49 protein-coding genes are annotated in these 51965 nt (G+C 71.3%); 15 read left to right on the top strand and 34 right to left on the bottom strand.

What is annotated here, in order from left to right; translation table 11 throughout:
• Window positions 1-91: 91 nt before the first annotated feature.
• Window positions 92-805 (bottom strand): antibiotic biosynthesis monooxygenase, encoded by a 714-nt coding sequence (locus ACFWUY_RS30990; protein ID WP_384117370.1) that lies wholly within the window; start codon window positions 803-805, stop codon window positions 92-94.
• Window positions 806-898: 93 nt separating this feature from the next.
• Here ACFWUY_RS30990 and ACFWUY_RS30985 point away from each other — a divergent pair, with 93 nt between their 5' ends.
• Window positions 899-1342, top strand: coding sequence for a GNAT family N-acetyltransferase (locus ACFWUY_RS30985; protein ID WP_384117367.1), 444 nt, complete (start codon window positions 899-901; stop codon window positions 1340-1342).
• Window positions 1343-1479: 137 nt separating this feature from the next.
• A complete protein-coding gene (dapA, locus tag ACFWUY_RS30980; RefSeq protein WP_384117364.1) occupies window positions 1480-2364 on the top strand; it encodes a 4-hydroxy-tetrahydrodipicolinate synthase in 885 nt (294 codons plus the stop codon).
• Here dapA and ACFWUY_RS30975 read toward each other — a convergent pair.
• Entirely contained in the window at window positions 2343-2552 is a 210-nt protein-coding gene (locus ACFWUY_RS30975) for a hypothetical protein (RefSeq protein WP_384117361.1), read from the bottom strand. The genes dapA and ACFWUY_RS30975 overlap by 22 nt on opposite strands.
• Before the next feature lie 349 nt (window positions 2553-2901).
• On the opposite strand from ACFWUY_RS30975, the gene ACFWUY_RS30970 reads away from it, so the two are divergent.
• A complete protein-coding gene (locus ACFWUY_RS30970; protein WP_384117358.1) occupies window positions 2902-4023 on the top strand; it encodes a PQQ-binding-like beta-propeller repeat protein in 1122 nt (373 codons plus the stop codon).
• A gap of 34 nt (window positions 4024-4057) precedes the next feature.
• On the opposite strand, the gene dapD is transcribed toward ACFWUY_RS30970, so the two are convergent.
• The 3 genes from dapD to ACFWUY_RS30955 are packed head-to-tail and all read right to left on the bottom strand — an operon-like array spanning window position 4058 to window position 6008.
• Window positions 4058-5041, bottom strand: coding sequence for a 2,3,4,5-tetrahydropyridine-2,6-dicarboxylate N-succinyltransferase (dapD, locus tag ACFWUY_RS30965; protein WP_384117355.1), 984 nt, complete (start codon window positions 5039-5041; stop codon window positions 4058-4060).
• A 44-nt stretch (window positions 5042-5085) separates the two neighbouring features.
• Entirely contained in the window at window positions 5086-5688 is a 603-nt protein-coding gene (locus ACFWUY_RS30960; RefSeq protein ID WP_384117352.1) for a TetR/AcrR family transcriptional regulator, read from the bottom strand.
• Complete coding sequence (locus tag ACFWUY_RS30955; protein WP_384117349.1) at window positions 5688-6008, bottom strand: DMT family transporter; 321 nt, start codon at window positions 6006-6008, stop codon at window positions 5688-5690. The genes ACFWUY_RS30960 and ACFWUY_RS30955 overlap by 1 nt, the downstream gene beginning before the upstream one ends.
• A gap of 62 nt (window positions 6009-6070) precedes the next feature.
• Here ACFWUY_RS30955 and ACFWUY_RS30950 point away from each other — a divergent pair, with 62 nt between their 5' ends.
• Complete coding sequence (locus tag ACFWUY_RS30950) at window positions 6071-7117, top strand: oxidoreductase (RefSeq protein ID WP_384117346.1); 1047 nt, start codon at window positions 6071-6073, stop codon at window positions 7115-7117.
• A gap of 67 nt (window positions 7118-7184) precedes the next feature.
• On the opposite strand, the gene ACFWUY_RS30945 is transcribed toward ACFWUY_RS30950, so the two are convergent.
• The 8 genes from ACFWUY_RS30945 to ACFWUY_RS30910 all read right to left on the bottom strand — a co-directional run bounded on the left by ACFWUY_RS30945 (window position 7185) and on the right by ACFWUY_RS30910 (window position 13728).
• Window positions 7185-7523, bottom strand: a complete 339-nt coding sequence (locus ACFWUY_RS30945) for a metal-sulfur cluster assembly factor (RefSeq protein ID WP_017238620.1) — start codon at window positions 7521-7523, stop codon at window positions 7185-7187.
• On the bottom strand, window positions 7520-7981 hold the full coding sequence (sufU, locus tag ACFWUY_RS30940) for a Fe-S cluster assembly sulfur transfer protein SufU (RefSeq protein WP_384117342.1): 462 nt from the start codon (window positions 7979-7981) through the stop codon (window positions 7520-7522). The genes ACFWUY_RS30945 and sufU overlap by 4 nt, the downstream gene beginning before the upstream one ends.
• Window positions 7982-7990: 9 nt before the next feature.
• On the bottom strand, window positions 7991-9259 hold the full coding sequence (locus ACFWUY_RS30935; protein ID WP_384117339.1) for a cysteine desulfurase: 1269 nt from the start codon (window positions 9257-9259) through the stop codon (window positions 7991-7993).
• Window positions 9256-10023 carry a Fe-S cluster assembly ATPase SufC gene (gene sufC, locus ACFWUY_RS30930; protein WP_384117336.1) on the bottom strand — a complete coding sequence of 256 codons (768 nt, stop codon included), beginning with the start codon at window positions 10021-10023 and terminating at the stop codon, window positions 9256-9258. Before sufC ends, ACFWUY_RS30935 begins: the two co-directional genes overlap by 4 nt.
• Before the next feature lie 7 nt (window positions 10024-10030).
• Entirely contained in the window at window positions 10031-10348 is a 318-nt protein-coding gene (locus ACFWUY_RS30925; RefSeq protein ID WP_030692512.1) for a bifunctional 3-phenylpropionate/cinnamic acid dioxygenase ferredoxin subunit, read from the bottom strand.
• The gene (gene sufD, locus ACFWUY_RS30920; protein ID WP_384117333.1) at window positions 10348-11529 is read right to left on the bottom strand and encodes a Fe-S cluster assembly protein SufD; all 1182 of its coding nucleotides are present in this window, start codon (window positions 11527-11529) and stop codon (window positions 10348-10350) included. The genes ACFWUY_RS30925 and sufD overlap by 1 nt, the downstream gene beginning before the upstream one ends.
• Window positions 11530-11590: 61 nt before the next feature.
• Window positions 11591-13006, bottom strand: coding sequence for a Fe-S cluster assembly protein SufB (gene sufB, locus ACFWUY_RS30915; protein ID WP_384117329.1), 1416 nt, complete (start codon window positions 13004-13006; stop codon window positions 11591-11593).
• On the bottom strand, window positions 13003-13728 hold the full coding sequence (locus ACFWUY_RS30910) for a helix-turn-helix transcriptional regulator (RefSeq protein WP_384117324.1): 726 nt from the start codon (window positions 13726-13728) through the stop codon (window positions 13003-13005). Before ACFWUY_RS30910 ends, sufB begins: the two co-directional genes overlap by 4 nt.
• 180 nt (window positions 13729-13908) lie before the next feature.
• On the opposite strand from ACFWUY_RS30910, the gene ACFWUY_RS30905 reads away from it, so the two are divergent.
• The 3 genes from ACFWUY_RS30905 to ACFWUY_RS30895 all read left to right on the top strand — a co-directional run bounded on the left by ACFWUY_RS30905 (window position 13909) and on the right by ACFWUY_RS30895 (window position 16650).
• Complete coding sequence (locus ACFWUY_RS30905) at window positions 13909-14856, top strand: ABC transporter ATP-binding protein (protein ID WP_384117321.1); 948 nt, start codon at window positions 13909-13911, stop codon at window positions 14854-14856.
• Window positions 14853-15617, top strand: a complete 765-nt coding sequence (locus ACFWUY_RS30900; protein ID WP_384117315.1) for an ABC transporter permease — start codon at window positions 14853-14855, stop codon at window positions 15615-15617. The genes ACFWUY_RS30905 and ACFWUY_RS30900 overlap by 4 nt, the downstream gene beginning before the upstream one ends.
• A 73-nt stretch (window positions 15618-15690) precedes the next feature.
• Window positions 15691-16650 (top strand): heme A synthase, encoded by a 960-nt coding sequence (locus ACFWUY_RS30895; RefSeq protein ID WP_384117310.1) that lies wholly within the window; start codon window positions 15691-15693, stop codon window positions 16648-16650.
• Window positions 16651-16671: 21 nt separating this feature from the next.
• Here ACFWUY_RS30895 and ACFWUY_RS30890 read toward each other — a convergent pair whose 3' ends face one another.
• From ACFWUY_RS30890 to ACFWUY_RS30880, 3 genes are all read right to left on the bottom strand, one after another.
• Window positions 16672-17772 carry an amidohydrolase family protein gene (locus tag ACFWUY_RS30890; protein ID WP_384117307.1) on the bottom strand — a complete coding sequence of 367 codons (1101 nt, stop codon included), beginning with the start codon at window positions 17770-17772 and terminating at the stop codon, window positions 16672-16674.
• Window positions 17773-17847: 75 nt separating this feature from the next.
• Window positions 17848-18168: a hypothetical protein gene (locus tag ACFWUY_RS30885; protein WP_384117305.1), complete on the bottom strand. Its 321-nt coding sequence runs from the start codon at window positions 18166-18168 to the stop codon at window positions 17848-17850.
• A gap of 115 nt (window positions 18169-18283) precedes the next feature.
• The gene (locus ACFWUY_RS30880) at window positions 18284-19231 is read right to left on the bottom strand and encodes a heme o synthase (RefSeq protein ID WP_384117302.1); all 948 of its coding nucleotides are present in this window, start codon (window positions 19229-19231) and stop codon (window positions 18284-18286) included.
• A gap of 313 nt (window positions 19232-19544) precedes the next feature.
• Here ACFWUY_RS30880 and tkt point away from each other — a divergent pair, with 313 nt between their 5' ends.
• From tkt to pgl, 5 genes are read left to right on the top strand one after another with little or no spacing between them, the layout of a single operon-like run.
• Complete coding sequence (tkt, locus tag ACFWUY_RS30875) at window positions 19545-21632, top strand: transketolase (RefSeq protein WP_384117299.1); 2088 nt, start codon at window positions 19545-19547, stop codon at window positions 21630-21632.
• A gap of 37 nt (window positions 21633-21669) precedes the next feature.
• Window positions 21670-22788: a transaldolase gene (gene tal, locus ACFWUY_RS30870; protein ID WP_384117296.1), complete on the top strand. Its 1119-nt coding sequence runs from the start codon at window positions 21670-21672 to the stop codon at window positions 22786-22788.
• A gap of 5 nt (window positions 22789-22793) precedes the next feature.
• Window positions 22794-24326 (top strand): glucose-6-phosphate dehydrogenase, encoded by a 1533-nt coding sequence (zwf, locus tag ACFWUY_RS30865; RefSeq protein WP_384117292.1) that lies wholly within the window; start codon window positions 22794-22796, stop codon window positions 24324-24326.
• Window positions 24323-25390: a glucose-6-phosphate dehydrogenase assembly protein OpcA gene (opcA, locus tag ACFWUY_RS30860; protein WP_384117290.1), complete on the top strand. Its 1068-nt coding sequence runs from the start codon at window positions 24323-24325 to the stop codon at window positions 25388-25390. Before zwf ends, opcA begins: the two co-directional genes overlap by 4 nt.
• Window positions 25387-26166, top strand: coding sequence for a 6-phosphogluconolactonase (gene pgl, locus ACFWUY_RS30855; protein ID WP_384117283.1), 780 nt, complete (start codon window positions 25387-25389; stop codon window positions 26164-26166). Before opcA ends, pgl begins: the two co-directional genes overlap by 4 nt.
• A gap of 22 nt (window positions 26167-26188) precedes the next feature.
• On the opposite strand, the gene ACFWUY_RS30850 is transcribed toward pgl, so the two are convergent.
• The 16 genes from ACFWUY_RS30850 to ACFWUY_RS30775 all read right to left on the bottom strand — a co-directional run bounded on the left by ACFWUY_RS30850 (window position 26189) and on the right by ACFWUY_RS30775 (window position 45328).
• Window positions 26189-27733: a PH domain-containing protein gene (locus tag ACFWUY_RS30850; protein ID WP_384117277.1), complete on the bottom strand. Its 1545-nt coding sequence runs from the start codon at window positions 27731-27733 to the stop codon at window positions 26189-26191.
• Window positions 27730-28230 (bottom strand): PH domain-containing protein, encoded by a 501-nt coding sequence (locus ACFWUY_RS30845; protein ID WP_384117270.1) that lies wholly within the window; start codon window positions 28228-28230, stop codon window positions 27730-27732. Before ACFWUY_RS30845 ends, ACFWUY_RS30850 begins: the two co-directional genes overlap by 4 nt.
• Before the next feature lie 4 nt (window positions 28231-28234).
• Window positions 28235-29887, bottom strand: coding sequence for a glucose-6-phosphate isomerase (gene pgi / locus ACFWUY_RS30840; protein WP_384117373.1), 1653 nt, complete (start codon window positions 29885-29887; stop codon window positions 28235-28237).
• Between the two features lie 56 nt (window positions 29888-29943).
• The gene (locus ACFWUY_RS30835) at window positions 29944-31158 is read right to left on the bottom strand and encodes an MFS transporter (RefSeq protein WP_384117265.1); all 1215 of its coding nucleotides are present in this window, start codon (window positions 31156-31158) and stop codon (window positions 29944-29946) included.
• A gap of 137 nt (window positions 31159-31295) precedes the next feature.
• Window positions 31296-31631 (bottom strand): RNA polymerase-binding protein RbpA, encoded by a 336-nt coding sequence (locus ACFWUY_RS30830; RefSeq protein WP_189505794.1) that lies wholly within the window; start codon window positions 31629-31631, stop codon window positions 31296-31298.
• A 77-nt stretch (window positions 31632-31708) separates the two neighbouring features.
• Entirely contained in the window at window positions 31709-31939 is a 231-nt protein-coding gene (secG, locus tag ACFWUY_RS30825) for a preprotein translocase subunit SecG (RefSeq protein WP_017238647.1), read from the bottom strand.
• 97 nt (window positions 31940-32036) lie between these two features.
• Window positions 32037-32813: a triose-phosphate isomerase gene (gene tpiA, locus ACFWUY_RS30820; RefSeq protein WP_384117259.1), complete on the bottom strand. Its 777-nt coding sequence runs from the start codon at window positions 32811-32813 to the stop codon at window positions 32037-32039.
• A 7-nt stretch (window positions 32814-32820) separates the two neighbouring features.
• Entirely contained in the window at window positions 32821-34032 is a 1212-nt protein-coding gene (locus tag ACFWUY_RS30815) for a phosphoglycerate kinase (protein ID WP_384117256.1), read from the bottom strand.
• Window positions 34033-34136: 104 nt separating this feature from the next.
• Window positions 34137-35147 carry a type I glyceraldehyde-3-phosphate dehydrogenase gene (gene gap / locus ACFWUY_RS30810; protein ID WP_384117254.1) on the bottom strand — a complete coding sequence of 337 codons (1011 nt, stop codon included), beginning with the start codon at window positions 35145-35147 and terminating at the stop codon, window positions 34137-34139.
• A 218-nt stretch (window positions 35148-35365) separates the two neighbouring features.
• On the bottom strand, window positions 35366-38317 hold the full coding sequence (locus ACFWUY_RS30805; RefSeq protein ID WP_384117251.1) for a M14 family zinc carboxypeptidase: 2952 nt from the start codon (window positions 38315-38317) through the stop codon (window positions 35366-35368).
• Window positions 38318-38480: 163 nt separating this feature from the next.
• A complete protein-coding gene (gene whiA, locus ACFWUY_RS30800) occupies window positions 38481-39470 on the bottom strand; it encodes a DNA-binding protein WhiA (protein ID WP_384117247.1) in 990 nt (329 codons plus the stop codon).
• On the bottom strand, window positions 39461-40486 hold the full coding sequence (gene yvcK, locus ACFWUY_RS30795) for a uridine diphosphate-N-acetylglucosamine-binding protein YvcK (RefSeq protein ID WP_384117243.1): 1026 nt from the start codon (window positions 40484-40486) through the stop codon (window positions 39461-39463). The genes whiA and yvcK overlap by 10 nt, the downstream gene beginning before the upstream one ends.
• A complete protein-coding gene (rapZ, locus tag ACFWUY_RS30790; protein ID WP_384117240.1) occupies window positions 40483-41472 on the bottom strand; it encodes an RNase adapter RapZ in 990 nt (329 codons plus the stop codon). The genes yvcK and rapZ overlap by 4 nt, the downstream gene beginning before the upstream one ends.
• Window positions 41469-43472 carry an excinuclease ABC subunit UvrC gene (uvrC, locus tag ACFWUY_RS30785; protein WP_384117237.1) on the bottom strand — a complete coding sequence of 668 codons (2004 nt, stop codon included), beginning with the start codon at window positions 43470-43472 and terminating at the stop codon, window positions 41469-41471. The genes rapZ and uvrC overlap by 4 nt, the downstream gene beginning before the upstream one ends.
• 492 nt (window positions 43473-43964) lie before the next feature.
• Entirely contained in the window at window positions 43965-44723 is a 759-nt protein-coding gene (locus ACFWUY_RS30780) for a hypothetical protein (protein WP_384117232.1), read from the bottom strand.
• Between the two features lie 5 nt (window positions 44724-44728).
• Window positions 44729-45328 carry a papain-like cysteine protease family protein gene (locus ACFWUY_RS30775; protein WP_384117228.1) on the bottom strand — a complete coding sequence of 200 codons (600 nt, stop codon included), beginning with the start codon at window positions 45326-45328 and terminating at the stop codon, window positions 44729-44731.
• Between the two features lie 237 nt (window positions 45329-45565).
• Here ACFWUY_RS30775 and ACFWUY_RS30770 point away from each other — a divergent pair, with 237 nt between their 5' ends.
• On the top strand, window positions 45566-46495 hold the full coding sequence (locus tag ACFWUY_RS30770; RefSeq protein ID WP_384117223.1) for a hypothetical protein: 930 nt from the start codon (window positions 45566-45568) through the stop codon (window positions 46493-46495).
• Between the two features lie 14 nt (window positions 46496-46509).
• On the opposite strand, the gene ACFWUY_RS30765 is transcribed toward ACFWUY_RS30770, so the two are convergent.
• Both ACFWUY_RS30765 and uvrA read right to left on the bottom strand, forming a co-directional pair.
• Window positions 46510-46947 (bottom strand): Rieske (2Fe-2S) protein, encoded by a 438-nt coding sequence (locus ACFWUY_RS30765; RefSeq protein ID WP_384117220.1) that lies wholly within the window; start codon window positions 46945-46947, stop codon window positions 46510-46512.
• A gap of 318 nt (window positions 46948-47265) precedes the next feature.
• The gene (gene uvrA, locus ACFWUY_RS30760) at window positions 47266-50301 is read right to left on the bottom strand and encodes an excinuclease ABC subunit UvrA (RefSeq protein WP_384117217.1); all 3036 of its coding nucleotides are present in this window, start codon (window positions 50299-50301) and stop codon (window positions 47266-47268) included.
• A 169-nt stretch (window positions 50302-50470) separates the two neighbouring features.
• Here uvrA and ACFWUY_RS30755 point away from each other — a divergent pair, with 169 nt between their 5' ends.
• A complete protein-coding gene (locus ACFWUY_RS30755) occupies window positions 50471-51154 on the top strand; it encodes a maleylpyruvate isomerase family mycothiol-dependent enzyme (protein WP_384117215.1) in 684 nt (227 codons plus the stop codon).
• A 34-nt stretch (window positions 51155-51188) separates the two neighbouring features.
• On the top strand, window positions 51189-51845 hold the full coding sequence (locus ACFWUY_RS30750) for an MBL fold metallo-hydrolase (RefSeq protein ID WP_384117212.1): 657 nt from the start codon (window positions 51189-51191) through the stop codon (window positions 51843-51845).
• The last annotated feature ends 120 nt before the right edge of the window (window positions 51846-51965 follow it).

Raw genomic sequence — 51965 nt, 5'->3', positions numbered from 1 at the left:
ACAGCGTGCACATCAACGCGGAGTTCGCCGACCAGGACAGCGACCACGACCCGCAGGTGCTGCGCTTCCGCCCGTAGGACCGGCCGGCCGGTCAGACGCCCGCGCTCAGGCTGAGCGCGGGCGTGTACCGCCGCACCCGGCTGCCGACGAGTCCCGGGTACCGCCGCACGCGCGCCCAGGACTCGCCGGTCGGCGCGTCCTCGGCCAGCCACTCCGCGTGGGCCCGCTCGCTCTCCCACTCGGCCACGTTCAGGACGCGGGTGCCGTCGGTGGACAGATGGAAGTGCGCGCCGATCCCGCCGTGCGCGGGCCGCTTCCCCGCGTCGTCGTCCAGGGCGGTGAACACGGCGTCCACCCAGACCCGCTGCCGCTCCGCGTCCGGCCCGTCGAAGTCGACCTCGACGACCGCGAGGACCCCGGGCAGCGCCCCGGCGCTCGGCCCGTCGAGGACGGCGGAGCGGTACGGGGGCGCGTAGCGGTGGAGCACGACCCGTTCGATGCCGGGCACGGCCGCGTCGATCTCGGCGTTCCGGTCGTCGCGGTAGGTCCGGACGAAGTCCTCGTAGGCCTGCTCGGCGGTCCACTGCGAGTAGTGCAGCAGCGTGTCCCCGTCGGTCCCGGCGTACACGGTGTACGAGAGCAGCCCGAGGTCGGGCCATTCCCTGCTCTCCCAGGCCTTGCGGATGGCCTCGACGGCGGCCCGCTGGCGCTCGGGGGTGCCGACCCGCCAGGTGCTGGCGAGGACGGCACCGACTCCGGGGCGGTGGAAGTCGGGACGGGCGTCGGGGCGCGCGACGGCGTTCATGGGCGGATCTCCTGCCTTTTGTTCGGATGCCCCCACCGTCCTTCCTCAACCATGCTTGAGGTCAAGTACCGGCCCCGTGGCAGACTGCGCGGCATGATCCTCCGCCCCGCCACCCGTGCCGAACTGCCGTCCGTCCTCGCCCTCCTGGCGGACGAGCGGACCGTCGTGGACCCCGCCTCGGTCACCGTCACGGAGGCGTACGAGCGGGCCTTCGCGGACATCGGGGCCGATCCGCGCAACGAGATGCTCGTCCTCCTCGACGGGGAGGTCGTCGTGGGCTGCCTCCAGATCACGTACATCCCGGGGCTCGGCAAGGGCGGCGCCGAGCGGGCCCTGATCGAGGCGGTCCGGATCAGGGCCGACCGGCGCGGCGGCGGTCTCGGCCGGGAACTGATGGAGCGCGCCGTGGCGCGGGCGAGGGAGCGCGGCTGCGCGCTGGTCCAGCTGACCAGCGACAAGAGGCGGACGGAAGCCCACCGTTTCTACGCCTCGCTGGGCTTCGCCCGCAGCCACGACGGCTTCAAGCTCGGCCTGTGAGGCCTGTGAGGCCTGTGAGGCATATGAGGTTGCGAGGCCTGCGAGGTGCCGGACCCTGGAAGTCTTCAGCAGTGCTTATCTCTCGAACCAAGCAGATCTAAGTGGACCTTCACCATCGCCGCCTCCAGACTTCGGTGATGAGCACTGAACGCCCCTTCGGCCGCGCTCTCTGCGCGATGATCACCCCGTTCACCCCCGCCGGCGCGCTCGACCTCGGCGCGGCGCGGGACCTCGCCGTCCGTCTCCTCGCGGAGGGCTGCGACGGCCTGGTCCTCAACGGCACCACGGGCGAGTCCCCGACCACCACGGACGCCGAGAAGGCCGCGCTCGTCCGGGCCGTCCGCGAGGCCGTCGGCCCCGCCCCCTCCGTCCTCTCCGGCGTCGGCACCGCCGACACCCGGCACACCGTCGAGCTGGCGCGTCGGGCGGAGGAGGCGGGGGCGGACGGGCTGCTCGTCGTCACCCCCTACTACAGCCGCCCGCCGCAGCCGGCCGTCGAGGCGCACTTCCTGAGGGTCGCCGACGCGACGGAACTGCCGGTGATGGTCTACGACATCCCGGGCCGCACCGGCACCCGCGTCGAGCCCGCGACGATGCTGCGGCTCGCCCGGCACCCCCGGATCGTGGCGGTGAAGGACTGCGCGTACGACCTGCTCGGCTCGGCCCGGGTGATCGCGGAGACCTCGCTCGCGTACTACTCGGGCAGCGAGGAACTGAACCTGCCGCTGTACGCGGTCGGCGGCGCCGGCTACGTCAGTACGGTCGCCAACGTGGCACCGCGTCAGCTCCGTGCCGTCCTCGACGCCTTCGACGCGGGCGACACCGCGGAGGCGGCCCGGCTGCACGCCCGGCTGCTTCCGCTGACCGAGCTGATGATGGCCTCGGGCCTGCCCGGCACGGTCACCGCCAAGGCCCTGCTCGGCGGGCCGCTGCGCGAACCCCTGCAGTCCGCCGCCCGGGAGACGGCCGACGGGCTGCGGGAGGCGTACGAGGCATTGGTTCAGGCGGAGTCGGTCGTGTAGGTCCTGCCGAGGATGGCGGCGTGCTCCAGGACGTCCTCCAGCGGGTCGTCGATCTGCCCGGTGGAGATCAGGGAGATGTGGGGGCCGTTGTGCGCGTGTGTGTGCGTCTCGTCCGCGACGGCCGTGCCGGCCGGTAGCAGGACCGCCACCACCGTGAGCACTCCGGCAACCATGGGCTTCGTCCTCATGTCGACTCCTCGCCTCGTCCACTGGAACCTTGCGCTCCGCTCCGTTTAACGCAATGTCACCAAAAGAGTTGCCGTGTGACGGGAGTTTCACGGCGTCGTCCCCGTTGCGTACCGCCCCCCGGACCGTCGTGCCGTGGCTAGCCTGAGCCCGTTCCGGACCCGCTTCGGGTCCCGAACGGGAAATGGGGATCGGGCGGATGCACCACATACGTGGGGGACGCGCGGCCGGAACACCGGGTGACCGAACCGGCGGCGAGGGACCCGAGGTGTCCCGCAGACGTCTGCTCCGCCTCGCCGGAACCGGAATCGGCCTCGCGGCCCTCGGCGCGGGCGCCTGGGGATGCGGCCCGTGGAGGAGCCGGCACCGTCGGCGAGCGCCCCGGGTACGAGCACGCCCGGCACGGGCGGGGGCGCCTTCACCACCCCGCCGCCGGGCACCGCCCCGCGACCGCTGTGGCAGGGGGAGGCGGCGGCCGGGGCGCTCGGCGCCCTCGACGCGCTGGCGGTCGCCGGCGACGTGGTCCTGGTCTCGGGCGACCCGCTGGTGGGCCGGGACGTCGTCACCGGCAAGGAGGTCTGGTCACGCCGGGAGGTCGCCGTACCGGGCGCGAAGCTGCTGGTGAGCGGCGGCACCCTCTACCTCGCGAGCGCCGAGCACGACGGGGACGTCGTCGGTCTCGACCCGGCCACGGGCAAGGAGACCTGGCACAGCCGGCTCGGGAAGCGGTTCTCCCAGCCGCGCACGATCGCCGCGGACGAGCACCGCGTCTACGTCCTCGCGGGCATCCTGGAGAAGGGCTTCAGCACCCCGGACAACGTGATCGCGGCGATCGACACCAGGTCCGGGAAGGTCGTGTGGCAGGAGCGCCGCGACACGGGCACCGAGGAGTCCGGTGTCATCGCCGCGGTCGTCGGGCGGCCTCTCGTCTACACCGACTACCGCGAGAACGTGACGGTCCGCGACGCGGCCACCGGCCGCCAGCTCTGGACGAAGAGGATCGGCCGGTCCAACAGCGGCCGGTTCGCCGCCCACGGGAACCTGGCGATCATCGCCGACGGGCAGCGGCTGCGCGCCTTCGCGCCGGCGGACGGCGCGGAGCGCTGGTCCCTCGCTGCCGAGGAGTTCACCCGCCTCCACGACCCCGCGGTCCTGGACGGGGTCCTCTGCGCCTCCGACTCCAGCCATGTGCCGCGCGCGGTCGACCCGGCGAAGGGCGGCGTGATCTGGCAGAACGAGGACCTGCTCGAAGTGGCGCACCCCTGGCAGTTCGCCAAGGTGGGCGGCCCCCTGTACGCGGCGACGGACCTCGACCCCGGCGGCGGTGTCCTCGCCTTCGACGCCCGCGGCGGCAAGCACCGCTGGACCTACAACGACGGTACGGGCCCGGTGGAGAAGTGGTACGTCGCCGCTTCCGGCGACCGTCTGCTCGCCCTCCACGGGAGGCGGCTGACCGCCCTGCCGGCCGTCTGAGGCCGGGCCGGGCGGTCAGGGTCCCGCCGGTGGGTCAGTTGTGGCTGTGCAGGATGTCGTTGAGTCCGCCCCAGACCGCGTTGTTCGGGCGGGCCTCGACGGTGCCGGTGACCGAGTTGCGGCGGAAGAGGATGTTCGAAGCGCCGGAGAGCTCGCGGGCCTTCACGATCTGGCCGTCGGGCATCGTGACCCGGGTGCCGGCGGTGACGTACAGACCGGCCTCGACCACGCACTCGTCGCCGAGGGCGATGCCGACGCCCGCCTCGGCGCCGATCAGGCAGCGCTCGCCGATCGCGATGACGACGTTGCCGCCGCCCGAGAGGGTGCCCATCGTGGAGGCGCCGCCGCCGATGTCGGAGCCGTTGCCGACGACGACACCGGCGGAGATCCGGCCCTCGACCATGGAGGTGCCGAGGGTGCCGGCGTTGAAGTTGACGAAGCCCTCGTGCATGACGGTGGTGCCGGCGGCGAGGTGGGCGCCGAGGCGGACGCGGTCGGCGTCGGCGATGCGGACACCGGCGGGCACGACGTAGTCGGTCATGCGCGGGAACTTGTCGATGCTCGTCACGGAGAGGTGCAGGCCCTCGGCGCGGGCGTTGAGCCGCACCTTCTCGATGTCGTCGACGGCGACCGGACCGAGCGAGGTCCAGGCGACGTTGGCGAGGAGGCCGAAGACGCCGTCCAGGCTCTGGCCGTGCGGCTTGACCAGCCGGTGGCTGAGCAGGTGCAGGCGCAGGTAGGCGTCGTGGGCGTCGAGCGGCTTCTCGTCGAGCGAGCCGATGACGGTACGGACGGCGACCACCTCGACGCCGCGGCGGGCGTCCACGCCGAGGGCCTTGGCGGCGCCTTCGCCGAGGGCGTTCAGGGCCTCGTCGGAGGTCAGCCGCTCGGTGCCGGCGAGGCCGGGCGCGTCGGTCAGCGAGGGGGCGGGGAACCAGGTGTCGAGAACGGTGCCGTCGCCGGCGATGGTGGCGAGGCCGGCGGCGACGGCGCCGGTGGTGCGAGGAGCAGTGGTCATGACGGAGAACCTAACCGGCGGGGCCCCGCGCGGGCCAACCGGTCTCAGGTCTCGGTCGGGCGCGTCGGCGGTTCCGACAGGCCTCGGACCGGGGAGTTCGGTGGTTCGTTCAGGATCCGCGTGAGCATCGCGCGCGCGTACTCCTCGTCGTAGACGCCGTCGGTGAGCAGGACCTGGAGGCGGATGCCGTCCATGAGGGCGACCAGGGCGCGGGCGGTGGCGGGGTCGGTGCGGTGGGCCAGGGCGGCGACGGCGGTCCCGGTCCACTCGGCGGCGACGGGGCGGAGGGCGGGGCGCCGCAGGGCGGCGAGGTAGAGCTCGTACTCCAGCTCCACGCGGGCGCGTCCGCCACCCATCCACTCGCCCAGGAGGCGGGCGAGCACGGTCCCGAGGTCGCTGTCCCGCGCGGCGAGGGCGGGGCTCTCGCGCAGCAGCCGCCCGAAGCCCCCGTCGGCCTTGCGGAGCGCGGCGACCAGGAGGTCGTCGAGGGAGGCGAAGTGGTACGTGGTCGAGCCGAGCGGTACGTCCGCCTCTGCGGCCACCGTGCGGTGGCTCAGACCGGCGATCCCGGCCCGCCCGGCCACCCGGAGGGCCGCTTCCACGATCCGCTCGCGCCGTTCGGGGTCGTGGCGGCGGGGGCGGCCCATCAGTGCGCGCCGCCGAGGTTGAGGACGGCGACCCCGGCGATGATGAGGACGATGCCGGCGACCTTGGCGAGGCTGAGGGTCTCGCCGAGGAAGAGGACGCCGATGGTGGCGACGGCGGCGGTGCCGACCCCGGACCAGATGGCGTACGCGGTGCCGACCTGGAGCGTCTTGAGCGCCTGCGCCAGGAGCGCGAAGGCGATGAGATAGCCGGCGCCGGTGACGATCGAGGGCCAGAGCTTGGTGAAGCCCTCGCTGTACTTCATCGAGGTGGTGGCGAGGATCTCCGCCGCGATGGCGCCCGCCAGCAGTCCGTAACCCATGTGTACGAGCGTACACAGCCTTGCGTACGGGCGTACGCATCCCGACCTATACGGTGTCCCGCATGACGTTTCCCCCGGGGCCGCCCTACGGCTACGGCTACCCGCCCCCGCCCCCGCCGCCGAAGCCCGGCGTGATACCCCTGGCGCCGCTCGGTTTCAGCTCGATCCTGACCGGCGCCTTCGCCACCTTCGGCCGCTACTGGAAGCAGTTGCTCGGGGTGACGGCCACCGTGTACGGGGTGGCCCTGCTGGCCGTGGGAGCGGCGCTCGGCATCGCGTACGCGGCCGTCGGCGACCTCTTCCCCGCCGTGTTCGACCTGCCGCCCGGCCAGGAACCGCAGTGGGACGACGTCCGCCCGCTGCTCGTCGCGTTCGCCTGCGTCTGGATCGCCGGCACGATCACGGTCCTCTGCGCCAACGCCGTGATCGCGGCGGCCTGCCCCGCCGTGATCCAGGAGGCGGTCCTCGGCCGGCCGACGACCTTCGGTGCGGTCTGGCGCCGGTCGTGGGCCCGGATGCCGGCCGTCCTCGGCACCGTGATCCTGACGAGCCTGCCGATGGTGCTCCTGGTCGTGGTGTACGTGGGGACGCTCGTCGCCCTGCTCCTCCACCTCGACGGCGGCAGTCCGGTGACCCTGGTGCTCACGGTCTTCGGCGGCGCGACGCTCGCCGCCCTGCCCCTCGTCCCGCTCGTCCTCTGGCTCTGGGTGAAGTTCAGTCTGGCCCCGGCCGCCGCGGTGATGGAGAACCAGGGCACCATGGCCTCGATGCGCCGCTCCTCGGCCCTGGTCCGCGGTTCCTGGTGGCGCGTCTTCGGCTGCCTCTTCGCCGCCGGGACCATGGCCGCCGTCGTCGGCTGGCTGATCCAGCAGGCCTTCTCCCTCCTGCTCTCGGTCCCCCTGGCGACGGCCGACTTCTCCGGCGACGACCCCGCGGCCGTCATCGCCTCCCTCGTCGGCTTCGTCGTCCTGCTCGCCGTCGGCCAGCTGATCAGCCAGGTCGTCGTCTCCGTCTTCCCGCCCCTGATCACCGGCCTCGTCTACGTCGACCAGCGCATCCGCAAGGAGAACCTGGCACCCGAGCTCGCCCGGGCGGCGGGCCTGTACTAGGTCGCGCCCCGGAAAACACGGAACGGCCGTGCCCCGAAGGGCACGGCCGTTCCCACGCGTGCGTGGATCAGACGTTGAAGCCGAGCGCGCGGAGCTGCTCGCGGCCGTCGTCCGTGATCTTGTCCGGGCCCCACGGGGGCATCCAGACCCAGTTGATCTTCAGTTCGTTGACGATGCCGTCCGTCGCGGACTTCGCCTGGTCCTCGATCACATCGGTCAGCGGACAGGCCGCCGACGTCAGGGTCATGTCCAGCGTCGCGACGTTCGAGTCGTCGATGTGGATGCCGTAGATCAGGCCCAGGTTGACGACGTCGATGCCCAGCTCGGGGTCGACGACGTCGTACAGCGCCTCGCGGACTTCTTCCTCGGAGGCCGGCTTCATCGTGGCCTCGGCGTTCTCGGTCATGCCGACTTCCTCTCCGCGTCGCCCAGCGCCTGGGCGGTCGCGTCCTTCCACGCCATCCAGCTGAGCAGGGCGCACTTCACACGGGCCGGGTACTTGGAGACTCCGGCGAACGCGACCGCGTCCTCCAGGATCTCCTCCATCGCGTCGTCCGGCTCGATCTGGCCCTTGGACTGCATCAGCTCCAGGAAGGTGCCCTGGATCCTCTGCGCCTCGGCCAGCTCCTTGCCGACGAGCAGCTCGTTGAGGACGGACGCCGAGGCCTGGCTGATGGAACAGCCCTGGCCCTCGTACGACACGTCCTCGACGCGCGAGCCGTCGTACTTCACGCGGAGCGTGATCTCGTCGCCGCACGTCGGGTTGACGTGGTGCACCTCGGCGTCGCCGTCCCGAAGACCGCGCCCGTGCGGGTGCTTGTAGTGGTCCAGGATGACGTCCTGGTACATCGAATCCAGCTTCACGACCAGCCCCTACCCGAAGAAGTTCCGTACGTGCTCAAGACCCTCGACCAGGGCGTCGACCTCGGCCGGAGTGGAGTACAGATAGAACGACGCTCGCGTGGTCGCGGGAATTCCGTACCGCAGGCAGACCGGCCGCGCGCAGTGGTGGCCGACCCGGACCGCGATGCCCTGCTCGTCGAGGACCTGGCCCACGTCGTGCGGGTGGATGTCGCCGAGCGTGAAGGAGATCGCCGCGCCGCGGTCCTCGGCCGTGGTGGGGCCGATGATCCGCAGGTCCTGCACCTCCTGGAGGCGCCGGACGGCGTACTCGGTGATCGCGTGCTCGTGGCGCGCGATGTTCTCCATGCCGATCGCCGACAGGTAGTCCACGGCCGCGCCGAGGCCGACGGCCTGGGCGATCGGGGGCGTACCCGCCTCGAACTTGTGCGGGGCCGGCGCGTACGTCGAGGAGTGCATCGAGACGGTCTCGATCATCTCGCCGCCGCCGAGGAAGGGCGGCAGGTCCTCCAGGAGCTCCTGCCGTCCCCAGAGCACGCCGATGCCGGTCGGGCCGACCATCTTGTGGCCGGTGAAGGCCACGAAGTCGGCCTGCAGCGCCTGCACGTCGAGCACCATGTGCGGGGCCGCCTGCGAGGCGTCGATGCAGACCAGCGCACCGACCTCCTGCGCGCGCCGGATGATCGTCTCCACCGGGTTGATCGTGCCCAGCAGGTTCGAGACCAGCGTGAACGAGACGATCTTGGTCTTCTCGGTGATGACCTCTTCGATGTTCGAGAGGTCGAGGCGCCCGTCGTCGGTGAGGCCGAACCACTTCAGCTTCGCGCCCGTGCGCTGCGAGAGCAGCTGCCACGGCACGATGTTGGAGTGGTGCTCCATCTCCGTGATGGCGATCTCGGTCTCGTGGTCCACGCGGTAGGGCTCGTCGGCCCAGCCCAGCATGTTGGCCACGAGGTTGAGCGACTCCGAGGCGTTCTTGGTGAAGATCACCTCGTCGCGGCTCGGCGCGTTGATGAAGGCCGCGACCTTGTCACGGGCGCCTTCGTACAGCGCCGTCGCCTCCTCGGCGACCGTGTAGACGCCGCGGTGGACGTTGGCGTTGTGACGCTCGTAGTACGTGGTGAGCGCGTCGAGGACCTGCCGCGGCTTCTGCGAGGTCGCGGCGGAGTCGAGGTACACGATCTTCTTGCCGTCGTGGACCACGCGATCCAGGAGCGGGAAGTCCTTGCGGATCGCCTCGGTGTCGAGGAGGCCGGAGAGCCCCTGATGGGCAGATGTCACGCGGATGCGCCACCCTTCGTGCTGTAGGCCTCGTAGCCCTCGTTCTCCAGCTTGTCGGCGAGCTCGGCGCCGCCGGACTCGACGATGCGGCCGCCGGAGAAGACGTGCACGAAGTCGGGCTTGATGTAGCGCAGGATCCGGGTGTAGTGCGTGATCAGCAGCGTGCCGACCTCACCGGTCTCGCGGACGCGGTTGACGCCGTCGGAGACCTGACGCAGCGCGTCGACGTCCAGGCCGGAGTCGGTCTCGTCGAGGATCGCGATCTTCGGCTTGAGGAGCTCCATCTGGAGGATCTCGTGGCGCTTCTTCTCACCGCCGGAGAAGCCCTCGTTGACGTTGCGCTCGGCGAAGGCCGGGTCCATCTGGAGCTGCTCCATCGCGGACTTGACCTCCTTCACCCAGGTGCGCAGCTTGGGGGCCTCGCCGCGGACGGCGGTGGCGGAGGTGCGCAGGAAGTTGGAGACCGAGACGCCGGGGACCTCGACCGGGTACTGCATGGCCAGGAACATGCCGGCGCGGGCGCGCTCGTCGACCGACATCTCCAGGACGTCCTCGCCGTCGAGCGTGACGGTGCCGCTGGTGATCGTGTACTTGGGGTGCCCGGCGATCGAGTACGCGAGGGTCGACTTGCCCGAGCCGTTGGGGCCCATGATGGCGTGGGTCTCGCCCTGCTTCACGGTCAGGTCGACGCCCTTGAGGATCTCCTTCGTGCCGTTCTCGGCTTCGACGGAGACGTGCAGGTCGCGGATTTCAAGCGTTGCCATGGGTGACTCAGGACTCCTGGGTGACGGAGACGAGCACATCGTCCCCTTCGATCTTTACGGGGTATACGGGGACGGGGCGCGTCGCGGGAAGGCCGGAGGGCTTGCCGGTGCGCAGGTCGAAGCTCGACCCGTGCAGCCAGCACTCGATGGCGCAGTCCTCGACCTCGCCCTCCGAGAGGGAGACGTTCGCGTGCGAGCAGATGTCGTTGATCGCGTACACCTCGCCCTCGGTGTGCACGACCGACACCGGCGTGCCGTCGACCTCGACCCGCTTCGGGGTGTCGGCCTCCAGCTCGCTCAGTGCGCAGACTCGGACGAAGGCCATCAGACGGAGGCCTCCAGCTCGGCCTCGATCTTGGCGAGGAGGCGCTCCTGGACGTCCGGCAGACCGATCTGCTGGACCAGTTCCGCGAAGAAGCCGCGGACGACGAGGCGACGGGCCTCGACCTCCGGGATGCCGCGGGACATCAGGTAGAAGAGCTGCTCGTCGTCGAAGCGGCCGGTGGCCGAGGCGTGGCCGGCGCCGGCGATCTCGCCGGTCTCGATCTCCAGGTTCGGTACGGAGTCGACCCGGGCGCCGTCCGTGAGGACCAGGTTCCGGTTGAGCTCGTACGTGTCCGTGCCCTCGGCGGCGGCCTGGATGAGCACGTCACCGATCCAGACGGCGTGCGCGCCCTGGCCCTGCAGCGCGCCCTTGTAGGCCACGTTGGACTTGCAGTGCGGGGTGTTGTGGTCGACCAGGAGGCGGTGCTCCTGGTGCTGGCCGGCGTCGGTGAAGTACAGGCCGAAGAGCTCGGCCTCACCGCCGGGGGCCGCGTACGACACGCGCGGGTGGATGCGGACGACGTCGCCGCCGAAGGTGACCACGACGGACTTGAAGGAGGCGTCGCGGCCGACCAGGGCGTTGTGCTGGGCGACGTGGACGGCCTTCTCGTCCCAGTCCTGGACGGAGACGACGGTCAGCTTGGCGCCGTCGCCGAGGACGTAGTCGACGTTGGCGGCGAGCACCGCGTCACCGGTGTGGTCGATGACCACGACGGCCTCGGCGAAGGCGCCGAGCTCGATCACCTGGTGGCCGAAGGCGACCCCGCCCTCGCCGTGCACGGCGATGCGGATCGGCTCGGTGAGGACGGCCTCCTTGGCGACGGTGACGACCGAGGCCTTCTCGAAGGAGGAGTACGCCTGGGCGGCGACGCGGTCGACGGGCGTCCCGGCCTTGCCGAGGCGCGCGTCGTCACGGCCGACGGTCTCCACGGTGACGCCCTCGGGGGCCTCGACCTCGACCTTGACGCCCTCGCCGGAGACGACGGCGGTGCCGTCGTGGAGGCCGCGCAGGCGCTCGAGCGGCGTGAACCGCCACTCCTCCTCGCGGCCGTGCGGGACGGGGAAGTCCGCGACGTCGAAGGACGGGGGCGCGCTCATGCGCGTGGCGACGGTGGACTCGGCGGCCACCGCGATCGAGCCGGCGGTGGTGGAACCCGCCGGGATGTTCTGAGCCTCAGCCATGGCTGTCGTGTTGCTCTCTTCCTCGTGACTACGCAAAGACGGTACGGATGGCGGCCGGGTCTTAACCGACCGAGCCTTCCATCTGCAGCTCGATCAGCCGGTTGAGCTCCAGGGCGTACTCCATCGGGAGTTCCTTGGCGATGGGCTCGACGAAGCCGCGGACGATCATCGCCATGGCCTCGAACTCGGTGAGGCCGCGGCTCATCAGGTAGAAGAGCTGGTCCTCGGAGACCTTGGAGACGGTGGCCTCGTGGCCCATGGAGACGTCGTCCTCGCGCACGTCCACGTAGGGGTACGTGTCGGAGCGGGAGATCGTGTCGACGAGCAGCGCGTCGCAGAGCACGTTGGACTTGGCGCCCGGGGCACCCTCGCCGATCTCGATGAGACCGCGGTAGGAGGTGCGGCCGCCGCCTCGCGCCACCGACTTGGAGACGATGTTGGAGGAGGTGTTCGGGGCCATGTGGACCATCTTGGCGCCGGCGTCCTGGTGCTGGCCCTCGCCCGCGAAGGCGATGGAGAGGGTCTCGCCCTTGGCGTGCTCGCCCATCAGGTAGACGGCGGGGTACTTCATGGTGACCTTGGAGCCGATGTTGCCGTCGACCCACTCCATGGTGGCGCCCTCGTAGGCGACGGCGCGCTTGGTCACCAGGTTGTAGACGTTGTTCGACCAGTTCTGGATGGTCGTGTAGCGGCAGCGGCCGCCCTTCTTGACGATGATCTCGACGACGGCGCTGTGCAGCGAGTCCGAGGAGTAGATCGGGGCGGTGCAGCCCTCGACGTAGTGGACGTAGGCGTCCTCGTCGACGATGATCAGCGTCCGCTCGAACTGGCCCATGTTCTCCGTGTTGATGCGGAAGTAGGCCTGGAGCGGGATCTCGACGTGCACGCCCTTCGGCACGTAGATGAACGAGCCGCCGGACCACACGGCCGTGTTCAGGGAGGCGAACTTGTTGTCGCCGACCGGGATGACGGTGCCGAAGTACTCGCGGAAGAGCTCCTCGTGCTCCTTCAGCGCGGTGTCGGTGTCGACGAAGATGACGCCCTGCTCCTCCAGGTCCTCGCGGATCTGGTGGTAGACGACCTCGGACTCGTACTGGGCGGCGACGCCGGCGACGAGGCGCTGCTTCTCGGCCTCGGGGATGCCGAGCTTGTCGTACGTGTTCTTGATGTCCTCCGGCAGTTCCTCCCAGGAAGCGGCCTGCTTCTCGGTGGAACGCACGAAGTACTTGATGTTGTCGAAGTCGATGCCGGAGAGGTCGGAGCCCCAGGTCGGCATGGGCTTCTTGCCGAAGAGCCGCAGACCCTTGAGACGCAGCTTCAGCATCCACTCGGGCTCGTTCTTCTTCGAGGAGATGTCGCGGACGACGTCCTCGTTGAGGCCACGCTTGGCGGTGGCACCGGCCGTGTCGGAGTCGGCCCAGCCGTACTCGTACCGACCCAGGCCCTCAAGCTCGGGGTGGCTGATCTCGGTGGTCATGCGGGGTTCCTCCCGGCGGTACTGGCGGATGCTGATGGGGTGGCCTGTGGGGCGCTGTGCGGGATGAACGTGGTGCAGACGCCGTCACCATGCGCGATGGTGGCCAGACGCTGGACGTGCGTTCCCAGGAGGCGGGAGAAGAACTCCGTCTCCGCCTCGCACAGCTGTGGGTACTGCTCGGCGACGTGGGCGACCGGGCAGTGGTGCTGGCAGAGCTGTTCGCCGACCGGCGCGTTCCGCGCAGTGGCAGCGTACCCGTCCGCCGTCAGGGCCTTGGCAAGCGCCTCGGTCCGCCGTGCGGGCTCGGCGGCCTCGACGGCTTCCCGGTACGCGCCGCCCTGGGCCTCGATCCGGTCCCGGGCGAAGGCGGCCACGGCCGCTTCCCCGCCGGCGTTGCGCTCGATCCAGCGGAGCGCCTCCACGGCCAGCGAGTCGTACGACTGGTCGAAGGCGTCCCGGCCGCAGTCGGTGAGCGCGAAGACCTTCGCGGGGCGGCCGCGGGCCCTGGCCCCGTAGACGCGCTTCTCGCGGGCTTCGACGACATTGTCGGCGACCAGCGAGTCGAGGTGGCGCCGGACGGCCGCCTGGGTGAGGCGGAGCCGGCCTGCCAGATCGGCGACGGTCGAGGGACCGTGGTCCAGGATCGACCGCGCGACCCGGTTGCGCGTCGAACGCTCACGGGTCGCGAGTTCCTCCACCGGAGCCGCGCCAACGTTTTTCACAACGCCATTGTTGCGTAATTAATCTCGGACTGACAAGCGGCGTCCACGGCGCGGGCGGTGCCGTGCATCACTCAGGTAAGGCTTACCTGACCTGCGGAAATGATCATTCGTAGGACGAATGAGGGCCGCTCGGGGGCCCCGCGCCCGGAGGGGTCCCGAACGCTCTCTAGACTTCCGGACATGCCCGGGAGCAAGCAGAACGAGTCCGTCGACAGCGCCGTCCAGGTCCGCGGCCTGGTCAAGCGGTACGGAAGCAAAACCGCCGTCGACGGACTCGACCTCGACGTGCGCGCGGGCACCGTCACCGCCGTCCTCGGTCCCAACGGGGCCGGCAAGACCACCACGATCGAGACCTGCGAGGGCTACCGCAGGCCCGACTCCGGCACCGTCCGCGTCCTGGGCCTCGACCCGGCCGCCGACGCGGCGGCCCTCCGCCCCCGGATCGGCGTCATGCTCCAGTCCGGCGGCGTCTACTCCGGCGCCAGGGCCGACGAGATGCTGCGCCACATGGCCAAGCTCCACGCCCACCCGCTGGACGTGGACGCCCTGATCGAGCGGCTCGGCCTCGACTCCTGCGGCCGCACCACCTACCGACGGCTCTCCGGCGGCCAGCAGCAGCGCCTCGCGCTCGCCATGGCCGTCGTCGGCCGCCCCGAGCTCGTCTTCCTCGACGAGCCCACCGCCGGCCTCGACCCGCAGGCCCGCCGCGCGACCTGGGACCTGGTGCGCGAACTGCGCGCCGACGGCGTGACCACCGTCCTCACCACGCACTCCATGCAGGAGGCCGAGGAGCTCGCCGACGACGTCGCCATCGTCGACGCCGGCCGGGTCGTCGCCCAGGGCAGCCCCGAGGAGCTGTGCCGGGGCGGCGCCGAGAACACCCTGCGCTTCACCGGGCGCCCCGGGCTCGACCTGGGCTCCCTGCTCAAGGCGCTGCCGGACGGCACGGCCGCCGCGGAGCCGCTCCCGGGCACGTACCGGATCACCGGCGCCGTCGACCCGCAGCTGCTCGCCACGGTCGCCAGCTGGTGCGCCCAGCACGGCGTCATGCCCGACGGCATCTCCGTCGAGCGCCACACCCTCGAAGACGTGTTCCTGGAACTGACGGGCAAGGAGCTCCGGTCGTGAGTGCAGGTACCTACTCCCCCAGGCCCGGCGCCGCCCCCGTCGGCCGCATGATCGCGGCGCAGACGGCCCTGGAGACCCGGATGCTGCTGCGCAACGGCGAGCAGCTGCTCCTCACCGTGATCATCCCTTCGCTGCTCCTGGTGCTCTTCTCGACCGTCGACGTCGTCGACACGGGTGCGGGCGAGGCCGTCGACTTCCTCGCCCCCGGTGTCCTCGCGCTCGCCGTGATGTCCACCGCCTTCACCGGTCAGGCCATCGCCACCGGATTCGAGCGGCGGTACGGAGTGCTCAAGCGGCTCGGCGCCTCACCGCTCCCCCGCTGGGCGCTGATGGCCGCCAAGACGCTGTCCGTGCTCGTCACCGAGGTGCTCCAGATCGCGCTCCTGACCGTGATCGCGCTGTCCCTCGGCTGGTCGCCGCAGGGCGACCCGCTGTCGGTCCTGCTGCTGCTCGTGCTCGGCACCGCCGCCTTCTCGGGGCTCGGCCTGCTCATGGCCGGCACCCTGAAGGCCGAGGCCACGCTCGCCGCCGCGAACCTGGTCTTCCTGCTGCTCCTGGTGGGCGGCGGGGTCATCGTCCCGCTGGAGAAGTTCGGCGCCGCGGGCGACGTGCTGGCGCTGCTCCCGATCTCCGCCCTCTCCGACGGCCTGCGGGACGTCCTCCAGGGCGGCGCGTCGATGCCCTGGGGCGACGCGCTGATCCTGGCGGTCTGGGCGGTCCTGGGGCTCGGCGCGGCGGCGAGGTTCTTCCGCTGGGAGTAACCGTAAGGTTCCGTTCGGCCACATACGCCCCCCTCGTGAAAGCGCGCACAAGCGCCGTCCTACGATAGGGCCCGTGCTGACCCCCCTCGCCTTCATCGCCAGGCGCTGGACCCCGTCCCCGAGGACGCTCCGGCGCGCCGCGCTCTCCGCCGTCGTGATGAGCGTGCTCATCGTCGTCACGGGCGGCGCGGTCCGGCTGACCGGTTCCGGTCTCGGCTGCGACACCTGGCCCAAGTGCACCGACGACAGCCTCTTCGCCACACCCGAGCAGGGCCTTCACGGCGCGATCGAGTTCGGCAACCGGATGCTGACGTACGTCCTGTCGGCGGCCGTCGGCTGGGCCATCATCGCCGCCCGGTCCACCAAGCCCCGGCGGCGCGGACTGACCCGGCTCGGCTGGGCCCAGTTCTGGATCGTGATGAGCAACGCCGTCCTCGGCGGCATCACGGTGTGGATGGGCCTCAACCCGTGGACGGTGGCCGGCCACTTCCTCGCCGCGAACGCCCTGCTCACGGTCGCCGTCGTCACCTGGCACCGGACCGGCGAGGGCGACACCGCCCCCCGCCCGCGCGTGCCGCGCCCGGTCCGGAAGCTGTCCTGGGCGATCACGATCGTCTCCGGGCTGCTGATCGCGCTCGGTACGGCCGTGACCGGCTCCGGCAAGCACGCCGGTGACAGCAGCGACGTGCCGCGCATGCCGTGGGACTGGACGAACGCGGCGCACGTCCACGCTATCGCCGCCTGGGTCGTCTGCGCCCTCGCGCTCGCGATGTGGCTGGTGCTCCGCGTGGTGGACGCCCCGCTCGACACCCGGGCCCGCGCCCGTGACCTGCTGATCGTGCTGCTCGCCCAGGGCGGCATCGGCTACGTCCAGTACTTCACCGGGGTCCCCGAGATCCTGGTCGCCGCTCACATGCTCGGCTCCTCGCTGATGTGGATCGCGGTGCTGCGGCTCGCCCTGAGCCTGCGCGAGCGTCCCCTGCCCACCGCCGACATCCCGGCCCAGGCCGACCCGGTACCGGCCACGGCCTGAACCGTCTGCCCCCCGACGGGTCTACCGGCTCCCCGCGAGCCGGTAGACCCGTCGCGCGTTCTCCCCGGCGATCAGCGCGGCGACCCGCTGGGCGTCCGTACGGGACCAGGCGCCGTCCCCGACCCATTCGCCGAGCACCCGGGTGAGCGCGGTGCGGAAGACGCTCGCGGCGACCACGTGCAGCTCGGGCAGCCCGTGGGCGCCGCTGGAGAACAGCAGCTTGCCGAACGGCGCCCGCTCCAGGACCTCGGCGAGGACCGCCGCCGCCCGCGCCCCGGTGTGCGCGAGGACGGGACCCAGATCCGCGTACACGTGCGCGTGCGTCCCGGTCAGCCGCGCGGCGGCGCGGTGGTACGGATAGGAGTGCAGCAGCACCAGGTCGGTGCCGAGGCCCGTGGTGGCGGCCGCGAAGCCGGCGACCGCGGCCGGGTCGCGGTCCCCGGTGTGCAGCTGGAGGGGGCGCCCTGCGGTGACCGCGATCCAGAGCAGATGGCGCAGCAGGACGGGGTCGGTGAGCCGGCCACCGGCCGGGCGTCCGGCGAGCCAGCGCCCCGCCGCCCCGCGTACCTCCCCGGGCCCCGGCGGTTCGGACGTGTACGCGAGCCCTTGGCGCACCCCTGCCACGGAGGCGAGGGCGACGGCGCCGCCGGCGGCGCCGTGGACGGCCTCGGCGAGGTTGGCGAGGAAGGACTCGACGGTCCCCGAGGTGTCGGCGACCTGTTCGGCGAGGGGTTCGAGGCGGACGATCTCGTGGGCCTCGGCGGCGCCCGTGGCGGCGATCTCGGCGGGCCCCGTCAGATCGCCGGGTGCTCCGGTGTCGACCAGATAGGTGCCGATCCCGGAGGCGCGGAGGAGCCGGCGGCCCGCTTCGACGACGCCGAGCTCGCGGCGGCGGGCGAGATACCGGGCGGGCGGGCAGTGCGGTTCGAGACCGAGGAGCGGCGGGCACCAGCGGCGCACGGCGAAGCCGGTCTGGGTGTCGAAGAAGGTGGTGCCCGCGGCGGGCAGCGCGGTGCTCCCGCCGAGCTGGGCGCCGAGCTGGGCCTCGAAGGTGCCGAGGCCGAGCTCCGTACGGAGCACCCCGTGGCAGTACTGGTCCACCAGGCTCGGCGTGTCGATCATCTCGGGGGGCTCCCTGTGTGGACGTGTCGCGTCTCCACACGTCCTAACGGGTGAGCCCCTCGCGAGGTTGTCGGCTCAGCCGTTGGAGGGGCCGCCGATCTGGATACCGGCCATCCGGGTCCACTCGTACGGGCCGGTGGCGACCTTGGCGGCGATCTCGCCGTCGAACTCCTCGTGGAGGGTGAGGCCGGCCTTCTCCGCGGCCTGCCGCGCGATCTCGTACGTGGGCGCGACGAGGTCGCCCCAGCCGCCGTCCGTGCCGACGAGGACGATCCGGGTGCCCGCCTGGCCGATGTGCGCGAGGTGGCCCTCGGAGCCGCCGTGCTCCTTGGCGAAGGCCCGGATCTCCTTGGCGAGCCTGGTCGCCTTGCGCTCTTCGTTCTTCGTCTCTGCCATGACAGCGATGCTACCGACGCGTAGATCGAGTGACGACGGCCGGGCCACGTGGCCTATCCCACGTGACCCGGCCGTCGACCGGAGCTGATCATCTGAGCGGAACGCCCAGGACCTCCTAGCGGAGGAAGGGGTCCACCGCGACCGCCACGAAGAGCAGCGAGACATAGGTGATGGACCAGTGGAAGAGGCGCATCTCCTTGAGCTTCGCACCGGTCGCGCCCGCCTTCGCGCGGTTCAGGAGCGCGTGCGCCTCCCAGAGCCACCAGCCGCCGGTGAGCAGCGCCACGGCCAGGTAGAACCAGCCCGTGTAGCCCAGCGGGGTGAGCAGCAGCGAGACGGCGACCATCACCCAGCTGTAGGCGACGATCTGCTTGGCGACGACCTTGTTGGAGGCGAGGACGGGCAGCATCGGAACGCCCGCCCGCGCGTAGTCGTCCTTCACCTTCATCGACAGCGGCCAGTAGTGCGGCGGCGTCCAGAAGAAGATGACGAGGAAGAGGATGACCGCGGCCCAGGACATCGAGTTCGTCACGGCCGACCAGCCGATGAGCACCGGCAGGCAGCCGGCGATGCCGCCCCAGACGATGTTCTGCGCGGTCCGTCGCTTCAGGATCATCGTGTAGACCACGACGTAGAAGAGGAGCGCGCCGAGCGAGAGGGCGGCGGAGAGCCAGTTGACGAGCAGGCCGAACCAGAGCGTGGAGACCACGGCGAGGGTGAGGCCGAAGACCAGGCCCTCGCGCGGTGTCAGCACGCCGGTGACCAGCGGTCGCTGGGAGGTGCGGTCCATCAGCGCGTCGATGTCGCGGTCGATGTACATGTTCAGGGCGTTTGCGCCGCCCGCCGAGAGGTATCCGCCGAAGCAGGTGGCGAGCACCAGCCACAGGTCGGGCACACCCTGCTCGGCGAGGAACATCACCGGGACGGTCGTGATGAGCAGCAGCTCGATGATCCGCGGCTTGGTCAGCGCCACGTATGCCTTGACGCGGGCCCCGAACGGCCGATGGCCCCCCGGGCTGGGAGTCAAGACGACCCCTGCGGGTCGGGACTCGACGGCCGTCACGCACACCCCTGACAGAGAAATTCCCAGCAAGCTCCCCGGATGAAGGCGGGGTGAAGCTTGCGCGTACCACGCCACTGTAGACGTTGCCCAGACACCGATCTTCGCGGGGGTGGGGTCGTGTTGAGGGGGTGTGTCCCGAGGCGTGGACGCGCTCCGGGAGGCGAACTCCCACGGGCGGCGGCAGTCTTGCCGTATCCGCTCATTTGAGGGGCGTGAACACGGAAAGAGGGCGGTCCGGCGGGGGTAGGCTCGACACCGCCGGTACACCCTCAGTCACCGGCTTCAGACATGTGGAGAGGAGCCCTGACCCAGGGTGAGCACTAAGCCGACCACCACAGACCTCGAGTGGACCGAGTTGGACCAGCGGGCCGTCGACACCGCCCGCATCCTGGCCGCGGACGCCGTACAGAAGGTCGGCAACGGCCATCCCGGTACGGCGATGAGCCTGGCGCCCGCCGCGTACACCCTCTTCCAGAAGGTGATGCGGCACGACCCGGCCGACCCCGAGTGGGTCGGGCGCGACCGGTTCGTCCTCTCCGCCGGCCACTCGTCCCTGACCCTCTACACCCAGCTGTACCTGGGTGGCTTCGGGCTCGAGCTCGACGACCTGAAGGCGTTCCGCACCTGGGGTTCGAAGACCCCCGGGCACCCGGAGTACGGTCACACCGCCGCCGTCGAGACGACCACGGGACCGCTGGGCCAGGGTGTCGCCAACGCCGTGGGCATGGCGATGGCCGCCCGCTACGAGCGTGGCCTGTTCGACCCGGAGGCCGCCACCGGCGCCTCCCCGTTCGACCACCACATCTACGTGATCGCCGGTGACGGCTGTCTCCAGGAGGGCATCTCCGCGGAGGCCTCCTCGCTCGCGGGCCACCAGAAGCTCGGCAACCTGATCATGCTGTGGGACGACAACCACATCTCGATCGAGGGCGACACCGAGACGGCCGTGTCCGAGGACACGATGAAGCGGTACGAGGCGTACGGCTGGCACGTCCAGCGCGTCGAGCCGCAGGCCAACGGCGACCTGGACCCGGCCGCGCTGTACACGGCGATCAGGGCCGCCGAGGCCGAGACCGAGCGTCCGTCGTTCATCGCGATGCGCTCGATCATCGCCTGGCCCGCGCCGAACGCGCAGAACACCGAGGCCGCGCACGGCTCGGCGCTCGGCGACGAGGAGATCGCGGCCACCAAGCGCGTCCTGGGCTTCGACCCGGAGCAGACCTTCGAGGTCTCCGACGAGGTCATCGCGCACACCCGCGCGCTCGGCGACCGCGGCCGTGAGGCCCGCGCCGGGTGGGAGAAGTCGCTCGCCGAGTGGCGTACGGCCAACCCGGAGCGCGCCGCCGAGTTCGACCGCATCCAGGCGAACGAGCTGCCGGCCGGCTGGGAGTCGAAGCTTCCGGTCTTCGAGCCGGGCAAGGGTGTCGCCACCCGTGCCGCCTCGGGCCAGGTCCTCAAGGCGCTCGGCGCGGTCATCCCGGAGCTGTGGGGCGGCTCGGCCGACCTGGCGGGCTCGAACAACACGACGATCGACAAGACCTCGTCGTTCCTGCCCGAGGGCAACCCGCTGCCGGAGGCCGACAAGTACGGCCGCACGATCCACTTCGGCATCCGCGAGCACTCCATGGCCGCGGAGATGAACGGCATCGCGCTGCACGGCAACACGCGCGTCTACGGCGGCACCTTCCTGGTGTTCTCCGACTACATGCGCAACGCGGTGCGGCTGTCCGCGCTGATGCACCTGCCCGTGACGTACGTCTGGACCCACGACTCGATCGGTCTGGGCGAGGACGGCCCGACGCACCAGCCGGTGGAGCACCTCGCCTCGCTGCGCGCGATCCCGGGTCTGAACGTGGTCCGTCCGGCCGATGCCAACGAGACGGCGATCGCCTGGCGCGAGATCATGCGGCGCCACACCAAGGCCTTCGGCAAGGGCGCCCCGCACGGCCTCGCGCTCACCCGCCAGGGCGTGCCGACGTACGCGCCGAACGAGGACACCGTCAAGGGCGGCTACGTGCTGTTCGACGCCGACGGCGGCGACGCCCAGGTCGTGCTGATCGCGACCGGCTCCGAGGTGCACCTGGCCGTCGAGGCCCGCGAGCGGCTCCAGGCCGACGGCGTCCCGACCCGGGTGGTCTCGATGCCGTCCGTGGAGTGGTTCGAGGAGCAGGACCAGGCGTACAAGGACTCCGTCCTGCCGCCGTCGGTCAGGGCCCGGGTCGCGGTCGAGGCCGGTATCGGTCTCACCTGGCACCGGTACGTCGGGGACGCCGGCCGGATCGTCTCGCTCGAGCACTTCGGCGCCTCGGCGGACGCGAAGGTCCTGTTCCGCGAGTTCGGGTTCACGCCGGAGGCGATCGCCGCCGCCGCGCGGGAATCGATCGACGCCACCGCGCGCTGACGTCCATACGTACGACTTAATTGGAGATGCAACTCCCATGACAGACGCTCTCAAGCGCCTCTCCGACGAAGGCGTCGCGATCTGGCTGGACGACCTCTCGCGCCAGCGGATCACGTCCGGCAACCTGGCCGAGCTGATCGACCAGAGCCACGTGGTCGGTGTCACCACGAACCCGTCCATCTTCCAGAAGGCCATCTCGGAGGGCCACGGGTACGACCAGCAGCTGGCCGACCTCGCCGCCCGCAAGGTGACGGTGGAAGAGGCCATCCGCATGATCACGACGGCGGACGTCCGCGACGCCGCCGACATCCTGCGGCCGGTCTTCGACGCGACCGACGGCCAGGACGGCCGGGTGTCCATCGAGGTCGACCCCCGTCTCGCCCACGAGACGACCGCCACCGTCGCCGAGGCCAAGCAGCTGGCCTGGCTGGTGGACCGTCCCAACACCCTGATCAAGATTCCGGCCACCGAGGCGGGTCTGCCGGCGATCACCGAGGTCATCGGCCTCGGCATCAGCGTCAACGTGACGCTGATCTTCTCGCTCGAGCGCTACCGCGCGGTCATGGACGCCTACCTGGCGGGCCTGGAGAAGGCCAAGGAGCGCGGCCTCGACCTCTCCAAGATCCACTCGGTGGCCTCCTTCTTCGTGTCCCGCGTGGACTCGGAGATCGACAAGCGCCTGGACGCCATCGGCACCGACGAGGCGAAGTCCCTCAAGGGCAAGGCCGCCCTGGCCAACGCGCGTCTGGCGTACGAGGCGTACGAGGAGGTCTTCTCCTCGGAGCGCTGGGCCGCCCTCGACAAGGCGCAGGCCAACAAGCAGCGTCCGCTGTGGGCCTCGACCGGCGTCAAGGACCCGGCGTACAAGGACACCCTGTACGTCGTGGACCTGGTCGCCCCCGGCACGGTGAACACCATGCCGGAGGCCACCCTGGAGGCCACCGCCGACCACGGCGAGGTCACCGGCGACACCGTGCGCGGCACGTACGAGCAGTCGCGCGCCGAGCTGGCGGCCGTCGAGAAGCTGGGCATCGGCTACGACGACGTCGTCCAGCTCCTGGAGGACGAGGGCGTCGAGAAGTTCGAGGCGTCCTGGAACGACCTGCTCAAGTCCACCGAGGCGGAGCTTCGGCGCCTCGCACCTTCGGAGGCGTAAGCACCTTGAGCGCAGTCCACGGAGCCAACCCGCTCCGTGACGCCGCAGACCGACGGCTCCCGCGCATCGCGGGGCCGTCGGGTCTGGTGATCTTCGGCGTCACGGGCGATTTGTCCCGTAAGAAGCTGATGCCTGCCGTCTACGACCTGGCCAACCGCGGCCTGCTGCCGCCGGGCTTCTCGCTCATCGGCTTCGCCCGCCGCGAGTGGGCGGACGAGGACTTCGCGCAGGAGGTCTACGAGGCCGTCAAGCAGCACGCCCGCACGCCGTTCCGGGAGGAGGTGTGGCAGCAGCTGATCCAGGGGATGCGCTTCGTCCAGGGCGACTTCGACGACGACGACGCCTTCGAGAAGCTGAAGTCCACCGTCGAGGAACTGGACAAGGCGCAGGGCACCGGCGGCAACTTCGCCTTCTACCTGTCCGTGCCCCCGAAGTTCTTCCCGCTCGTCGTCCAGCAGCTGAAGAAGCACGGCCTGGCCGACCAGAAGAACGGCTCCTGGCGCCGCGCGGTCATCGAGAAGCCCTTCGGACACGACCTGGTCTCCGCCAAGGAGCTCAACGAGGTCGTCCACGAGGTCTTCCCGCCCGAGGCGGTCTTCCGGATCGACCACTACCTCGGCAAGGAGACCGTCCAGAACATTCTGGCGCTCCGCTTCGCCAACACCCTCTTCGAGCCGATCTGGAACCGGTCGTACGTCGACCACGTACAGATCACCATGGCCGAGGACATCGGCATCGGCGGCCGGGCCGGCTACTACGACGGCATCGGCGCCGCCCGTGACGTCATCCAGAACCACCTGCTCCAGCTGCTCGCGCTCACCGCGATGGAGGAGCCCGGCTCCTTCGACGCCGACGCGCTGGCCGCCGAGAAGACCAAGGTCCTCGGCGCGGTGAAGCTGCCCAAGGACCTGGGCGAGTCCACGGTCCGCGGCCAGTACGCGGCCGGGTGGCAGGGCGGCGCGAAGGCCGTCGGCTACCTCGAGGAAGACGGCATCGACCCTCAGTCGAAGACCGACACCTACGCGGCCATCAAGCTGGAGATCGACAACCGCCGCTGGGCGGGCGTCCCCTTCTACCTCCGTACGGGCAAGCGCCTGGGCCGCCGCGTCACCGAGATCGCGGTCGTCTTCCAGCGCGCCCCGCACTCCCCCTTCGACCACACCGCGACCGAGGAACTCGGACGCAACGCCATCGTGATCCGGGTCCAGCCGGACGAGGGCGTGACGGTGCGGTTCGGCTCCAAGGTGCCCGGCACCCAGATGGAGATCCGGGACGTGTCGATGGACTTCGCGTACGGCGAGTCCTTCACGGAGTCCAGCCCCGAGGCGTACGAGCGGCTCATCCTCGACGTCCTGCTCGGCGACTCGAACCTCTTCCCGCGCGTCGAGGAGGTCGAGCTGTCCTGGAAGATCCTCGACCCGATCGAGCAGTTCTGGGACACGCACGGCAAGCCCGCGCAGTACCAGTCCGGGACCTGGGGTCCGGTCGAGGCGGACGAGATGCTCGCACGAGACGGACGGAGCTGGCGGCGGCCATGAAGACCGACCTGACGGACACCACGTCATCCAAGATCAACAAGGCGCTGGTGCTCGGGCGGCGGGCGATCGGCACGCCGGCCGTCGGCATGGTGCTCACCCTCGTCATCGTCACCGACGAGGAGAACGCCTACGACGCGCTGAAGGCGGCGAACGAGGCGTCCCGCGAACACCCCTCGCGGACCCTCGTCGTCATCAAGCGGGTCTCGCGCTCGCCGCGGGACCGCGCCACGGCACGGCTCGACGCCGAGGTCCGCCTCGGCGCCGACGCCAGCACCGGCGAGACCGTGGTGCTCCGGCTGTACGGCGAGGTCGTCGACCACGCCCAGTCGGTGGTGCTCCCGCTGCTCCTCCCTGACGCCCCCGTCGTCGTCTGGTGGCCGGTGAACGCGCCGACCGACCCGGCGAGCGACCCGCTGGGCGCCCTCGCCCAGCGCCGGGTGACCGACACGTACGCCGCCGAGCAGCCCATCCAGGAACTGACCGCGCGCGCGGACCGCTACACCCCGGGCGACACGGACCTCTCGTGGACCCGGATCACCCCGTGGCGTTCGATGCTCGCCGCCGCGCTCGACCAGGTCGTGTGCGAGGTGACCTCCGCCGAGGTGGAGGGCGAGGAGTTCAATCCGAGCGTCGAACTGCTCGCGATGTGGCTGGCGGAGCGGCTGAAGGTGCCCGTGCGGCGCTCGAAGTCGACGGGCCCCGGTCTCACCTCCGTACGGATGGAGACCAACTGCGGCCCGATCGTGCTCGACCGGCCGGACGGCTCGCTCGCGACGCTCTCCATAGAGGGGCAGCCGGACCGTGGCGTGGCGCTCAAGCGCCGCGAGACGGCCGAGCTGATCGCGGAGGAGCTGCGCCGCCTCGACCCGGACGACACGTACGCGACGGCGCTCAAGTTCGGCATCGAGCGTCTGGACGAGCAGGCGGCCGTCACCGCTCCCGAGCCGGAGGCCGAGCCGGAGCAGGAGGCCGTCGTGGCCGCCCCGGCCGAGCCCGAGCCCGAGCCGGCGGCTAAGCCCGCCGCGAAGAAGGCACCTGCGGCCAAGAAGGCGGCGGCCAAGTGAGCACCACCCCCCAGCTCGTCGTCCACCGCGACAAGGAGCTGATGGCGCAGGCGGCCGCGGCCCGGCTGATCACCCGGATCGTCGACGCCCAGGCCGCCCGTGGCTCCGCCTCGGTGGTGCTGACCGGCGGCCGCAACGGCAACGGCCTGCTCGCGGCGCTCGGTACGGCGCCCGCGCGGGACGCGATCGACTGGTCGCGGCTCGACCTGTGGTGGGGCGACGAGCGCTTCCTGCCTTCGGGAGACCCCGAGCGGAACGTCACCCAGGCCCGTGAGGCGCTGCTCGACCGAGTGCCGCTCGACCCGGCCCGGGTGCACGCCATGCCGGCCTCGGACGGCCCGTACGGCAGCGACGTCGACACCGCGGCGGCCGCGTACGCGACGGAGCTGGCGGCCGCCGCGGGTGGCCACGGCACGGTGCCGGCCTTCGACGTCCTGATGCTGGGCGTCGGCCCGGACACCCATGTGGCCTCGCTCTTCCCCGAGCTGCCGGCGGTCCGCGAGACCGAGCGGACGGTGGTCGGCGTGCACGGCGCGCCCAAGCCGCCGCCGCTGCGGATCTCGCTGACGCTTCCGGCGATCCGGGCGGCGAAGGAGGTCTGGCTGCTCGCGGCCGGTGAGGACAAGGCGAAGGCGGCGGCGATCGCGCTGTCGGGCGCGGGCGAGGTGCAGGCCCCGGCGGCCGGTGCCTACGGCCGCTCGCGGACGCTGTGGCTGCTGGACACGGCGGCGGCCTCGGAGCTGCCGCGGAGTCTGTATCCGCCGGCTTCGGCCTGATTCCCCCGTACGGAGGCCCGGTTCACCTGCTGGTGGACCGGGCCTCCGGCGTGTGTACGGGTTCGAGGAAGGGCGCGAGGAGCTCCGGTACGGCCTCGGCGGCGAATCTCAGGCCCTGGTTCTCGCCGACGTCGAGGATGTCGTACGCTCCCGCCCCCGCCGCCGTCGTGGCGGTCAGCGTCAGGACGCCGGCGCGCCGCTGGAAGTACGACTGCTTGACGGTCCAGCCGATGACACCGGAGCGCTGGAGGGCGACCGTGGCACGCCGGACCGTGCCCGAACGGGTCACGAGACAGGCCCCGCTGACGCCGTGTCCGAGGCCGCGGTACGCGTCGAGGGCGAACAGCACGGCGACCGGGACGAGGACGACCGCGCAGCCGGCCGCCACGTACAGCAGGACCGGGGTGAGGAGGAGTCCGAGGAGGACGAGGACCGCGACGGGCCCGAGGGCGCTCCACAGCGCCCGGTGCAGCCGCCGGGTGCGGGCCGCCCGGGGGTGGGCGGCGAGGGGCGCTCCGGTGGGCGGCTCGGGCTCGCGCAGGATCTGGGCGGCGACCCGGTCGGCGACGGCCCGCTCCACGGCCGGCAGCAGGTTCTTCAGGTCGCCGTGCTTGTCGCCGTCGTCCTTGGCGAGGCCGGTGGCGACGGCGTCGAGACGGGCGGCCCCGCACATCCGGACGCCGAGCGGCTCGACGAGCTCGACGCCGCGCAGTCTGCGCTCCTCCAGGGAGACGGAGCGGGCGGTGAGGAGGCCTCGGGAGACCCGCAGGGTGCGGCCCGGCACGCGCTCCAGGCGGTAGTTCCACCACATCTCGACCCAGAGGCCGAGGGCGCCGACGGCGCCGGCGAGAGTGGCGAGAAGGACCAGGTCGACGATCATCCACGGGACGGAGACGTCCTGGAAGCGGTCCCCTATCCAGTCGATGACCTCGCCCTGGGCGCCGAACCACTCACTGACCTGCATGACGGCGCCGGCCGCGGCGCCGCCGAGGGCGGGGGCCAGGAAGGAGACGGGGGCGTAGCGGATCCAGCGCGGGTCGAGGGTGGCCAGGGCGTCGTCCCGGTCGGGGTCCTCGGGAGTGGCGACGGCGCGGGTGAGGAGCTCGTGACGCAGTCGCTCTCCCTCGGCCCGGGTGACCAGGTCGAGTTCGAGGGTGGACTCGCCGCCGCCGGTCTGTTCGCCGGTGCCGATGCGGACCTTGACGAGGCCGAGGACGCGCTGGAGGGGGTTGGCGCTGAGGTCGGCGCTGCGGATGCGCTCCCTGCCGAGCGAGCGGCGCTGGACGACGAGGAGCCCGGTGTGGAGCTCGACCCTCTCGGGGCCGACGCGGTAGCGGGTGCGGCGGAAGCGGACCGTCTCGGCGACGACGTCGACGGCGAGGGCGAGCACGACGCCCGCGGCGACCCAGGCGAGGGCCTGCCACAGCGGACGTGAGCCGGCGAGAGCGAACGCGACGGGCAGCGCGGCTCCGGCGAGGACGCCGGAGAAGAGGACGACGCGGACGAGGACGGTACGGGGATCGAGGAGCAGCCAGGGGGGACCCTGGCCCTGCGGCGCCTCGCTCATGTGGCGTCCCCGGGGGTGGCCTGGGTGATGACGGTCAGCCGCTCGGCGAGCCCGGCGGCCCGTTCGTGGTCGAGGCCCTCGATCCGGATCGCGCCCTTGGAGGAGGCGGTGGTCACGGTGACGGTGGCGAGCCGGAAGAACTGCTCCAGCGGGCCGCGTGAGGTGTCGACGGTCTGGATCCGGGACATCGGCGCGATGCGCCATTCCTGCCAGAAGGCCCCCGTGCGGACGTAGACGGCGTCGTCGGTGACCTCCCAGCGGTGCACCCGGTACCACCAGGCGGGGAAGAACGCGGTGCAGGCGAGGCCCACGGCCGCCACGGCCCCGGCCGCGACGAGCAGCCAGGACCGGGCGGGCCCGATGAGGGCGCCGAGGACGGCGAGGACCACCACCGGTACGGCGGTGGTCACCAGGAGCCGGCTCCGCCACCAGGTGACGGCCCGCTCGGCCACGGCGTTCCTGGGCGGCCTCAGCCGCACCGCGTTCTCCCCCGTCACGCTTCTACCGTCCGCGCAGCGAGCGGTAGGTGGCCACGAGGCCGGCGGTGGAACTGTCGAGCCGCTCGCCGCCCTCGCCGTCGGTCAGGACCGGCTCGATCCGCTTGGCGAGGACCTTGCCGAGCTCGACGCCCCACTGGTCGAAGGAGTCGATGTTCCAGACGGCGCCCTGGACGAAGACCTTGTGCTCGTAGAGCGCGATCAGCTGGCCGAGGACGGACGGGGTGAGCTTCTCGGCGAGGATCGTGGTGGTGGGGTGGTTCCCCTGGAAGGTCTTGTGCGGGACGAGCTCCTCGGGTACGCCCTCGGCCCGTACCTCCTCGGGCGTCTTGCCGAAGGCGAGCGCCTGGGTCTGGGCGAAGAAGTTGGCCATGAGCAGGTCGTGCTGGGCGACGAGGCCGGGCAGCAGGTCGGCGACGGGCCGGGCGAAGCCGATGAAGTCGGCCGGGATGACCTTGGTGCCCTGGTGGATCAACTGGTAGTACGCGTGCTGCCCGTTGGTGCCGGGGGTGCCCCAGACGACGGGCCCGGTCTGCCAGTCGACGCGGTTGCCCTCGTGGTCCACCGACTTGCCGTTGGACTCCATGTCGAGCTGCTGGAGGTAGGCGGTGAACTTCGACAGGTAGTGGGAGTACGGCAGGACGGCGTGCGACTGGGCGTCGAAGAAGGCGCCGTACCAGACGCCGAGGAGGCCGAGCAGCAGCGGCGCGTTCTCCTCGGGCGGGGCGGTGCGGAAGTGCTCGTCGACGAGGTGGAAGCCGTCGAGCATCTCGCGGAAGCGCTCCGGGCCGATGGCGATCATCACGGAGAGGCCGATGGCGGAGTCGTAGGAGTAGCGGCCGCCGACCCAGTCCCAGAACTCGAACATGTTCGTGGTGTCGATGCCGAACTCCTCGACCTTCTCGGCGTTGGTCGAGAGGGCCACGAAGTGCTTGGCGACGGCCTCCTGTCCAGCTCGGAGACCGGTGAGGAGCCAGTCGCGGGCCGAGGTGGCGTTGGTGATCGTCTCGATGGTGGTGAAGGTCTTCGAGGCGACGATGAACAGCGTCTCCTCGGGGTCGAGGTCGCGGACGGCCTCGTGGAGGTCGGCGCCGTCGACGTTGGAGACGAAACGGAACGTCAGGTCCCGCTGGGTGTAGGAGCGGAGGACCTCGTAGGCCATGGCGGGGCCGAGGTCGGATCCGCCGATGCCGATGTTGACGATGTTCTTGATCGGCCTGCCGGTGTGGCCGGTCCACTCGCCGGCGCGGACCGTGTCGGCGAACGCGGCCATCTTGTCGAGGACGGCGTGGACGCCGGGGACGACGTTCTCCCCGTCGACCTCGATCACGGCGTCGCGGGGGGCCCGCAGCGCGGTGTGGAGGACGGCCCGGTCTTCGGTGGTGTTGATCTTCTCGCCGCGGAACATGGCGTCACGCAGCTCGGCGACGCCGGTGGCGGCGGCCAGTTCGCGCAGCAGCGTCAGCGTCTCGTCGGTGACGAGGTGCTTGGAGTAGTCCAGGTGGAGGTCGCCGACCCGCAGGGTGTAGCCGGTGCCCCGCTCGGCGTCGGCGGCGAACAGGTCGCGCAGATGGGTCTCGCCCAGCTGCTCACGGTGCTTGCCGAGGGCCGCCCACTCGGGCAGCCGGTTGAGCCTGGTGCGGCCTTCGTTGTTCATCTCGGACATCGCCCACTTCTTCTCGTACTGCTTGTCTGCCCCGCTGCGTCTCCAACCTAATTGATCAGAGGGGCCAGTGACGCGACGGCGAGCGCGAACAGCGCCGCCGCGAGGAGGGCGGGGGTGTGCGGTCCCAGGCCGGCGGCCGCGGCGCCGCCGAGGAGGGCGCCGAGCGGGGCGCCGGCGACGGCGAGGGTGCGGAAGGCCGCGGCGATGCGGCCGAGCATGCCCTCGGGGGCACGCTCCTGCATGAGGGTCGTCTGCTGGACGTTCCACACCGTCCCCATGAACCCGAACACCGCCATGGCGCCGACCGATACGGCGAGCACGGGCACCGCCCCCATCAGGACGAGGCAGCCGGTCTGGACGCTCCCGGCGAGGAACACCGCGCGTATCCGCCCGGTCCGTTCGGCGATCCGGCGGGCCAGGAACCCGCCGGTGACCCCGCCCACCGCGTACGCCGTGATCGTGGCGGCGTATCCCGTGTTCCCCGCGTGGAGTCCGGCGGTCACATGCACGACGAGGGTGGCGATGAGGGCGCCCATGCCGATGTTGCAGAGGGTGGTGGCGGCGCAGAGCCACCGCAGGGAGCGGTCCTCGCGCAGGACGGCGATCCCCTCGGCCATCTCGGCGCGGAGGGTGGACCCGGTGGGCCGGGGCGGCCGCTCGGGGGCGCCGGTCCGCAGGGAGGCGATGAGGAGCGCGGCCAGGAGGTAGGTGGCGGCGTCGGCCGCGTACGGTACGGCGGGCCCGGCGAGGAGCAGGGCGGGCACCAGGGGCGCGGCGAGGAGCCCGCCCGCGAGCTGCTGGCCGGTCATCAGGCGCGCGTTGGCCCCGGCGAGCGTCTCGGTGGGCACGAGGGCGGGGAGCAGCGCGGTGGCCGCGTTGTCGAAGAGGGTCCCCAGGGTGGTGAGGGCGAAGGCGAGGACGAGCAGGAGGGCGATCCCCGCGTGCCCGAGCGCGACGGCGACGGCGAACGCGGCCATGAGCGCGCCCCGGACGAGGTCGACGGCCCACATGGCCCGCCGCTGGTCGACGCGGTCGGCGACGGCCCCGCCGAGGAGCCCGAAGAGCAGCCAGGGGAGGAAGCCGCAGGCGGTGACGGAGGCGATGAGGAGGGGGGCGTCGGTGAGCGAGGCGGCGAGCAGGGGCAGTGCGGCGGTGCGCAGCGAGTCGCCGAACCGGGACACGACGGCGGCCGTCCACAGCCTTCCGAAGCCGCCCCGCCAGCTGGGCACGGCTTTGCCGGCCGCCACGTCCGTCGTCGTCATGCATCCCCCGATCCGGTGATCTCCCCGTCCCACCGACCATAGGGGTCACCACTGACAACGCCGGGAACGCGGAACGGGCCTTGCCCGCGAACTCGGTTCGCGGGCAAGGCCCGTTCGTCACACCGTCACACCGTGCGTCAGATCTCGCCGCGCAGTTTGGCCAGCGCCTCGGCGAGGATCGCCTCGCCGTCCGCGTCGCTGCGCCGCTCACGCACATAGGCGAGATGGGTCTTGTACGGCTCCGTGCGCGGCGGGTCCGGCGGGTTGTCCCGGTCCTGACCTGCCGGGAAGCCGCAGCGCGGGCAGTCCCAGGTCTCCGGGACCGCCGCGTCGCTGGCGAAGCTCGGCTGCGTCTCGTGCCCGTTCGAGCACCAGAAGGAGATGCGGGCGCGCGGAGCCGATTCGCCGCGCTCGGCCTCACCCATCGGCCCCGCTCCGACCCGGCTTCCCCGGATCGCGTTGCCACTTGCCACGGTCGTAACTCCCTGCGTGATGGTGCTCGAAGATGCCCCAGTCTACGTAAGGCCCAACGCGCGTCCAGTGTTCGGAGTTACCCGTCCAACTTCATCAGCAGACCAAGTACCACAATGCAGGCGAACCAGAGCAGACCGACCACGACGGTGATGCGGTCCAGGTTGCGCTCGGCGACCGAGGAGCCGCCGACGGAGGACTGCATGCCGCCACCGAACATGTCGGAGAGGCCGCCACCCTTGCCCTTGTGCATCAGCACGAGCAGCATCAGCAGCCCGCTGAAGACGATGAGGGCGATCGAGAACCCCATAACCACGGCTGGACCAACTTCCTCGGACTTATACGGACGGGGGCCGGGCACCTGCCCGACCCCCGCAAGGGTACGACGTAACTCAGCTACCGCATACTCACTGGTCGCGGAAGCGCACGATCTTGACGAACTCGTCGGCGTCGAGCGCCGCGCCGCCCACCAGGGCGCCGTCGACGTCCGGCTGCGCCATGATCGCGGCCACGTTGCCGGCCTTGACCGAGCCGCCGTACTGGATGCGGACCTTGTCGGCCAGCTCCTGCGAGTACAGCTCCGCGAGGCGCCCGCGGATCGCGCCGCAGACCTCCTGCGCGTCCTCGGGGGTGGCGACCTCGCCGGTGCCGATGGCCCACACCGGCTCGTACGCGATCACGATCGTCTCGGCCTGCTCGGCCGGGACGTCCTTCAGGCCGCCGTCGAGCTGGGCGAGGGTGTACTCGACCTGCTGTCCGGCCTTGCGGACGTCCAGGCCCTCGCCGACGCAGAGGATCGGGGTCACGCCGTGCTTGAAGGCGGCCTTCACCTTGGCGTTGCAGATCTCGTCGCTCTCGGCGTGGTACTGGCGGCGCTCGGAGTGGCCGACGGCCACGTAGGCGCACTTCAGCTTGGACAGCATCAGGCCCGAGATCTCGCCGGTGTAGGCACCGGACTCGTGGGCCGAGATGTCCTGGGCGCCGTACTTGATCTTCAGCTTGTCGCCGTCGACCAGGGTCTGTACGGACCGCAGGTCGGTGAAGGGGACCAGGACCGCGACCTCACAGGCGTCGTAGTCCTTGTCGGTCAGGGCGAAGGCGAGCTTCTGGACGTGGGCGATGGCCTCGAGGTGGTTGAGGTTCATCTTCCAGTTGCCCGCCATCAGCGGGGTGCGGGTGCTCATGTGGTGGTCAGTCCTCCAGTGCGACGAGGCCGGGGAGCTGCTTGCCCTCGAGGTATTCGAGGGAGGCGCCGCCGCCGGTCGAGATGTGGCCGAACTTCTTCTCGTCGAAGCCCAGGATGCGGACGGCGGCGGCGGAGTCGCCACCACCGACCACCGTGAAGGCCGGGGAGTCGAGGAGCGCCTGGGCCACGGCCTTGGTGCCCTCGGCGTAGGCGGGGTGCTCGAAGACGCCCATCGGACCGTTCCAGAAGACGGTGCCGGCGTCGGCGAGCTTCGAGGCGTAGAGCTTACGGGTCTCCGGACCGATGTCCAGGCCCTCCTCGTCCGCCGGGATGGCGTCCGCGGCGACCGTGGTGGGGTGGGCCGGGGCCTTGGTCTTCAGGTCGGGGAACTCCGAGGAGACCAGGACGTCGACGGGGAGGACGAACTCCACGCCGCGCTCCTTGGCGCGGTCCAGGTATTCCAGGACCGCCGGGATCTGGTCCTCCTGGAGCAGTGAGATGCCGACCTCGTGGCCCTGGGCCTTGAGGAAGGTGTACGCCATGCCACCGCCGATGAGGATGCGGTCGGCCTTCTCCAGGAGGTGCTCGATGACACCGAGCTTGTCGGAGACCTTGGCGCCGCCGAGCGCGACCACGTACGGCCGCTTGACGTCGTCCGTGAGCTTCTTCAGGACGCCGACCTCGGTGGCGATGAGGTAGCCGGCGGCGTGCGGGAGGCGCGCCGGGAGGTCGAAGACCGAGGCGTGCTTGCGGTGCACGGCGCCGAAGCCGTCGCCGACGTAGACGTCGGCGAGCGCGGCGAGCTGGTCCGCGAAGGCGCCGCGCTCGGCGTCGTCCTTCGAGGTCTCGCCGGCGTTGAACCGGAGGTTCTCGATGACGGCCACCCGGCCGTCGGCGAGGCCGGCGACGGTGGCGGTGGCGGAGTCGCCGACCGTGTCCGTCGCGAAGGCCACCTCGGCGTTGAGCAGTTCGCCGAGGCGAGCGGCGGCCGGGGCGAGCGAGAACGCCGGGTCCGGGGCGCCCTTGGGGCGGCCCAGGTGCGAGGCGACCACGACGCGGGCGCCCGCGTCGGCGAGCGCCTTGACCGTGGGGACGACGGCGCGGATGCGGCCGTCGTCGGTGATGGTGGTGCCGTCGAGCGGCACGTTGAGATCGGCGCGGACGAACACCCGCTTGCCGGAGACGCCTTCGGCGAGAAGCTCGTCGATCGTCTTCATCTGTCACAGACTCCTTGGTACGCGGTGGAGCACACAAACAGGGCTCGCACAGCGCGGCGTTGCGCTGCCCGAGCCCTGCTCACATCGAAAGCCCGCCCTGAAGCTTAGAGCCGGCCGCCGACGAAGACGGTGAGGTCGACGAGACGGTTGGAGTAACCCCACTCGTTGTCGTACCAGCCGAGGATCTTGACCGTGCTGCCCTCCTGGACCATGGTCAGGGAGGCGTCGAAGGTGCAGGACGCCGGGTCGCTGACGATGTCGGAGGAGACGATCGGGTCCTCGGTGTAGACCAGGTAGCCCTTGAGGTCGCCGTCCTCGGCGGCCTTCTTGAACGCGGCGTTGACCTCGTCCTTGGTGACCTCGCGGTCGAGCGTGACGACCAGGTCGGTGGCGGAACCGGTCGGGACCGGGACGCGCATGGCGATGCCGTCCAGCTTGCCCTTGAGCTGCGGGAGGACCAGGGCGGTGGCCTTGGCGGCGCCCGTCGTGGTCGGGATGATGTTCTCCGCGGCGGCGCGGGCGCGGCGCAGGTCCTTGTGCGGGAAGTCCAGGATGCGCTGGTCGTTGGTGTACGCGTGGACCGTGGTCATCAGGCCCTTGACGATGCCGAAGTTCTCGTCGAGAACCTTGGCCATCGGCGCGACACAGTTGGTGGTGCAGGACGCGTTCGAGATGACGTGGTGCTGAGCCGCGTCGTACTTGTCCTGGTTGACACCCATGACGATGGTGATGTCCTCGCCGGAGGCCGGAGCCGAGATGAGGACCTTCTTGGCGCCGCCGGCGATGTGCTTCTCGGCGTCGGCCTTCTTGGTGAAGATGCCGGTCGACTCGATGACGATGTCGACGCCCAGCTCGCCCCAGGGGATGTCGGCCGGGTTGCGCTCGGAGAGCACCTTGATGGTGTGGCCGTCGACGGTGATGGTGTCGGCGGTGTGGGTGACCTCGGCCTTGAGGCGACCCAGGATGGTGTCGTACTTCAGCAGGTGGGCCGTGGTCGCGGTGTCGCCCAGGTCGTTGACAGCCACGATCTCGATGTCCGCACCCTGCTCAAGGAGTGCGCGGAAGTAGTTTCGGCCGATGCGGCCAAAGCCGTTGATGCCTACGCGGATCGTCACGAACCGATCTCCTCGTTAGGTACGCCGGTGTGCTCGACGCCGGCGAGATTTTTGTTTTTTGGGATGTCCCCGACCGCTTACGACCCTACCCCTCCCACCGCCCGTGAGTGACATCGACCGCATCCGTACGTGCCCGGAAAGTGAGGGAGAACGGCCGACGGCCCGTACCTACCAACGGGTACGGGCCGTCGTGGGACCTTTGTCCCGACTACTCTCCGTCAGCGCCGGAGGGTTCCGAGGGCGCGGCCGACGAGTCGCGCCCGCTCCGCCGCACCGGGCACGTGCTCCAGGCCGTAGCCGAGGAGGACGGTGTCACGGGTGGTGACCGCGGCCTGGGAGTGGAAGAGGGCGCCGGAGCGCGTCCAGTCGGCGCCGTTGCCGGGGCTGCCGGCCGGGGCGCCCGGTACGGTCCACGCGCCGAGGGCGGTCTCGAAGCCCTCCGCCTCGGTGGTGGTCCCGGTGACGAGCCGGGTGTCGTCGACGAAGGCGCCCATCTCGCCCGTGCCGGGGTCGGAGACGTACGAGATCGACAGCTCGACCTGCTTGCCCGCCCAGGCGCTCAGGTCGACGGAGGCCTGCCGCCAGCCGTTGGAGGGGCCGGTGAAGGCGTTCCAGGAGCCGGTGGTGCCGGTGGCCGCGCAGCCGTCCTCGCCGACGGTGAGGTAGTGGGCGAGGAAGGGGTGGCCGCGGACGTAGTAGCCCTCGCCGCAGTCGGCGGGGGGCTCGGCGGAGGTGCCGCCGTTGGCGTCGGGCAGGGTCGTCCAGTCGTCCTGGCCGACGGTGTGGGCCTCGACGACGAGGTTGTCGTAGCCGGGCTCGGTGTCGTAGCTGACCTGGAAGTCCAGGCGCGGGGCGGCTCCGGCGGCGACGCCGGTGAGGTCGACGGTCCTGCTGAGCCGGGCCCAGGTGTTGTCGGCGTGCTTGACGGCCGCGAAGGACGTGCCCTCGGCGGGCTCGAAGGGGGTGCGGATGCCCGGGTAGTCACCGGCGGAGGCGCTGCTCGCGAACTGCGGGAACTCCTTCGGCCGCAGGGTGTCCGAGGTGACGGTGTACGCGCCGGCGTTGTCAAGCGGGTTGTCGGCCGCGGCACCGAGGCCCGCGCCGATGCCCGCGAAGGCGCCGGTGCCGGCGAAGGCGGGCGGGTTCCCCAGGCCCGCGCGGTGGTAGGCGCCGAGATAGTACTGGGCGAAGTCGTTGGACTCGGCCCGGCCGATCCGGGTGAGACCGCCGGACTTCTCACCGGCGTTGACCAGCTTGCCGCCCTCGTTGAGGTAGGCGCGGACGGCGAGCTGGGTGGCCCCGGAGGGCCGCTCGGCGCCGGTGTACCAGACGACGGTACGGAAGTGGGAGAGGACGCCGAGGGCGTCGGGCGTGCCCTGCGTGGCGACGTCCCAGACGGCGGCCCCGCGGCCGTTGTCGGCGAGTGCCTTCACGTACGCGGCGGTGTGCCGGGCGGCGGTGGTGCCGCCCTCGTCGGCGAGGACGAGCACGTCGCCCCGGGGGCGCTCGGCCACCTGGTAGGTGAAGGGGGCGGAGGCGGTTGCCCGGCCCTCGCGGGTGCGGGCGGTGAACCAGACCTCGACGGAGTCGCCGGCCCCGGCGCCCTCGATCTCGGCGCGGTACTCGTCGAAGTAGAGGTTGTCCTCGCCGCCGAAGGTCTCGCCGCCCTTCCAGGCGTCGAGCTCCTCGCTGTGGGTGCGGCCGCCGTTGATCCGGTACTTCAGGGTCTTGCCGCGCAGGGACTTGCGGGCGGTGACGGCGACCTCCTGCTCCCCGCCGCGGGCGTAGGAGGTGGTGAAGGCCTTCGGGGTGAAGTCGGGGGCGTCGATGCCGACCGGGGAGACGGGCCGGTCCGGGTGGGCGGCGGTCTCGGCGACGGCCAGCGCGAAGGGGATGTTCTTGGCGAACTCGGCCTGGATCAGCTTCTCGTCATCCGGGAAGGTGAAGACGGAGGCGCAGTCGGCCGGGTTCCAGGCGTCGTTCGGGTCGACCCGGGAGGCGGTGGCGCAGGTCGACATCTCCGGGGTGAACATCTGCGTCCCGTTGACGTTGGCGGCGTGTCCGTCCGCCTCGCCGTTGGTGATGTACAGCTCCGAGGAGACCTGCGGCCGGTAACCGGGCACGGCGGGGTTCTGCGGGGTGCCGGCGAGGGCCTTGAGGGCCACGTCGTCGGGGGTGTCGGTGGCGACCTGCCAGCCGACGCCGTAGAGGATGAGCTGGGCGGCCGAGTGGTAGTTGATGCCGTACTCGAAGCCGATGCGCTTCTGGAAGGCGTCGAGGGCCTTGGTCTCGGGCTCCGACATGGGGCTCTTGCCGCGGAAGGTCTCGTCGGCCGGGTCGGGCGACGAGCCCTCGTTGTCGTAGCCCCACTTGTAGGCGAAGTTGCGGTTGAGGTCGACGCCGTCGCCCGGGGCGATCTTCCCGTCGCCGTCGTTGTCGCGCAGGTTCTTGCGCCACTGGCGGTTCTCGGGGTCGGCGTGCGTGTGGTCGTAGCCGTCCGGGTTGGCGGAGAGCACGAACCACAGCTCGGTGGAGTCGACGATCCGGGTGATCCGCTCGTCCTTGCCGTACCCGTCGAGGTAGTGGTGGAGCAGCCGCCGGGTCATCTCCGGGGTGATCCACTCGCGCGCGTGCTGGTTGGACATGTACAGCGTGGCGGGCTTCGAGCCGTCCTTGACGCGCTTGGCGCCCTTGCTGACCTTGAGGGCGAGGATGTCCTGGCCCTTGAGGGTCTTGCCGATGGAGACGACCTTGGTGATCCCGGGGTTGGCCCGGGCGGTGTCCAGGATCTCCTGCTTGAGGCCGTTCGGGCCCCCGTACGGGCGGAAGACGCCGTCCCCCGCGGCGGCCACCCGCTTCTCGGCCTGGGCGGTCAGGCGGTGCTCGGCGAGCTCGACGCCCTGGCCGCGCAGCTGTCCGGCCTGCCGGCCGGTGAGGAAGAGCTCGACCGTCGCGGAGCCCTTGTCGGGCACCTGTTCGGTCATCTCGTGGGCGTCGGCACCGGCCTCGAGGAGCAGCGGAACCTGCTCCTTGGTGACCTCGGCCCGCCATACGGAGAGGGCGTCACCGCCGTCCCGGTCGCCCGGCTGCGCTCCGGCGACGGGTGCCGCCGCCACTCCCGCGATCAGCAGTGAAGCCGCGGCGAGGATCGATCTCGCTCTGCGTCTCATGAGCCCCCCTTGTTGTCGTGTGCCACGAAGGTGAACAGACGCCAGGCTCATGGGCGCCCATGGGCCTGTCAAGGGCGCCTCGCGGGTGTACGAAAAAGCTGCCGGTGCCTCAGAAAGGCACCGGCAGCTCGGAGTTCGGGGTTCCGTACGGCGGAACGCCCGGTCAGCCGACCAGGCTGTCGTCGAGCTCCTCGGTCAGGGTGGACTCGGTCCCGGGAATGCCCAGGTCCTGCGCCCGCTTGTCGGCCATGGCGAGCAGCCGGCGGATCCGGCCGGCCACCGCGTCCTTCGTCAGCGGCGGGTCGGCGAGCGCCCCCAGTTCCTCGAGGGAGGCCTGCTTGTGCTCCATCCGGAGCCGGCCGGCCGCGGCGAGGTGCTCGGGCACCTCCTCGCCGAGGATCTCCAGGGCGCGCTGCACCCGGGCCCCCGCGGCGACCGCCGCGCGGGCCGAACGGCGCAGGTTGGCGTCGTCGAAGTTGGCCAGGCGGTTGGCGGTGGCACGGACCTCGCGCCGCATCCGCCGCTCCTCCCAGGCGAGCACCGACTCGTGCGCGCCGAGCCGGGTGAGGAGGGCGCCGATCGCGTCGCCGTCGCGGACGACGACCCGGTCCACTCCCCGCACCTCGCGGGCCTTCGCCGCGATGGAGAGCCGGCGCGCCGCGCCGACCAGGGCGAGCGCCGCCTCGGGGCCGGGGCAGGTGACCTCCAGGGAGGAGGACCGGCCGGGCTCGGTCAGCGAACCGTGCGCGAGGAAGGCACCCCGCCAGGCCGCCTCCGCGTCACAGGTGGCCCCGGAGACCACCTGCGGGGGGAGGCCCCGGATGGGGCGGCCCCGGCCGTCCACGAGACCCGTCTGCCGGGCCAGCTGGTCGCCTCCGGCCACCACCCGCACCACGAAACGCGAGCCTCGCCGCAGTCCGCCGGGGGCCATCACGATCAGTTCCGAGCTGTGCCCGAAGATCTCCAGGATGTCCCGCTTGAGGCGGCGCGCCGCCATCGCGGTGTCGAGCTCCGCCTCGATCACGATGCGGCCGCTCACCAGGTGCAGCCCGCCCGCGAACCGCAGGATCGACGAGACCTCTGCCTTCCTGCAGCAGGTCCGGGTGACGGGAAGCCGGGAGATCTCGTCCTTCACCGCTGCCGTCATCGCCATGGGCCGATCCTTCCATGCATCCGAAAAATACGGTCGTACGCGGCGGCCAACAGCTCCGGGTCGTGCTTCGCGGAGCCGTCGGGCCCGGCCACCGGCGCCAGCTCGACCGCGGCACCGAGCCGCTTGGCGGCATCGGAGAGGGACTCGCGATCGGGCACGGCGGCCTCGTCGGCCAGCACCACGTCCAGGGCGAGTTTAGGGGCGTGTCGTCCCAAAACCTCCAAATGACGCTGCGGAGAGAAGCCGTCGGTTTCTCCGGGCTGCGGCGCGAGGTTCAGCGAGAGCACCTTCCGGGCCTTCGTCACGGCCAGGGCGTCGAGCAGTTCGGGGACGAGGAGGTGCGGGATCACCGAGGAGAACCAGGAGCCGGGACCGAGGACCACCCAGTCCGCGTCCAGGACCGCCTCGACCGCCTCGGGCACCGCCGGAGGACCGTGCGGCACGAGGTGCACGGACTGCACCTCGCCGGGGGTGAGGGCCACGGTCGCCTGACCGCGCACGGTGTCCACGTCGTCCGGCCGCTCCGGGTCATGGCCCCTGACCAGGGCCTGGAGCTCCAGGGGTACGGCGGACATGGGCAGCACCCGGCCCTGGGCGCCGAGCAGCCGGCCGACCAGGTCAAGGGCCTGCACGGGGTCACCGAGCTGCTCCCAGAGGGCGACGATCAGCAGGTTGCCGACGGCGTGGCCGTTGATCTCGCCCTTGGACTGGAAGCGGTGCTGGATGACCCGGGCCCAGGTCTGGCCCCAGTCGTCGTCGCCGCAGAGCGCGGCGAGCGCCTTGCGGAGGTCGCCCGGGGGCAGTACGCCGAGCTCCTCCCTGAGCCGGCCGCTGGAACCGCCGTCGTCGGCGACGGTGACGACCGCGGTGATGTCGCCGGTGATCCGGCGGAGGGCGGCGAGGGAGGCCGAGAGGCCCATGCCGCCGCCCAGCGCGACCACCTTGGGCTGGGCCCCGCGCCTGCGGAGCGTGCGCCGCACCGTGAGGGTGGAGGCACGCCGGCGGTAGGGCTTCACTCGCGCCCCATGTCCCGGTGGACGACGACGGTCTCGACCCCTTCGGCGGCGATCCGGGCGGCGAGGCGCTCGGCGGTGGCCACGGAGCGGTGCTTGCCGCCGGTGCAGCCCACGGCGATGGTCACGTACCGCTTGCCCTCGCGGCGGTAGCCCGCGGCGATCAGCTGGAGCAGCTCCGTGTAGCGGTCGAGGAACTCCTTGGCGCCGGGCTGGTTGTAGACGTAGTTCGCCACCTCCTCGTTGAGGCCGGTGAAGGGGCGCAGCTCGGGGACCCAGTGCGGGTTCGGCAGGAAGCGCATGTCGACGACGAGGTCGGCGTCGACCGGCAGGCCGTACTTGAAGCCGAAGGACATCACGGTGGCCCGCAGCTCGGGCTCCTCGTCGCCGGCGAACTGGGCGTCCATCTTGGCGCGCAGTTCGTGGACGTTGAGGCTGGAGGTGTCGATCACCAGGTCGGCGTCGCCGCGCAGCTCGCGCAGCAGGTCTCGCTCGGCCGCGATGCCGTCGGTGATCCGGCCGTCACCCTGGAGCGGGTGCGGCCTGCGGACCGACTCGAAGCGCCGGACCAGGGCGTCGTCGGACGACTCGAGGAAGACGATCCGGCGGGTGACCTGCTTGGAATCGAGGTCGGCGAGGGACTCCCTGAGGTTGTCGAAGAACTGCCGGCCGCGGACGTCGACGACGACGGCGATCCGGGCGACGTTCCCCTGGGAGCGGGCGCCGAGCTCCACCATGGTGGGGATCAGCGCGGGCGGCAGGTTGTCGACGACGAACCAGCCGAGGTCCTCCAGGCACTTCGCCGCGGTGGACCGGCCGGCCCCGGACATGCCGGAGATGATCACCAGCTCGGGAATGGCCGCCTCGGCGCCGTTGTCGCCGGGGGTCTCCTTCGTGCCCGTACTCACGTGTCCTGCTCCGTCTTCTCGGTCGTGCTGGTCTTGCGCGTCGTGCTCATCGTGCCGGTTCTGCTGCTCGTGCGCGGTCATGCCGTGCCGCCCCCGTCGTCTTCCATGATCTCTCCTGTCGCCGTGTTCACGGCGGGTGCGGCCGGGGCCGCCTGGGCGAGGGCCACGACGACCGCCTCCGCGGTCTTCCGACCCATGCCGGGAACCTCGCAGATCTGCTCGATTGTCGCCTGCCGGAGCCGCTTCACCGAGCCGAAGTGCTTGATCAACGCGCGTTTCCGGGTGTCGCCGAGGCCGGGGACCACGTCGAGAGGGCTGGTCCGGATACGTTTCGTCCGCTTGGACCGCTGGTAGCGGATGGCGAAGTCGTGAGCCGTGTCACGCACCCGCTGGAGGAGGTACAGGCCCTCGCTGGAGCGGGGCAGCACCACCGGGTCGTCGTCGCCGGGCAGCCACACCTCCTCCAGGCGCTTGGCGAGCCCGCAGACCGCGATGTCGTCGATCCCCAGCTCGTCCAGGGCGCGCCGGGCGGCGGCGACCTGCGGCTGCCCGCCGTCGACCACGACGAGCTGCGGCGGGTACGCGAAACGCTTGGGCCGCCCGCTCTCGTCCGGCTCCTCGACGACGTCCTCGGGATCCCGTCCCCCGCCTTCGACCGGGAGGTCCCACTCCCCCGTCTTCTCCTTCTCGGCGAGATAGCGCCGGAAGCGGCGGCCGATCACCTCGTGCATGGACCGGACGTCGTCCTGCCCCTCGAAGCCCTTGATCTGGAAGCGGCGGTACTCGCTCTTGCGGGGCAGCCCGTCCTCGAAGACCACCATCGAGGCGACGACGTCCTCGCCCTGGAGGTGGGAGATGTCGAAGCACTCGATCCGCAGCGGAGCCGAGTCCAGGTCCAGGGCCTCGGCGATCTCCTCCAGGGCCCGGGAGCGGGTGGTGAGATCGCTGGCGCGCTTCGTCTTGTGCAGCACCAGCGCCTGCTGGGCGTTGCGCGCGACGGTCGTCATGAGGTCCTTCTTGTCGCCGCGCTGCGGGACGCGCAGCGAGACGTTGGACCCGCGGCGGCCGGTGAGCCAGGCGGTGACGGCGTCCGCGTCCTCGGGCAGCGCCGGGACCAGGACCTCCTTGGGGACCGTGTCGCCGCTCTCCTCGCCGTACAGCTGCTGGAGCGCGTGCTCGACGAGCCCGGCGGTGTCGACGGCCTCGACCTTGTCGGTGACCCAGCCGCGCTGGCCGCGGACGCGTCCGCCGCGCACGTGGAAGATCTGCACGGCGGCCTCCAGCTCGTCCTCGGCGAGGGCGATCAGGTCGGCGTCGGTGGCGTCGGCGAGCACGACCGCGCTCTTCTCCATGGCCCGGCGCAGCGCCTCTATGTCGTCACGGAGGCGGCCGGCCCTCTCGTACTCCATGTCCTCGGCCGCCAGCATCATCTGCTTCTCCAGACGCCGGATGTACGTCCCGGTACGGCCGGCCATGAAGTCGCTGAACTCCTCGGCGAGTTCGCGGTGCTCCTCGGGGGTGACCCGGCCGACGCAGGGCGCCGAGCACTTGCCGATGTAGCCGAGGAGGCAGGGGCGTCCGGCGGAGGCGGCATTGCGGAACACCCCGGCGGAGCAGGTCCGTACGGGAAAGACCCGGAGCATCAGGTCGACGGTCTCGCGGATCGCCCACGCGTGCGCGTACGGCCCGAAGTAGCGCACGCCCTTCTTCTTGTGGCCGCGCATGACCTGGACGCGCGGGAACTCCTCGTTCATCGTCACGGCGAGGTACGGGTAGCTCTTGTCGTCCCGGTACTTCACGTTGAACCGGGGGTCGTACTCCTTGATCCAGGAGTACTCCAGCTGGAGCGCCTCGACCTCGGTCGACACGACGGTCCACTCCACGGAGGCGGCGGTGGTCACCATGGTGGCCGTGCGCGGGTGCAGGCTCGTGAGCGGCTGGAAGTAGTTGGCGAGCCGCTGGCGCAGGGACTTCGCCTTGCCCACGTAGATCACCCGGCGGTGCTCGTCGCGGAACTTGTAGACCCCCGGGGAGTCGGGGATCTGACCCGGCTTGGGGCGGTAGCTGGAGGGGTCTGCCATGCTCCCCACCCTACTGGCGGGCACGGACACTCCGACGGCACGCACACCCGCCGCCGCCCCACCCTCCGCGCGGGCAACCGCCCCGCCGGCCCGCCCCCCACCCACCCCCGTGTGGGGGGGGCGGGCCGGGTCCCCCACCCCCCGTGTGGGCAATCGTCCCGCAGGGCGGGACGGGTGGGCACACGGGACGGCGCCCTGTGCGGGCGCCTCCGCCCCTTGCGCCTGAACCCGCACACCAGTGCGATGCACACCAGGTGCAGGCCCAGGCGGCACGGACTGCGCGGCACGCACCGGGTGCGGGTCCAGGCGCGAAAGCCTGGACCCGGCAGGAGGCACCGTCCGTCGTGCCCACCCTCCCCCAAGCTCTCGGCTTCGCTCGAGCAGGGGGACCCCCATCGCCCCTGGCGGACGATTGCCCACCACGGGGTGAGCGCCGCCCAGCGGGGCGCGTGCCCGCAGCGGGGTGGGCGCGGTGCAGTCGAGCCGTGGGGCTCAGGGGTTCCGGGGACCTCGTCGGCGGCGTACCGCTGTCGTCGCCGTCAAGGCGAGTGCCAGCCCCACCGCCCCCACACCGGCCACCGCGGCGGCCCCGGACCGTTCCTCCTCGGGCTCGGGCGCCGCCGTGTCGTAGCCGCCCGCCGCGCCCTTCCTCGCGTACGTGGAGCCGGGGAGCTTGTCGCCGTACGCGCGGGCGACCCGGTCCCGGTACGCGGTGAGGCTCGTCCCGTTCCGGCCGACGGCCCGTATCGCGTCCTCGTCGAGCGGGAGCACCTTCGTGCCCCTCTGGACGTACCAGGCGTCGATCTGCGGCTCGCGGAAGACGAGGCCGCCGCTGCCCATCTCCGCGTAGCGGATCTCGTCGTCACCGGTGGCGATGTTCACCACCTGCCAGCCGCCCGCCCGCTTCACCGTCCACAGCGAGGCCTTCCGGCCGTCCGGGGACACGGCCAGGCCGGCCCGGAACTCGACCCGGGCGACCGGGGCCCCGGCCTTTCCGGCGACGAAGTCCGGGGAGAGGATCCGTACCGGCACGGTCCCGCCCTCGACGCGCGGCGCGGCCGCCGAGCGGGCGCCGGCACCGTCCCGGGCGAAGAAGCGGGTGAGGGTGTCCAGGGTCTCCGGCGCGGAGACGGCCTGCTCGGGGGTCGGCGCGGGCGGCGGGCCCGCGGCGGCGGCCGCCTCCGGGACCGCGCCGAGGAGGACGAGGGTCGCGGTGGTGAGGAGTCCGGCGGCCGTGGCACGTACGTTCATGGTCGTCACGCTCCTATCCGGTAGAGCGAGTGGGTCCAGGAGAAGGAGGCGTTGTCGACGTACCAGGCGTGCGAGGCCCAGTTGTAGCGGTTGCTGGAGGGCCAGGGGTCGCCCCAGTGGACCCAGCTCCCGTCGTCGTCGTAGCCGTACAGCACGTGCATGTGACCGCCGCCGCTCGACCACTGGACGCGGGTCTCGACGGGCCGGTCGGCGTTGATCTCGGTCTGCACGGTGGGGTAGCGCAGCCAGCCGGTGACGTACGAGCCGGGGCGTATGCCGGCCCAGCTCAGGCCGGTCTGGACGTTGCCGAGGGTGGCCTGGTTGTTGGGGCAGTCATGGCCCTGCTGCCGGTTGAAGGCGGCGTTGCAGAACTGGTTCTGGCTGTAGTTCCGGCCGAACCAGGTGGCGATGGTGTTGCCGCCCGCCGCCCAGCACCAGTTGGTCTTCTGCTGGGCCTGCATGGTGATGTTCAGCCGCTTGGAGCCGAGGGCGGCGGCGTCCTCGGCGGCGGGGGCGGCGGAGGCCGAGGTCGTGGGGACGAGGAAGAGGGCGGCCGCGGCGAGTGCCGCGAGGTTCAGTCTTCTTCCGCTTCTGCTTCTGCGCATCGCGTTCCTCCCTGGAGCGGGGGGTGTGGGGATGTGGGGGTGGAGGAGCGCGTCCGGACGCTGGTCAGGAGCATCGGCCGTTGTCCGGATCAGGTCAACACGCTTCAATGCGGGGTGACATCGGACTGTGAACGGTGTGACCCGGGTGTGAACCGACACCCACGGCCCACCTGCCCGCCCACCCCTCGCGGCGCGACGGTCCGCGCCCCCGTCGTGAATGTTCACCGAGGAGTCCTCGTGAGCCACACCGAGGCCGATCTGACGCGGCTGCTGCGCACCGGCCCCTTCCATCTGGCGCTGCGCACCGCGCTCGCCGTGCGCGGGCTGCCGCTCCAGCGGGTCCAGCACCATCTCGCGCACCGAGGGGTCAAGGTCGGGGTGACAAGTCTGAGTTACTGGCAGCAGGGCGCCCGTCGTCCGCAGCGGCCGGAGTCGCTGAAGGCCGTCCGCGCCCTGGAGGAGGTGCTCCAGCTGCCGGGGAACTCGCTGCTGCGGCTGCTCACGGAGGACGCCGTGGGACGGTCCGACGTGGAGCGTCCGGCGGCCCGTTCGTACCGCTCGCTGGTGGAGGCGTCCGGCTCGGTCGAGGAGCTGCTCGCGGAGCTCGAATCACCGACGGACGGCGGGCTGCACACGGTGGGACACCACGAACGGGTACGGATCGGGGCCGGCCGGCAGCTGGTGGGGCGCGAGTCGCAGCACGTGGTGCGGGCGCACCGGGACGGCGTGGACCGCTATCTGGCCATCCACCACGGGGATCCCGGCTGCGACCCGTCACGGGTGGCGGTGCGGGCGGTCGAGAACTGCCGGACCGGGCGGGTGCGCTGGCACGCGGAGACCGGGGTGCTGATCGCGGAGCTCCTCTTCGACGCACGGCTGCGAGCCGGGGACACCTACCTTTTCTCGTACGGGTTCGAGGACGGTACGGCGGGGCCGAGCGGGGAGTACGTGCGGGGGTTCAGCTTCGCGGGCGGGCAGTACGTGCTGCAGGTGCGCTTCGACGAGGCGGCGCTGCCGGTGCGGTGCCGGAGGTTCGCGCAGGCCTCGACGGGTGCGCCGCGCGGGGGCCGTGCGGAGCTGACCCTGAGCGGCCGGCACCGCACGGTGCACACCGTGGCGCAGGGGGTGCGCCCGGGGATCCTGGGGATCGACTGGGACTGGGCGTAGGACGCGCGGCCGGCTCAGGCCTTGGGGGCGGCCTCGGGGCCCGCGACCAGCTTGCCGTTCTCGACGCGGACGGGGACCTCGGGGAGCGGCACGGTGGCCGGGCCCTTGAGCGCCTTGCCGGTCGTCACGTCGAAGCGACTGCCGTGGCAGGGGCAGTTGCCCTCGTTGTCCTCGATCTTGTCGAGGACGCAGCCGGCGTGGGTGCACTGGGCGCTGAACGCCTTGTACCGGCCCTTGGCCGGGCAGCTCACCAGGACTCGCTGCTCGCGGTAGAGCTTGGCCCCGCCGACCGGGATCTCGTCCGGGGAGCCGAGGTCTACCGGGGCGGTCGGGGTCGGGACCTCGGCGTGGCCGAGCTTGGACTCGGTGGAGCAGGCGGCGACTCCCAGCCCGGCGGCACCGGCGAGGGCCGCGCCTTTGAGTACGGTACGGCGGCTGGACTGGCCGGACATGGGCGCTCCACGGTGGATCGGGGCAAGCGTGACCGAACCGACGATACCGGCGGCCCCACCGGCACCGACGCCCGGGCCCACCGCCCGCCGCCCGGCGCCGTGGCTCGGCGCCGGGGCCCGGCACCCGGCGCCGGGGTCGGTCGTCCCGCATCGCCGTCCCGGCCCGTCGTCCGGGACGGGCCGGTCGTCGAGCACCACCGTGCGGGTCCACCGTCCGGTACCGCCCTCCGGGCCGGGGCGGCGAACCCGGTCCGAACACGGGTCCGGGACAGGCGCGGGCTTGTGGCAGGGCCCCGGCGCGGGGCCCTGCCACGGGCGTCAGGCCTTGCGGGCCCGGGGCGTCGCCTTCTTCGCGGCCGCCTTGGTGGCCGTCTTCCTGGCCGGAGCCGCGGCCGTGGTGGTGGTCGCCTTGGCCGCGGTCTTGGCCGCGGTCTTGGCCGGGGCCTTCTTCGCCGCCGCCTTCTTCGCCCCGCGGGCCGCCGGAACGGTCCCTCCGGCGTCGCTGATCCGGTCCGCGTCGAGGATCTCGCGGAGGAACTTGCCGGTGTGGCTCGTCGAGACCGAGGCGACCTGCTCCGGCGTGCCCTCGGCGACGACCAGACCGCCGCCGCTGCCGCCCTCGGGACCCATGTCGACGACCCAGTCGGCGGTCTTGATGACATCGAGGTTGTGCTCGATGACGATCACCGAATTGCCCTTGTCGACCAGACCGGACAGGACCTTGATCAACTTCGAGATGTCCTCGAAGTGCAGACCGGTGGTCGGCTCGTCCAGGACGTAGACCGTGCGGCCCGTGGAGCGCTTCTGGAGCTCGGAGGCGAGCTTGACGCGCTGCGCCTCGCCGCCGGAGAGCGTCGGCGCCGACTGTCCGAGCCGGACGTAACCGAGGCCGACCTCGTTGAGCGTGCGCAGGTGGCGGGCGATGGTCGGGACGGCCTCGAAGAAGTCGAGGGCCTCCTCGATCGGCATGTTCAGGACTTCGGCGATGGACTTGCCCTTGTAGTGGACCTCCAGGGTCTCCCGGTTGTACCGGTCGCCGTGGCAGACCTCGCACGGGACGTAGACGTCCGGGAGGAAGTTCATCTCGATCTTGATCGTGCCGTCGCCGGAGCAGTTCTCGCAGCGGCCGCCCTTGACGTTGAAGGAGAACCGGCCGGGCAGGTAGCCCCGGACCTTGGCCTCCATCGTCTCGGCGAAGAGCTTGCGGACGTGGTCGAAGACGCCGGTGTAGGTCGCCGGGTTCGACCGCGGGGTGCGGCCGATCGGGGACTGGTCGACGTGCACGACCTTGTCGACGAGATCGTCGCCGTCCACGCGCGTGTGCCGTCCCGGCACCGACTTGGCGCCGTTCAGCTCGCGTGCCAGGTGGGTGTAGAGGATGTCGTTGACCAGGGTCGACTTTCCGGATCCGGAGACACCGGTGACGGCGGTGAGGACGCCCAGCGGGAAGGAGACGTCGATGTCCCGCAGGTTGTTCTCGCGGGCCCCGTGCACGGTGAGCCGGCGCCCGGGGTCCACCGGGCGGCGGACGTCCGGGGTGGGGATCGCCCGGCGGCCGGACAGGTACTGCCCGGTCATCGACTCCTCGTTGGCCAGGAGCTCCTTCAAGGTGCCGGAGTGGACGACCTTGCCGCCGTGCTCACCGGCACCGGGGCCGATGTCGACGATCCAGTCCGCGACCTTGATGGTGTCCTCGTCGTGCTCGACGACGATGAGCGTGTTGCCCATGTCGCGGAGCCGTACGAGGGTCTCGATGAGCCGGTGGTTGTCGCGCTGGTGGAGGCCGATGGACGGCTCGTCGAGCACATAGAGCACGCCGACCAGGCCCGAGCCGATCTGGGTGGCGAGCCGGATGCGCTGGGCCTCGCCGCCGGACAGGGTGCCTGCGGCGCGGTTCAGCGAGAGGTAGTCGAGGCCGACGTCGACGAGGAAGCGCAGCCGCTCGTTGACCTCCTTGAGGACCCGCTCGGCGATCTTCTTGTCCCGCGCGTTGAGCGTCAGCCGGCCGAGGAACTCGGCGCAGTCGCTGATCGACATCGCGGAGACCTCGGCGATGGACTTGTCCATCACCGTGACCGCGAGCACGATCGGCTTCAGGCGGGTGCCCTCGCAGGTGGGGCAGTGCACCTCGCGCATGTAGCCCTCGAAGCGCTCGCGGCTGGAGTCGCTCTCGGCCTCGGTGTGACGCCGCTTGACGAAGGAGACGGCGCCCTCGAAGGCCGGGGTGGTGTACGCCCGCTCCCGCCCGTACCGGTTGCGGTAGCGGACCTCGACCTGGGTCTTGTGGCCGTACATCAGGGCCTTCTTGGCGCGCTGCGGCAGTCCCGCGTACGGGATGTCCGTGCGGAAGCCGAGCGCCTGGGAGAGACCGCCGATGAGCCGGCCGAAGTACTCCTTGGTGTGGCCGTGCGACCAGGGGTGGATGGCGCCCTCGTCGAGGGACTTGTCCTCGTCGGGGACGATCAGCTCGGGGTCGACCTCCATGCGGGTGCCGATGCCGGTGCAGTCGGGGCAGGCGCCGAAGGGCGAGTTGAAGGAGAAGGAGCGGGGCTCCAGCTCCTCGAAGGACAGGTCGTCGTACGGGCAGTAGAGGTGCTCCGAGTACATCCGCTCGCGCTCGGGGTCGTCCTCCGCGAGGTCGACGAAGTCGAGGACGACCATGCCGCCGGAGAGCCCGAGGGCGGTCTCGACGGAGTCGGTGAGGCGGCGCTTGGCGCTGTCCTTCACGGTGAGGCGGTCGACGACCACCTCGATGGTGTGCTTCTCCTGCTTCTTCAGCGTCGGCGGCTCGCTCAGCTGCACGGTCGCTCCGTCGACCCGGGCGCGGCTGTAGCCCTTGGTCTGGAGGTCGGCGAAGAGGTCGACGAACTCGCCCTTCCGCTCGCGCACGAGCGGGGAGAGCACCTGGAAGCGGCTGCCCTCGGGCAGCTCCAGGACCCTGTCGACGATGGCCTGGGGCGACTGGCGGGAGATCGGCCGGTGGCACTCGGGACAGTGCGGCTTGCCGATGCGGGCGAAGAGCAGACGGAGGTAGTCGTAGACCTCGGTGATGGTGCCGACCGTCGAGCGCGGGTTGCGCGAGGTCGACTTCTGGTCGATGGAGACGGCGGGCGACAGGCCTTCGATGAAGTCGACGTCCGGCTTGTCCATCTGGCCGAGGAACTGCCGGGCGTAGGAGGAGAGCGACTCGACGTAGCGGCGCTGCCCCTCGGCGAAGATCGTGTCGAACGCGAGGGAGGACTTGCCCGACCCCGAGAGCCCGGTGAAGACGATCAGGGAGTCACGCGGGAGGTCGAGCGAGACGTTCTTGAGGTTGTGCTCACGAGCGCCACGGACGATGAGACGGTCGGCCACGCCGGTCCGCACCTTTCTTCAGAGAGCGGATGTGCCTGCACACCCAACAACTCAAGGATGCCGGATGCTTCCTTCGAGCCTATAGCACGCACATTCGATTTCCGGTCTCCCGAAGACCTCTTCACCCGAACGAGTGGCGGCACCCCCCGTCGGCGCTAGGGTCGGCGGCATGATCGACCACGAACGTGATCTCGCCTCTGTCAAAGCAGCGACCGAGCGGCTCCTCGACGCGGCCGCCTCCTGGGACAACGCGTCGACGGCCGAGCCGTCACGGCTTCCCGGCTGGACGCGCGGCCATGTCCTGGCCCACATCGCCCGCAACGCCGACGCCCTCGTGAACGTCCTCCAGGGCCGGCCCATGTACGCCGACGCCGCCACCCGTGACGCCGACATCGAGCGCGACGCCGGCCGCCCGCTCGACGTCCACCTCGCCGACCTGCGCGAGACCGCCGCCCGCTTCCAGACCGTGGGCGCCGAGCCCGCCGACTGGAGCCGCACCGTCGAGCTCCGCAACGGCGTCACGGACAGCGCCTCCCGGATCCCCTTCCGCCGCTGGGTGGAGGTGGACCTGCACCACGTCGACCTGGGCGTCGGCTACGAGCTCGAAGACCTGCCCGAGGAGTTCGTGACCCGCGAGATCGAGTTCCTCGCCGAGCGCTTCACCGGCCTGGAGAGCGTCCCGGAGACGGCCCTCCGGTCCGCCGACGGCCGGATCTGGACGACCGGCGGCACGACCGGCGGCGTCGCCGTCATGGGACCGGCCCCCGAGCTGCTCGGCTGGCTCGCCGGCCGCCGCGACGGCTCGGCCCTGGAGACCGAGGGCGGCCCGCTGCCGAAGCTCCCGGCGCTGTAGCACCGCTGTCGGTGGGCGAAGCTAGGCTGATTCCATGACGTACAGCGGAGTGGTGAAGGTCGGCGGACCGGCGGACGTGCACGAGCTGACGGACCTGATGATCTCGAAGGTCGCGGTCGGCCCGATGGACAACAACGCGTATCTGCTGCGCTGCCGGGCCACCGGCGAGCAGCTGCTGATCGACGCGGCCAACGACGCCGGCACGCTCCTCACGCTGATCGGTGACGACGGCGTCAAGGGTGTCGTCACGACCCACCGGCACGGCGACCACTGGCAGGCGCTCGCCGAGGTGGTCACCGCGACCGGCGCCGTGACGTACGCGGGGGCGTACGACGTGGAGGGCATCCCGGTCGCGACCGACGTGCCCGTCGAGGACGGCGACACGATCCGGGTGGGCCGGGTCGAGCTGACCGCGCGCCGCCTGGTCGGGCACACCCCCGGCTCCATCGCCCTGATCTACGACGACCCGCACGGCCACCCCCACGTCTTCACCGGCGACTGCCTCTTCCCCGGCGGAGTGGGCAACACCTGGAAGGACCCGGAGGCCTTCGCGAGCCTGATCCACGACGTGGAGACCAAGCTGTTCGGGGCGCTCCCGGACGAGTCCTGGATCTATCCGGGCCACGGCAAGGACACCACGCTCGGTGACGAGCGCCCGTCCCTCGCGGCGTGGCGCGAGCGCGGCTGGTGACCCACGGCGGACCCGGAGCGGGGGGGGGGGCCCCCCCCCCCGACCACACCCCCCCCCCACAAAGCCGTTAAAAAAAAAACCAAACCCCCCCCCCAAAGGAGGTAGTGTGAGGGGCGGTAG

The sequence above is a fragment of the Streptomyces sp. NPDC058664 genome (genome assembly GCF_042716635.1).
GTDB lineage: Bacteria > Actinomycetota > Actinomycetes > Streptomycetales > Streptomycetaceae > Streptomyces.
The sequence above is the reverse complement of the archived record's forward strand: the minus strand, read 5'-3'. Positions and strand labels throughout refer to the sequence as shown.

Coding starts and splice junctions, on each gene's coding strand:
- ACFWUY_RS30750 (WP_384117212.1), top strand. CDS start 51,189: ATGACGTACAGCGGAGTGGTGAAGGTCGGCGGACCGGCGGACGTGCAC.
- ACFWUY_RS30985 (WP_384117367.1), top strand. CDS start 899: ATGATCCTCCGCCCCGCCACCCGTGCCGAACTGCCGTCCGTCCTCGCC.
- ACFWUY_RS30815 (WP_384117256.1), bottom strand. CDS start 34,032: ATGAAGACGATCGACGAGCTTCTCGCCGAAGGCGTCTCCGGCAAGCGG.
- sufC (WP_384117336.1), bottom strand. CDS start 10,023: ATGGCAACGCTTGAAATCCGCGACCTGCACGTCTCCGTCGAAGCCGAG.
- tpiA (WP_384117259.1), bottom strand. CDS start 32,813: ATGAGCACCCGCACCCCGCTGATGGCGGGCAACTGGAAGATGAACCTC.
- ACFWUY_RS30975 (WP_384117361.1), bottom strand. CDS start 2,552: ATGAGGACGAAGCCCATGGTTGCCGGAGTGCTCACGGTGGTGGCGGTC.
- ACFWUY_RS30755 (WP_384117215.1), top strand. CDS start 50,471: ATGATCGACCACGAACGTGATCTCGCCTCTGTCAAAGCAGCGACCGAG.
- ACFWUY_RS30990 (WP_384117370.1), bottom strand. CDS start 805: ATGAACGCCGTCGCGCGCCCCGACGCCCGTCCCGACTTCCACCGCCCC.
- sufD (WP_384117333.1), bottom strand. CDS start 11,529: ATGGCTGAGGCTCAGAACATCCCGGCGGGTTCCACCACCGCCGGCTCG.
- ACFWUY_RS30805 (WP_384117251.1), bottom strand. CDS start 38,317: ATGAGACGCAGAGCGAGATCGATCCTCGCCGCGGCTTCACTGCTGATC.
- ACFWUY_RS30925 (WP_030692512.1), bottom strand. CDS start 10,348: ATGGCCTTCGTCCGAGTCTGCGCACTGAGCGAGCTGGAGGCCGACACC.
- ACFWUY_RS30960 (WP_384117352.1), bottom strand. CDS start 5,688: ATGGGCCGCCCCCGCCGCCACGACCCCGAACGGCGCGAGCGGATCGTG.
- uvrC (WP_384117237.1), bottom strand. CDS start 43,472: ATGGCAGACCCCTCCAGCTACCGCCCCAAGCCGGGTCAGATCCCCGAC.
- secG (WP_017238647.1), bottom strand. CDS start 31,939: ATGGGGTTCTCGATCGCCCTCATCGTCTTCAGCGGGCTGCTGATGCTG.
- whiA (WP_384117247.1), bottom strand. CDS start 39,470: ATGGCGATGACGGCAGCGGTGAAGGACGAGATCTCCCGGCTTCCCGTC.
- sufB (WP_384117329.1), bottom strand. CDS start 13,006: ATGACCACCGAGATCAGCCACCCCGAGCTTGAGGGCCTGGGTCGGTAC.
- ACFWUY_RS30885 (WP_384117305.1), bottom strand. CDS start 18,168: ATGGCAGAGACGAAGAACGAAGAGCGCAAGGCGACCAGGCTCGCCAAG.
- opcA (WP_384117290.1), top strand. CDS start 24,323: ATGAAGACCGACCTGACGGACACCACGTCATCCAAGATCAACAAGGCG.
- dapA (WP_384117364.1), top strand. CDS start 1,480: ATGAGCACTGAACGCCCCTTCGGCCGCGCTCTCTGCGCGATGATCACC.
- ACFWUY_RS30835 (WP_384117265.1), bottom strand. CDS start 31,158: ATGACGACGACGGACGTGGCGGCCGGCAAAGCCGTGCCCAGCTGGCGG.
- ACFWUY_RS30955 (WP_384117349.1), bottom strand. CDS start 6,008: ATGGGTTACGGACTGCTGGCGGGCGCCATCGCGGCGGAGATCCTCGCC.
- ACFWUY_RS30905 (WP_384117321.1), top strand. CDS start 13,909: ATGCCCGGGAGCAAGCAGAACGAGTCCGTCGACAGCGCCGTCCAGGTC.
- ACFWUY_RS30945 (WP_017238620.1), bottom strand. CDS start 7,523: ATGACCGAGAACGCCGAGGCCACGATGAAGCCGGCCTCCGAGGAAGAA.
- ACFWUY_RS30850 (WP_384117277.1), bottom strand. CDS start 27,733: ATGAGCGAGGCGCCGCAGGGCCAGGGTCCCCCCTGGCTGCTCCTCGAT.
- tal (WP_384117296.1), top strand. CDS start 21,670: ATGACAGACGCTCTCAAGCGCCTCTCCGACGAAGGCGTCGCGATCTGG.
- ACFWUY_RS30775 (WP_384117228.1), bottom strand. CDS start 45,328: ATGCGCAGAAGCAGAAGCGGAAGAAGACTGAACCTCGCGGCACTCGCC.
- ACFWUY_RS30765 (WP_384117220.1), bottom strand. CDS start 46,947: ATGTCCGGCCAGTCCAGCCGCCGTACCGTACTCAAAGGCGCGGCCCTC.
- dapD (WP_384117355.1), bottom strand. CDS start 5,041: ATGACCACTGCTCCTCGCACCACCGGCGCCGTCGCCGCCGGCCTCGCC.
- ACFWUY_RS30890 (WP_384117307.1), bottom strand. CDS start 17,772: ATGATCGACACGCCGAGCCTGGTGGACCAGTACTGCCACGGGGTGCTC.
- rapZ (WP_384117240.1), bottom strand. CDS start 41,472: ATGACCGCGCACGAGCAGCAGAACCGGCACGATGAGCACGACGCGCAA.
- pgi (WP_384117373.1), bottom strand. CDS start 29,887: ATGAACAACGAAGGCCGCACCAGGCTCAACCGGCTGCCCGAGTGGGCG.
- ACFWUY_RS30780 (WP_384117232.1), bottom strand. CDS start 44,723: ATGAACGTACGTGCCACGGCCGCCGGACTCCTCACCACCGCGACCCTC.
- ACFWUY_RS30950 (WP_384117346.1), top strand. CDS start 6,071: ATGACGTTTCCCCCGGGGCCGCCCTACGGCTACGGCTACCCGCCCCCG.